Raw genomic sequence first — 45582 nt, 5'->3', positions numbered from 1 at the left:
CCCCCCCCCCCCCCCCCCCCCCCCCCCCCCCCCCCCCCCCCCCCCCCCCCCCCCCCCCCCCCCCCCCCCCCCCGGCCCCCTGAACGGCGCGCCGCAAGGCGCGGCGGAACCTTCGGGCCCGGCGCGGCGTCCCTGGACGCCCCCGGCCCGACCGCCCTCCGGCGGCCCGGAACGGGCCCCGCCGCGGCGGCGCAGAGAACGGCAAAGGAACGGGCGCGCGGATGGCCGTCTACATCGTCAGACGACTGGGCACCATGCTCTGGACGCTGCTCCTGGTCAGCGCGCTGGTGTTCTGGATCGTGAACCTGCCCCCCGGGGACTTCCTGTCCAACCAGATCGCGGCGCTCAATGCGTCGGGCGAGGCGGCCTCGGTCGCCAAGGCCGAGTTCCTGATGCAGCAATACGCGCTCGATGCGCCGCTGTGGAAACAGTACCTGATCTGGATGGGGTTCTACCCCGGGCCGAACGGGTTCTCGGGGATCATCCAGGGCGACCTCGGCTGGTCGTTCGAGCTTGACCGCCCGGTCTCGGAAGTCGTGGCCGAGGCGCTGTGGATGACCATCGCGCTGAACTTCTTCGCCATCCTCTTCGTCTACACCGTCGCGCTGCCGCTCGGGGCGATCGCGGCGGTGAAGGCGAACACCTGGATCGACTACCTCGCGACCTTCGTCGGGTATATCGGCCTCGCGACCCCGAACTTCCTGCTCGCGCTCATCCTCTATCACAAGGGCGCGCAATGGTTCGGGCTGCCGGTCGGCGGCCTCATGGGCAAGGAGTTCCTGGACCAGCCGATGAGCTTCGCCAAGCTGCAGGACATCCTGGTCCACATGATCGTGCCGATCATCGTCATCGGCACCTCGGGCATGGCCGCGATGGTGCGCCGGCTGCGGGCCAACCTGCTGGACGAGCTTTCCAAGCCGTACGTCGTCACCGCGCAGGCCAAGGGCGTGGGGCCGGTCAACACGGTGGTGCGCTACCCGCTGCGCATGGCGCTGAACCCGTTCGTCGCGGATATCGGCAACCTGCTGCCCAGCCTCGTCTCCGGCTCGGTCCTCGTCTCGCTGGTGATGGGGCTTCAGACCATCGGGCCGATCCTGCTCGCCGCCCTGCGGTCGCAGGACTACTTCCTCTCGGGGTTCATCCTGCTGTTCGTCTCGGCGCTCACGCTCGTCGGCATGCTGGTCTCGGACCTGCTGCTGGCCGTGCTCGACCCGCGGATCCGCTTTTCGGGGAGGCGCAAATGACCCAAGGCCAGTATGGCGGTCCCGCCGACCCGGACGCGCATTACGTCTCGGACGAGCCCTATGACCGCGTCGCGGACCTGCAGGCGCTGGACCGCAAGGACCTCGACGCCTCGACCCGGGTGCTGATCTGGCGGCGCTTCCGGCGCAACAAGCTGGCGATGGTGTCGGGGCTGTTCCTGCTGCTGCTGTACCTCGCCCTCCCGTTCGCGGGGATGCTGGCGCCCTACGATCCGGCGGCGCGCAATTCCGACGCCATCTTCGCGCCGCCCGAGCACGTGGATTTCTTCACCGCCGGGCATCTCGCGGTGACCTATCCGCTGGAAAGCGCCATCGACATGGAGACGTTCCAGCCAGTCTTCACGCCGGACCTGGAGGATCCGCGGCCGGTGCGCTTCTTCACCTCCTGCGGGGCGTCCTACACCCTGTTCGGGCTGATCGAGACCAGCTTCCGCTTCGTCTGCCCGCCCGAGGGCGCGTCGCTGCACCTGTGGGGCGCGGACCGGCTGGGGCGCGACATCCTCAGCCGCATCATCCACGGCGCGCAGCTGTCGCTGACCGTGGGGCTGATCGGCGTCGCCATCAGCTTCGGCATCGGCATGGTGGTCGGCGGCCTCGCGGGCTATTTCGGCGGCTGGGTCGACGCCATCGTCCAGCGCAGCATTGAGATCGTGCGGTCGATGCCCGAGCTTCCCATCTGGCTCGCGCTCTCGGCCGCGATCCCGCCCAACTGGGGACCGGTGGCGGTGTTCTTCATGATCTCGGCCATCCTCGGGCTGCTCGACTGGCCGGGGCTGGCGCGGGCCGTGCGCTCCAAGTTCCTGAGCTTGCGCGAGGAAGACTACGTGCGCGCGGCCGAGCTGATGGGCGCCTCCACGGGCCGCATCATCGGCGCGCACATGATGCCCAATTTCATGAGCCACCTCGTCGCCTCGGCCACCCTTTCGATCCCGGCGATGATCCTTGGCGAGACCGCGCTGTCGCTGCTCGGGCTCGGGCTGCGGCCGCCGGCGGTCAGCTGGGGGCTGATGCTCAACGACGCGCTCGACCTGACGGCGGTCGAGATCTACCCGTGGCTGCTGGCGCCGATGGCCCCGGTGATCCTGGTGGTGCTGGCGTTCAACTTCCTCGGGGACGGTCTGCGCGACGCGCTCGATCCCTACGCCTGACGCGGGCGGCAAGACGAAAAAAATCCCGGACCGCAAGGGCCCGGGACCAAGTCAGAACGCCGCGAAGTTCTCCGCCGAAACAGGGGGCCGGCAAAAAACCTGTCCCCTTTCCCCGACGGCGAAGGCTTGGGGCCCTTCACCGCGCCCGTCCGTAAAGGCGCCGCCCAAATACGCCCCCAGCGAGGCGACGGGCGGCGCCGACCGGGCCAACATACACCCCCTGCGCCGCCGCGGCGCAAGAAGACAAAATGAACCTTCCCTGTCGGAGTTTCGAAAAATGCGAATTATCCAGGTCACGGACAGCCACGTGGTCCCCGAGGGGCGGCTGTGGAAACAGCGCGTCGACACGGCGGCGACGCTGGCCCGGGCGGTGAGCCGGATCAACACGCTCGGGGCCGACCTGGTGGTGCATACCGGGGACCTGTGCGACGGCGGCGACGCGGCCTCGACCGCCCGCGCCGCGACGATCCTGGCGGGGCTGCGCGCGCCCCTGCGGCTGGTCCCCGGTAACCATGACCGGCGCGCGCTGCTGCGCGCGCATTTCCCCGGGGCGGGCTTCGCGGCGGGGGGCGCGGGCGAGGCGCGGCTCGACTGGACCCATGACGCGGAGGGGCTGCGGATCATCGGCCTCGACACCATCATTCCGGGCGCCACCGGCGGGCGGCTCGACGATGACGGCGCCGCGTTCCTCGAGGGCGCGCTGGCCGGTCCGGGGGGCGCCGGGGGACCGTCGCTGCTGTTCTGCCACCACCCGCCCTGCGCGATGGGCCTGCCCTTCATGGACGCCTGGCCGTTCGAGGGCGCGGCGCGGGCCGAGGCGATCCTCTCGGCCGCGCCGCCGCTGCGGGTGGCCTGCGGGCATGTCCATGCCGACGTGGACCGGACGCTGGCGGGCACGGTGATCGGCGCCTGCCCGCCGCTTTCGCCCCAGATCCCGCATGACGCGGCGCCGGACCGGGCGCTGGGCTTCCTGCTCGAGGCGCCGGCGCTGCGGATCTTCGACTGGGACGCGGATCTCGGGCTGCGGGTGCGCACCATGCCGGTGGATCACGGGCCGGGGCCGTTCTTCTGGTTCGACCCGACCGCGGGCTGAGCGCGGGCTGAGCGCGACTCGGGGAACGGACGGGCTCGGGGGGGCGCCCCCCCCGCTCGCCCGCCCGTGCGCGCCCCGGGACCCGGCGGCGCGGGGCGGCGGGGGCGCGGCAAGGGCGCGCGGGCGCGGGGTGAACCGGGCGCGCCCCCGCGCGCGTATCAGTTCCGAAGCACGGCGGCAGGCGAATGCCGCCCGGTCGGCGGCGCGGCGGAGGCCCGACGACCGCCCGAAACGGAAGGACCGGTGAGAATGATCAGATACGCAGCCACCTGGGGCGCGGCCTTCCTGGTGATTTCGGCCCTCGACGCCGTGGCGCTGACCCAGCTGATCGGCCCCTTCGTGGAGGCCCGCGTCGGCGGCATCCTGCGCGACGACCCGGTGCTGCCCGCCGCCCTCGCCTTCTACCTGCTCTATCCCGCCGCGGTGGTCCATTTCGCCGCAAGCGGCCGCGCCCCCGCCGCGGCGGCCCGGCAGGGCGCGCTGTTCGGCCTGGTGTGCTATGGCGTCTACGAGGCGACCAACATGGCCACCATCTCCGGCTGGACCTGGGGCATGGTCGCGCTCGACCTCGCCTGGGGCGCATTCGTGAGCGCCGTGGGCGCCTTCGCCGCCGCCAGGGCCGCCGCCCGGTTCGGCGCCGCCTGAACGGCGCCCGCCCACGGACAGCCACGGACAGGGAGACCCCCCGCATGACCGACCCCGTCCTGCGCCTCGAGGCGCTGCGCCATGGCTATCCGACGCCGCAGGGGCGCCTCCCGGTGCTGGACGGCGTGGACCTGTCGCTTTCGGGCGGCGAGACGATGGCGCTGACCGGGGAATCCGGGGCCGGGAAATCCACGCTCCTGCACCTCGCCGCCGGGCTGGATACGGCCGAGAGCGGCGTGATCGAGGTCTGCGGCGCCGACATGGCCGGGCGCGACGACGCGGGCCGCGCCGCGCTGCGCCGGGCCCATATCGGGGTGGTGTTCCAGCAGTTCAACCTGGTCCCGTCCCTGCGCGTGGGCGACAACATCGCCTTCCAGGCCCGGCTTGCGGGGCGCGAGGACCCGGGCTGGACGGCCGAGCTGGCGGACCGGCTCGGGCTGTCGCCCCTCCTGTCGCGCTGGCCCGAGGAACTGTCGGGCGGCCAGCAGCAGCGGGCCGCCGTGGGCCGGGCGCTGGCGGCGCGCCCCGCGCTCCTGCTGGCGGACGAGCCGACGGGGAATCTCGACGAGGCCTCGGCCGACGCGGTGATGGAGCTGATGCTCGAGCTGACGCGGACCGCGGGCTGCGCGCTGCTGATGGCGACGCATTCGGCGGCCCTCGCGGCCCGGCTCGGGCGCCGGGCGCAGCTGCGCGGCGGGCGGCTCTGCGACGAGACGGGCGCGGCGGCATGAGCGGGGCGCGCCCCGAGGCGCCGGCGGGCCTGTCGGCGAAGGCCCCCGGGCAGGCCCCCGCGGCGCCCCCCGCGGAGGCCCCCGCCTGGCCCGCCTTCCGCGCCGCGCTCGGCGCGCTGCTCAGCCACTGGCGCAGGCGGCCCGGGCAGCTCCTGGCCCTGCTGGTTGGGCTGATGGCCGCCACCGCGCTCTGGTCCGGGGTGCAGGCGCTGAACGCCGAGGCGCGCAGCAGCTACGCGCGCGCCGCCTCGGCCTTCTCGGGCGCCGATCTTCCGGCGCTGGCCGACCCGCGCGGCGATCCCCTGCCGGACGCCCTGTTCGGCGCGCTGCGCCGCGCGGGGCTGCCGGTCTCGCCCATGATCTCGGGGCGGGTGGAAACCGCGGCGGGGCCGCTGCGGGTGATCGGCCTCGACATCCTCTCCTTGCCCGAGGCCGAGACCCCCGCGGCGCTGCTGGACGGCGGCGGGACCGAGGCCGCGTCGCCCGCGGGCTGGCTGCGCGCGCCCTGGACGGCGCTGCTGGCGCCCGAGACCGCCGCCGCGCTGGGGGTGGAGGATGGCGAGGCCGCGCCGATCCCGGGCGGCGCCCTGCCCCCCGCCGCGATCTCGGCCGACATGGCGCCCGGCGCGCTGCTGGTGGATGTCGGCGCCGCGCAGGCGCTGCTGGGCCGGGCGGGAGAGATCGACCGGCTGCTGGTCGCCGGCGACGTCTCCGCCGAGGCCGCCTCGGCCGCCGCGGGCCGCGCCCTGGTCCTGCGCCCGCCGCCGGAGCGCCCGGACCTCTCGGCGCTGACCGGGTCCTTCCATCTCAACCTCGCCGCTTTCGGCCTGCTGGCCTTCCTCGTCGGCCTCTTCATCACCCATTCCGCCATCGGGCTGGCCTTCGAGCAGCGCCTGCCGCTGATGCGCACGCTGCGCGCCATCGGGGTCTCGGCCCGGATGCTGGCCGCGGCGCTGGCGGCGGAGATCGCGCTGCTGGCGGTCCTCGCCGGGGCCCTGGGGCTGGCGGCGGGATACGCGGTGGCGGGCGCGCTGCTGCCGGACGTCGCCGCCACGCTGCGCGGGCTTTATGGGGCGAGCACGCCGGGCGCGCTGTCCCTGTCGCCCGCCTGGGCCGCGGCGGGGATGGGGATGACGCTGGCGGGCGCCGCGGCGGCCTCGGCCGGGGCGATCGCGCGGGCGGCGCGGCTCTCGCCCCTCGCCGCCGCGCGGCCCGAGGCGTGGCGGGCGGCGCAGTCGCGGACCCTGCGCCGCCAGCGGGCCGCCGCCATCGCCATCGGCGCGGCGGGGGCCGGGGCGGCGGCGCTGCTGCCGGGGCTGCTCTCGGGCTTCGCGCTGATGGCGGCGATCATGCTGAGCGGGGCGCTGCTGCTGCCCTCGGCCCTTGCGTGGCTGCTGGACCGGGGCGCGGCGGCGGCGCGGCGCCCGCTGGCGCAATGGGCCTGGGCGGATGCGCGCCAGCAGCTCTCGGGCCTGTCGCTGGCCCTGATGGCGCTGCTGCTGGCGCTGGCGAGCTCCATCGGCGTGGGCGGCATGGTCGGGGGCTTCCGGGACACGTTCCACGACTGGCTCGACGGGCGGCTCTTCGCGCCGATCTACGTGCAGGCCGGGGATGACGCGGGCCGCGCGCGGCTCGAGGAGATCGCGGAGGAGGCGGGCGGCGCGCTGCTGCCCAACTGGCGCACGGAGGTCCGCATGGAGGGCGCCCCGGTGGAGCTTTACGGCATGTCCGCCGCCCCGCAGATGCGCGCCGCCTGGCCCTTGCTGCGGGCGGAAGGCGGCGCCTGGGACCGGCTGGAAGACGGGACCGGGGCGATGGTGTCGGAGCAGTTCATGCGGCGCAGCGGCCTCGGCCCCGGCGACCGGGTGACGATCCCGGCGCCGGGCGGAGACGCGCGCTTCGACGTGGTGGCGGTGTTCGCCGATTACGGCAACCCGAAGGGCCAGCTGCGGCTGTCGGCCGAGCGCCTCTCGGCCCTCCATCCCGGCCTCGACCGCTCCCGCTTCGCCATCGCCGCCGAAGACCCGGCGGCGGTGCTGGACACGCTGCGGGCCGAGGGGTTCGAGGCCGCCGACCAGGCCGCCGTGAAGGCCGAGAGCCGCCGGATCTTCGAGCGGACCTTCGCCGTGACCGCGGCGCTCGACGCGCTGACGCTGGGGGTGGCGGGGGCGGCGCTGCTGACGGCGCTGGCGACGCTGGCCTCGGCAAGGCTGCCGCTGACGGCGCCGGTCTGGGCCATGGGCGTCACGCGGCGGCGCATCGCGGCGCTGGAGCTGGGGCGGACCGTGGCGCTGGCGCTGGCCACCGCGGCGCTGGCGATCCCGCTGGGCGTGGCGCTGGCCTGGGTGCTGGCGGCGGTGGTGAACCCGGCGGCCTTCGGCTGGCGGCTGCCGCTGCACCTCTATCCCGGCGACTGGCTGCGGCTGGCGCTGCTGGCCGCGGCGGCGGCGGCGCTGGCCGCCCTGCCCTCGGCCCGCGCGCTGGCGCGAATGGCGCCCGCCCGCCTGCTGGCCCGGTTCGCGGGGGAGAGATGATGACCGACACACAAACCCACACCCACACCCACGCCCATGCCCTTTCCCGCCGCCGTGCGCTGGCGCTGCTGGCCGCGGCCGCCCTGCCGGGCCGCGCCCTCGCACAGGGCTATGCGGGGCTCGCCTCGGACGCCGAGGGCTACCTTCTGCCCAGCCCCGACACGGTGCTGACCTTCCCCGCCGACCACGCCCCCCACCCCGGTTTCCGGATCGAGTGGTGGTACATCACCGCCAATCTCTCGGGCCCCGATGGCGAGGCGTTCGGCATCCAGTGGACCCTGTTCCGCCAGGCGATCGCCCCGCCGGGCGCGGGCGCGGCCTCGGGCTGGCAGGCGCCGGACGTGTGGCTCGCCCATGCGGCGTCGACCTCGGCCGGCGCGCATCGCTTCGCCGAGAAGATCGCCCGCGGGGGCGTCGGCCAGGCGGGCGCGGTCCTCGGCCCGCCCTTCGATGCGTGGATCGACGACTGGCGGCTGACCGGGCCGGACCTGGCGGGCCGGGACGGGGCGTTGCGGCTGTCGGCCCATGGGGACGGCTTCGCCTATGACCTCGCGCTCGCCGCCGACGGGCCGCTGGCCTTGCATGGCGGCAATGGGTTCTCGGTCAAATCCGACGGCGGGCAAGCCTCGCACTACTATTCCCAACCCTGGTACGACGCCCGCGGCACGCTGGCGCTGGAGGGGCGGGAGGTCCCGGTGACGGGCCGCGCCTGGCTCGACCGCGAATGGTCCTCTCAGCCGCTGAGCGCCGACCAGGAGGGGTGGGACTGGTTCTCGCTCCGCCTGCAATCGGGCGACTGCCTGATGGTCTACCGGCTGCGGCACGCGAAGGGGAACCACCACCTCTCGGGCAGCTGGATCCACCGCGGCGGGCGGTCCGAGCCGCTGGGGCCGGGGGATCTCGCGCTGACCCGCCTGGCGGCCTCGATGGTGGAGGGGCGGGAGATCCCGACGCGCTGGCGCATCAGCGTCCATGGGCGGATCGAGACCGAGGTCGAGGCGCTGAACCCGAACGCGCTGATGGCGACCCGGTTCGACTACTGGGAAGGGCCGGTCGAGGGGACCGGCGGCGTCATCGGCTACATGGAGCTGGTGGGCTACTGACCCGCCCCATGGCCCGTCACTTGCGCCAGAAGGCCACCGTGAACAGCACGTAGACCGAGACCAGCTCGAGCCGCCCGACCAGCATCGCGGCCGAGAGCAGCCATTTCGCCGAATCCGACAGCGGCGCGAAATTGCCCGCCGGCCCGATGATGTCCCCGAGACCGGGGCCGACATTGGCCAGCGCCGTCGCCGCCCCAGACACCGCCGTCACCGTGTCATAGCCCATCATCCCCAGCGCCACGGCCACGAAGCCCAGCGTCAGGAAGAACATGAACATGAAGGACATGACCGAGCCGAACAGCTCGTCATCCACCACCCGCCCTTCATAGCGCGGGCGGAACACCCCGTGGGGCGAGTGGATGCGCCGGATATGCGCCGCGATCGCCGCGAACACGATCTGGTAGCGGAACACCTTCACCGAGCAGCAGGTCGAGCCCGCGCAGCCGCCGATCATGCCCGCGATGAAGATGATCGCCGCGGGGAACGGCCCCCAGGCGTTGTAATCGGCCGAGGCGTAGCCGCAGCCGGTCAGCACCGAGGTGGCGTTGAACAGCGCCTTGCGGAAGGCCAGCTCGGGATCCGTGATCACGCCCATGGACATGATCCAGAACGTGATCACAAGGGTGATCGTCGCCATGATCGCGAGGAAGGCGCGCACCTGCTTGTCGCGCCAGATCGGCTCGGCCTCGCCCGAGGCGAGCTGGATCAGCCGCACGAAGGGCAGGCTCGCCACCGTCATGCCCACCACGGCCACGTATTCCGAGGCTGCGCCGAGATCGCCGAAGCTTTCGTCCGAGGTCGCGAAACCGCCGGTGGAGATGGTGGTGAAGGCGTGGACCACCGAGTCGTAAGCGCTCTGCCCCGCCGCGGCGTAGGCGGCCGCGGTCAGCGCCGTCAGCGCGGCGTAGAGCCAGGAGATCGAGGCCGCGATCTCGCCCGCCCGCGGCAGCACCTTGCCGAAGGTCTCGAAGGACTCGGAGCGGAAGATCTGCATGCCGCCGACCTGCATCGCCGGCAGGAAGCCGAGGGCGACGACGACGATGCCGAGCCCGCCCATCCATTGCAGCTCGGCCCGCCACAGGTTCACCGCCGGCGGCAGCGCGTCGAGGCCGGTGAACACGGTCGACCCGGTGGTGGTCAGGCCCGACATCGCCTCGAAATACGCGTCGGCGGCCGAGGCGCCGGGGGCGCCGAGCATGAAGGGCAGCGCGCCGAAGACCGGCAGCAGGGCCCAGGAGAAGACGGTGAGGATGAAGGTCTGCTGGAGCGTGAGGCCCTGCCCCGCGCGCGTCTTGCAGGTCAGCGCCATCGCCGCGCCCGAGAGGATGGTGATGAAGGCCGACAGCGCGAAGGCGCGCCAGTTGGGGTCGTCGTCGATGAAATCGAGGGTGAGCGGCATGATCATCGACGCGCCCAGGAGCACGGTCAGCAGGCCGATCACGTAGAAGGGGGGGCGCAGGTCGATCATTTGTCGAGACTGTCCGCTGCGGCGCGGCGCCTGTCAACGCCGCGCGGGCGCGCTTGGGGCCGCAGGCGGCGCGGCCGATCCCTCGGCGCCCCCGACGCGCCACGCCCGCCGCGGGCGCAACAGACGCGCGTCGGGGGGTCCCAGGGGGGCGCCGCCCCCCTGGGCGGGGGCCGGCGCACTGCGACGCCGGGCGGCAGCCCCCGCCACTCACCCCAGCGCCGCCGGAACCGGCGCGGGCCCGAGGCAGGTCATCCCGTCCCGATCCGCCGCCTCGGCCCAGTCCGCGATGCTGCGCCCGCCGATCTCCAGCCCCGGCGCGATCTCGGCCAGCGGGACCAGCACGAAGGCCCGGTCCAGCATCCGCGGGTGCGGCAGCTCCAGCCCCGGCTCATTCACCGCCCCGGCGCCGTGCCACAGAAGGTCGAGATCGATCAGCCGCGGCCCCCAGCGGCGCGCCTTGTCGCGCGCCCGCCCGAGGGCCGCCTCGATCCCCAGCAGGGTCTCGAGCAGCGCCCGCGGGGCCAGCGTCGTCTCCACCAGCGCGCAGGCGTTGAGGAACGGGGCCTGGTCGGTGTCGCCCCAGGGCGGCGTCTCCCAGGCCGAGGAGGCGGCGAGCAGGCGCAGGCCCTCGGCCCCTTCCAGCCCCGCCAGCGCGCCCGCGAGGGCCGCCTGCCGCTCGCCGATATTGCCGCCGATGCCGATGGCCGCGCGGTGCAGGGTCATGCGCTCTCTCCCGCGTTGTCGGGGCCGAGGCCCTCGAACTCCGCCAGGTCCTGCCGGACGCGCAGGATGCGCACCTCGGCATGCTCGAAGATCGCCTCGACCGGCGCGGCGGGCTTGCGCACCGCGACCTCCACCGCCGCCAGCGCCGGGAAGGCGCGCAAGAGCGCCATCGCCACGCCCTCCGCCGCCGCCTCGATCAGCGCCTTGCGCTCGGCGAAGGCGGCCTCGGCCACGGCGACCATGGCGCCGTAATCCACCGCCTGCTCCAACGCGTCGGAGCGCCCCGCCGGGCGGGTGTCGAGATGCGCCACGAGGTCGAGCGAGAAGCGCTGGCCGAGCCGCGCCTCCTCCTCGTGCACGCCGTGGCGGGCGAAGAGGCGCAGCCCGTGGATCGCCACCCGGTCGCGGGCGCGCGGGGCCGCATGGGCCGGGGCGCCGGAATCCGCGGCGGCGAAGGCCTGCGGGTCGGAGAAGGTGTTCATGCGCGTGTCTCCCGAAACGGCGCGAAGGGTCTGGGCGAGGTCAGGGGTCAGGGGGCGGAACCGGGGGCGGCGCCGATGCCCGCGGCGCGGGCGGCGCGCAGCCCGGCGGCGACGCGCATGGCGTCGGCATGGGCGGCGGCGTCATGGGCGCGGATCACGTCCGCCCCCTCCATCGCCGCGATGGCATGGAGCGCGAGGGTCCCCGCGTCCCGGTCCTTCCCGGCATCCCCGATCAGCGATGCGATCAGCCGCTTGCGCGAGGCGCCGATCAGCACCGGCAGGCCGAATGCGCGCCGCAGGAAGCCCGGGTCGGCGCAGAGGGCGGCGTTCTGCGCCATGCTCTTGCCGAAGCCCACGCCGGGGTCGAGCGCGAGGCGCGACCGCGGCACGCCCGCGGCCTCGGCGATCTCGAGGCTGCGGGACAGGAAGGCGCGGATCTCGTCCTCGATGTCGCCGCAGGGGGGCGCGTCATGGGGGCGGTTGTGCATCAGCACCGCGTGGGCGCCCGCGCGGGCGGCGACCTCGGCGATGCGCGTCTCGCGCTGGAAACCCCAGACATCGTTGACGATGCGCGCGCCCGCCTCCAGCGCCGCCTCGGCGGTCGCGGCCTTGAAGGTGTCGATGCTGATCGGGATCGAAAGCTCGGCGGCCAGCGCGCGGATCACCGGGACCACGCGGGCGATCTCCTCGGCCTCGGGGACGGGCTCGGCCCCGGGGCGGGTGGATTCGCCGCCGATGTCGAGGATGTCGGCCCCCTCGGCCGCCAGCCTGCGCCCCTGCGCCAGCGCCGCTTCCGGGGTGATGTAGCGCCCGCCATCCGAGAAGCTGTCCGGCGTGACGTTGAGCACCGCCATCAGCAGCGGCCGGTCGGGCCGGTGCAGAAGGGAGGCGCCGTCGGGGACGCAGAGGGGAGTCGGATCGTGCATGGGCGCGGGTTGTACCGGCCCGCCCCGCCCGGCGCCAGACACGGAACGGCGCCCCGGGGGCCTTGGGCGACACGCCCGGCCCCGGGCCCGGCGGCGCAGCCGCCCGCGGCCGCGAGAGGGGGGCCCGCGCCCCCGAGCGGCCGCACGCGCGCCGGGAGAGGAGGGCGCGCAAGGGGGAAAGCCGCGGCCCCCCGTGGGGCGGGGGCGCCGCGACCCCCGGCCGGGATCACCCGCGCGAGACGGGGTTCCCGACCAGGTCCATGAACTCGCGCCGCAGGGCGCGGTCCTCGGCGAAGGCGCCGGTCATCTTGGTGGTGACCATCGACACGCCGTGCTTGTGCACGCCCCGGGTCGACATGCAGTGATGCTCGCCCTCGAGGCACACCGCCACGCCGCGCGGGCGCAGCGCGCCCTCGATGGCGGCGGCGATCTGGGCGGTCATCTTCTCCTGCACCTGCAGCCGCTTGCCATAGGCCTCGACCACGCGGGCGAGCTTGGAGATGCCGACCACCCGGTCCGTCGGAAGGTAGGCGACATGCGCCTTGCCGATGATCGGGGCGAGGTGATGCTCGCAATGGCTCTCGAAGCGGATGTCGCGCAGAAGCACCATCTCGTCATAGCCCTCGACCTCCTCGAAGGTGCGGGCGAGCAGCGCCTCGGGGTCCTCGGCATAGCCCTTGAACCACTCGCCCCAGGCGCGGGCGACGCGGGCGGGGGTGTCGAGCAGCCCCTCGCGGTCCGGGTCGTCCCCGGCCCAGGACAGGAGCGTGCGGACGGCGGCCTCGGCCTCCTCCCGGCTCGGGCGGTCGGCGAGATGTGCGGGGGCGAAGCCGGGCGCGGGGTGGTTCATGGGGGCTCTCCTGTCGGTGGGGCGACGGCTGCGGTCAGGACGTGTCGTTCTGGCTTGGCGTTCTGGGCTTGGTACGCGCGCGCCGCCGGAACGGATCACGCGCAGGGGGCGCCGGGGCGAATCACGTTCGCGTCACGCCGCCCGGGCGATGGTGGCGAGGTAAGACGAAGCCGACGCTTGTCCATGTCGGTCCGCGCCGCCCCGCGCGCTCCATGCGACCCCGGCAGGCCCCGCCGGCGGCGCAAGGCCCCGAAGGACCCACGCGATGCCCCGCGCCGTCCGCCTCCACACCGCCCCGTCCGATCCGCGCCTGCAGGCCCGGCGCCGCGCCGTCGCCGGTCCCGGCGCCGCCGCCGATCCGGGCCTGCGCGCCGATCTCGTCCGCGCGGCGCGGCCCCTGTCCCGCCCAGCGCGGCTGCGGCGCACGGGGCCGGCGGCGGCGGCGGCCGCCGCCGCCATCGCGCTGGGCGTCGCGCCGCTGATCGCGATCCTGCCCGAACCGGGCGCGGCGGGCCCGGCCTTCGCCGCCTCGCCCGAACAGCAGGTCGCGCTGCAGATCCGCGCCCAGGGCCGCCTCCAGGGCATGCGCCCGAGCCGCTGAGGCCGCCGCCCCCGCTCAGACCCGCAAAACGAACCGACCGGCGCGGGCCGCCCCGCGCCGGTCGCGTCGCTCATCGCGCAGGGCGGGCGTGCCGCCCACCCCGCCAGTCCTCAGCCCGCCGCGGCGGCGTCGAGCCCGCGCAGCACGTCGGCCACCAGGTCCTCGGGCGCTTCCAGCCCCAGCGACAGGCGCACCAGGCCGGGGGCGATCCCCAGCTCCAGCCGCTGCTCTTCGCTCAGCCGCTGGTGGGTGGTGGTCGAGGGGTGGGTGACCAGCGATTTCGCGTCGCCGAGATTGTTGGAGATCTTCACCACCTCGAGCGCGTTGAGGAAGCGGAACGCCCCCTCTTCGCCGCCCGCGACCTCGATGGCGACGACGGTGCCGAAGCCGGACATCTGCTTCTTCGCCAGGTCGTGCTGGGGGTGATCCTCGCGCCCCGGATAGAGGACCTTCACCGCGGCGCCATGCGCGGCGGCGGCGTCGGCCACCTGCGCGGCGGCGCGGGCCTGCGCCTCGACCCGCAGGTGCAGCGTCTCGAGCCCCTTGAGCATCACCCAGGCGTTGAACGGCGACAGCGCGGCCCCGGCGTGCTTGATGTAGGGCTCCAGCTCGCCGCGGATGAACTCCTGGCTCCCGAGCACGATGCCGCCGAGGCAGCGCCCCTGCCCGTCCACGTGCTTGGTGGTGGAGTAGACGACCACGTCCGCGCCCAGCTCAAGCGGCTTCTGGAACAGGGGCGTGGCGAAGACGTTGTCGATCACCAGCCGCGCGCCGACGGAATGCACGATCTCGGCCACCGCGGCGACGTCGATCAGCTCCAGCGTCGGGTTCGAGGGGCTCTCGATGAAGGCCGCCTTCGTGTTCGGGCGGATCGCGGCGCGCCATTCATCGAGGTTCGGGCCGTCGACCAGCGTGGTCTCGACCCCGAAGCGCGGCAGCAGGGTCTCGACGATATAGAGGCACGACCCGAACAGCGCCTTCGAGGCCACCAAGTGATCCCCGGCCTTCAGCTGGCAGATCAGCGCCGCGTGGACGGCGGCCATCCCCGAGGCGCAGGCGAAGCCGTCCTCGGCCCCCTCCAGCAGCGCCATGCGCTTTTCGAACATGCCCACGGTGGGGTTGCCGTAGCGGGCGTAGATATAGCCCGGGATCTCGCCGGTGAAGCGCGCCTTGGCGGTCTCGGCGTCCGGGTAGACGAAGCCCTGGGTGAGGAACAGCGCCTCGGACACCTCGCCGAACTGCGAGCGGTCGACGCCGCCATGCACCATCTGGGTCCGGGGGCTGAGCGTGCGGTCGTTGGAATCGGTCATCGGGTTCATATCGGGGGGCGCGCCCCCGCTCCTCGGCTCTGGTCCCGACCGTGAGATCGGGAAGGAACCGGGCGCCTGCCCGTCGACCCGACCTTTTAGCGGCATGTTTACCGTGGCCCGCAATCCGGTCACAAATCGCCACGGCCGCGGGTCTAGGCCCGCGCGCGATCCCCGTCAACGGGAGATTCCCGGGGTTTCACAGGGTTTTGGCGGGATATCCGTCGAATTTTCACCTTGTTGAAACCAGTCTGTCGTCAAATGCAGGCATTCGAGCGTCGTAGCAGCGGTTCTCGGACAGCCGGGGGCCGCGCCTGATCCCAGGGGGTGCGTGGTCCATGACCATGATCCACGTGACGGCGAGACCCGGCGGCCTGGCCCTGCGCGCATCCTGCGCCGGGGGCGCGGGCGGCGCGCGGGCGGCCTGCCCCGGCCCGGAGCTGCACGGCGCCGACGCGGCCGAGGGCGTGGCGCGGGCGCTGGCGGAGCTGCCGCGCGGCGCCCCGGTCACGGCGCTGGTGCACGGGTTCCGCTTCGACCCCGACTCCCCCGACAACGATCCCCATGCCGGCCTGTTCCACCCCGCCGACCCGCGCGGCTGGCCCGCGGGGCTGGGCCACGGGGCGGCGGACCCCCGCGCGGGGCTGTGCATCGCCTTCGGCTGGGACGCGCGCGGGCGCGGCGCCCCCGCCGCGCCGGGACTTCCCGACGTGGGCCTTCGCGACATGGACCGCCCCGACCTGGGCCTTCCCGATCCGGGACTCCCCGACACGGGACGCCCCCACACGGGCCTTCCCGACACGGGCCTTCCCACCGCCGAGCATCCCCGTTGCGCCCCCCCGCGCCCCGCCGATCCGGCGGGGCGCATTTTTCCCCCCGGCCCCGCGGCGCCGGACCGGCCCGGGGGCCTGCGCGCGGGGCTGCGCCACCTCGCCGGGGCCGCCCTGCGCGCGGCGCCCGACCTTGGCTTCGCGCGGGCCTGGCGGCGGGCCGAGGGCGCGGGGGCGCAGCTCGGCGCGCTGATCGAGGCGGTGCACGACGCCCGCCCCGACCTGCGGGTCAACCTGCTCGCCCATTCGCTGGGCGCGCGGGTGGCGCTGCACGCGCTGCGCGCCCCGGGGGCCGGGCGGGCGATCCTGCTCGGCGCCGCGGTCCATGCCGAGGAGGCCCGGCGGCTGATGCCCCCGCCCCGTCCCGCCGGACAGGGCGGCGGCCCCGAGGTGATCAACGTCATCTCCCGCCGGAACGACCTGTTCGACCTGTTGTTCGAGGCCGCCGCCCCCGCCGGGCGCGGCGGCGCCCGCGCCGCGCTGGGCCGCGCCGGGCTGGGCGAGCGGCGGGCGGACTGGATCGACCTGCAGCTCGACGGTCCGGCGCAGGAGGCCTGGCTGGCCGCCCGCGGCCACGCGCTCGGCCCCGCGCCGCGGCTGCTGTGCCACTGGGGGTTCTACGAGCGGCCGGGGGCGCTGGCGCTCTGGGCCGCGATGCTGCGCGGCGGCGCGGCCTGGGCGCCCGAGGCGCTGCGCCGCGCGGGGGCGCCGGAAACGGTCGCCCCCCGCTGGGCCGCCTATGCCGCCGCCGCGCGCCGCCGCCCGGCCGGGGACGCGACGGGGGCCGAGGAGGACTGGGGCGACGCCACCGCCTGAGGCGCGGCCCGGGGCGCGGCCCCGGGCGCAGGTCGCCGCCGGGCCTGCCGCGCCCCGCGCCCCGGCCCGCCCCCCTGCGCGCCGCCTGCCCGGCGCGGCGCGGCCGGGCGGCGCGGGGGCCTTGCGCCCCCCAAGCCCGGCCGCCACGCCCTCCTCGCCTCCCCCTCACCGCCGCGCGAGGCCGCCGCCCCTTGCCCGGCCGCCCGCGCCGGTCCACCCTGCCGCCTCCCGCAATCGCCGCCGGAGGTCCCCATGCAGGCGCCCATCACGCTCTATTACTGGCCCACGCCGAACGGCTGGAAGATCTCCATCGCGCTCGAGGAGTTCGGGCTGCCCTACGAGACGAAGCTGGTGAATATCGGCCGGGGCGAGCAGTTCGAGCCCGCCTTCCTCGCGATCTCGCCCAACAACCGGATGCCCGCGATCACCGACCCGGAGGGCCCGGACGGCGAACCGGTCTCGCTCTTCGAATCCGGGGCGATCCTGCAATATCTCGCCCGCAAGACCGGGCGCTTCTGCGGCGCGACCGAGCGCGCGCGGATCGAGGTCGACCAGTGGCTGATGTGGCAGATGGGCGGCCTCGGCCCCATGGCCGGACAGGCGCATCACTTCCTGCACTACGCCCCGGCGATGGAGCCGTCGAACGACATTCCCTATGCCAAGGACCGCTACCGGGGCGAGGTGAACCGCCTCTACGGCGTGCTCGACAAGCGGCTGGCGGACCGGGAATTCGTGGCCGGGGACTATTCCATCGCCGACATGGCGATCTGGCCCTGGGCCTGCCTCTGGGCGCGGCAGGAGCAGGACCTCGGCCAGTTCCCGCACATGGCGGCCTGGCTCGACCGCGTCTATGCGCGCCCGGCGGTGCAGAAGGGCCGGGCCCTGCACAAGGAGCTGCGCAAGGGCGCCGACCAGGACAAGGAGGCGCAGAAGGTGCTGTTCGGCCAGAAGGCGCGCTGACAAGGCGCGCAAGGGTGAAGGGCCGCGGCGAAAGGGGGCCGGGGGATGCCCCCCGCCCCATTCGCGGCCCCGTCCGCACCCCCCTCAGCGGCGCATCAGCCGGAACACCTCGGACGCGCCCCAGCCCGCGGTCAGCGCGATGAAGATCGACAGCAGGCCGTAGGCCGCCGGGCTCTCGCGGCTCAGCGCATAGAGCCACCGCTCCAGCCCCACCTTGCGCACGGCGATGTCGGTCTCGAACACGTCCTGCACCTCCTGCTCGCCGAGCAGGAACACCCGGGCGCGGTAATCGCCCTCGACCAGGTTGGCGGGCAGGTTCACGTCGACCGCGAACAGCGTGTCCTCCACCACCTCCACCGCGCGCGGAAGCTCCACGTAAAGCCCCTCGTTCCGGCGGATGCGGATCACCGCCTCGCGGAAGCTCTCGGGCTCCGCCACGCCCTCGGGCAGGTACAGCAGGCTGACCAGCTGGTTGATGCCGATCCGGTGCTTGAGGTCCTCGCGGAAGCTCAGGATCTCCTCCACCGGGTGCGAGGAGGCGACGGCGTAGAAGCTCGGGGCCTCGTCGATCAGCACCTCGTCGGTATTGGCCCAGACGCCCGCCACCCGGTCCTTGCGCCGCACCAGTTCGGGGGCCGAGGGGCCGGCGATGGTGACGATCACCTGCAGCGGCTCGTCCGAGGGCGCCGTGCGCTTGACGGCGCCGAAGACGAAGATCTGCGAGCCGGAGAAATCCGCGGTGATCGAGACGCGGTTCTGCGACAGGGCGGCGACGATGCTGCGCCCGGCGCCCTCGGCATCCAGCGGGTCGGCCTGCGCCTCCGCCTCCTGCGCCGCGACGCCGGGGGGCTGGGCGAGGGGCAGCGCCTCGCGCGCCGCGTCCGCCGCGGCCCCGGCCGCGTCGCGCGCGGCGTCGAGCGGCGCCTCCAGCGCCCCGGCGGCGGCGTCCAGCGCCTTGCGCGCCTCCGCCCCGGCGCCTTCGCCGTCCTGCGCCGCGCCCGCGCCGGCCAGCGCCACCAGGATCGCGGCGAGCCCCGCCGCCGGCGCCCTCATGCCCCGCTCCTGGCGATGGAATAAAGCTCCTCGGGCGTGGCCACCAGGTCCCAGGCCAGCTTCAGGCAGACCAGCAGCACCAGCGCGGCGAGGGCGAAGCGCATCTGCTCGGCCTTCAGCCGCATCCCGAGGCGGGCGCCGAACTGCGCCCCGATCACGCCGCCGATCAGCAGCAGGACCGCGAGGGCGACGTCCACGGTGTAGTTCTCGGTCGCGTGCAGCATGGTGGTGACGGCGGTGACGAACAGGATCTGGAACAGCGAGGTGCCGACCACCACCGCGGTCGGCATCCCGAGGATGTAGATCATCGCCGGCACCATCACGAAGCCGCCGCCCACGCCCATGATCGCCGCCAGCACGCCCACCATCAGCCCCACGCCGAAGGGCGGGATCGCCGAGATATAGAGGTTCGAGGCCCGGAACCGCATCCGCAGCGGCAGCCCGTGCACCCAGTTGTGCCGCTTGCGCTTGCGCCGCGGCATCCGCCCCGAGCGCGCCCGGCGCAGGGCCGCGAGGCTCTCGATGAACATCAGCGCGCCGATGACCCCGAGGAACAGCACGTAGGCGAGGCTGACCATCAGCTCCACCTGCCCCATGGCGCTGAGGATCGAGAACAGCTGCACCCCGAGGAACGAGCCCAGCACGCCCCCCGCCAGCAGCACCAGCCCCATCGGGATGTCCACGGTCTTGCGCCTCAGGTGCGCCAGCACCCCCGAGGCCGAGGAGCCGACGATCTGCGTCGCCCCCGTCGCCACCGCGACCGCGTGGGGAATGCCGATGAAGATCAGCAAGGGCGTCATCAGGAAGCCGCCGCCCACGCCGAACAGGCCGGATAACAACCCGATCACCCCGCCCAGCCCGAGGAGGAGAAACGCGTTCACCGACACCTCGGCGATGGGCAGGTAGATCTGCATGGGCCCTCGTGATGCGCAGGGCCCGGCGCGCCGCGCGGGCGGCGGCGCCGGGGCGGCCCGTCGCCGGCAGGTCCGGCGGGGCCGTCCCAGACTCGGCCCGGCGGGGGGGCGGTGTCAAGACGCCTGTTGATTGAGCGATCAATCAAGCGCGCAGGGCCGCGCTGCGCCCCCGCCTTGCGCAGCGGTCGGGGCGGCGGCGCAGGGGCGGGCGCGCGGGGCGGCGGAGGGCCGCCGCGGGCGGCCTGGCCCCTGCGGGCATTCTCGCCGCCGCGGGCGGGCGAGGCAACCGGCAAGGCGGGCGGGACAGCGCCGCGGGGGCGCAGGCCCAGCCGCGGCGCGCCGATCGCGCCGCGCCGGCGGACCCGGCCGGACCGGCGCCCGCCCGGCCCGGATCAGTCCCCGTCCTGCCCCAGGCAGGGATAGCTGTCGACCAGCGCCTTCCAGACCAGCACCCGCGCCTCTTCGCCATGGGCGTCGGAGTTCGCGGCGAGGTAGTCGATCACCAGCTGGCGGGTCCCTTCCTGGGTGACGCCATCGGGGGTGCAGAACCCGACCGCCTGGCGCAGCACGGCCCCGGCATCCTCGCCTTCCTTCACCGCGCCGCCGCGATAGAGCAGGATCAGGCCGCCGAAGCCGATCCCCTCGATCGCGCCGAGGATATAGGCGTCGCAACTGGCCGACTCGACCGGCGAGGCGCCGGGCTTGCAGGCGTCGAAGAGGTCCGCGCCCCGCAGCGGGCCCGCCTGCGCGTGGACGGGCGCGAGCATGGGCGCGAGGCAGACCAGCATCGCCCCGAGAAAACTGTTTCTCATGGTAATTCCCCAAAGAACTTCACGGAACGCCCCAACGGGCGCCCCGGCATCTTGCGCGAATTGTCAGCGTCCCGCCAGTTCCGCCCGCCAGGCCGCCCAGGCCTCGGGGGTGTCGAGGTCGAGCCGCGCCGCCCGGCCCGGGGTCGGCACGTCGGTCACGAACTCCTCGTTCGCGCGCAGGATGTCCCGCGCGCCCTCATCCCCCGACAGGCGCGAGAGGCTCTCGAAGAACCGCCGCCCGAACAGCACCGGGTGGCCCGGGCGGCCCTCGGAATCCACCGCCCGGCAGATCGCCCGCCCCTCTCCCGGATCGAAGGCCGCGAGCAGCCGATCCACGTGCTCGGCCCCCACCTCGGGCATGTCCGCCAGCGCCACCACCGCGGCGTCCATCTCGGGGCCCAGCGCCGCAAGGCCCGCGCGGATCGAGGACGCCATGCCCTCGGACGCCTCGGGGTTCTCCACGATCTTCACCGGCAGCCCCTCCAGCGCCTTGCGGCGGCGCGCATCGCCGGGGCGCAGCACGGCCCAGACGCCGTCCACCCCCGATTGCAGCAGCGCGCGCGCGGCCCGGCGCAGGGCGGGCTCCCCGGCCACGTCCTCGACCAGCTTGTCGCGCCCGCCCATGCGGCGCGAGGCCCCGGCGGCGAGCAGGATCGCCGCCGCCTGCGGGCGCTCCGGCGCCGCGGCGCCGCCCGAGCGGGGCTGGGGGCGCGAGGGGATCTCCTTCAAGAGGCCCCCGACGCCCATCCCGGCGATGTCGGAGGCGCTGATCTCGATCCCGCAGACCAGCCGCTCCAGCACCCAGTCGACGCCGTTGAGCGCGGGCGAGCGCACGCAGCCCGGCAGGCCGACGACGGGCCGCGCGGCCCCCGCCTCGCCCGGCAGGGTCCCGAGGAACATCAGGTTGCCGGGATCCACCGGCATCCCGAAACGGTCCACCGTGCCGCCCGCGGCCTCGACCGCGCCGGGGCCGACATCGCGCCTGTCCGACGTGGCCGAGCCGCCGAGGATCAGCGCGACATCCCCGGGCAGATCGCGCAGCGCGCGGGCCAGCGGGGCGGCGGCATGGGGCACGCGCACGACCTGCGACAGCTCGACCCCCAGCGCGGTCAGGCGGGCGCGCACGGCCTCCTCGCCCTTCTCCAGCAGGGATGGCTTCAGGCCCGGGGTCTCGGTCAGGATCAGCCCCGCGCGCCGCAGCCGCGGCGGGCGTAGGCGGATCGGGCGGGCGGCGGCCGAAAGGATCGCGCAGGCGTCCTCGACCGCCGCGCGGGGGGCCGCGTAGGGGATGATCTTCACCGTCGCCGCCATCTGCCGCGGCCGCATCCGGGCCTTGTCGGGAAGCGTCGCGATGGTGATCGCCTCGTGCAGCGCGTTGACGGCGTTCACCGCCTCCGCGTCCACCTCCAGCACGCCCCCGGTCAGGGCGTAGAGGTTCAGCCGCCCCGTGAAGGGCGCCGACATCGACAGGCAAGCCGCCTCGGGCGCCGGGGCGAAGGCGCGGCCCACAACCTGCGCGGCCTCGTCCTCGTGCACGTCGTCGTCGCCGAGACGCGCGGCGATGATCTCGACGAACCCCGCGGCCTCGAGCGCGGCGATCTCCTCCGGGCCCAGGCGCAGGCCCTTCTTGAGCTTGCGCGTCCCGGCGGTGAGGGAATGGGCGAGGATCGCGCCCCCGGCATCCCGGAGGCGGGTGGGTCCGAAGATCACGCCGCGTCCTCCGCGGGTTTGAGACCGGGGCGCGTCGCCGGGCGGCGCAGGCGCTCGGTCACCTGGGCGATGATCGAGGCGGCGATTTCCGCCGGCGTCTTGGCGCCGATGTCGAGGCCGACCGGCGCGTGGATCCTGGCGATCTGCGCGGCGGTGAAGCCCTCGGCCTCGAGCCGCGCGACGCGCTTGGCATGGGTGCGGGTCGACCCGAGACAGCCAAGGTAGAAGCAGTCCGAGGCCAGCGCGATGCGGATCGCCGGGTCGTCCAGCTTCGGGTCATGGGTCAGGGTGATGACGGCGGTGCGCTCGTCGAGGCCGATCTTCTCCATCGCCTCGTCCGGCCAGTCATGCAGGATCGCCTCGCCCGGGAAGCGGGCCTGGGCGCCGAAGGCCTCGCGCGGGTCCACCAGCGTGGCGTCATAGCCCATGATCCGCGCCATCGGCATCAGCGCCTGGGCGATGTGGACGGCGCCGACGACGGCCATGCGCAGCGGCGGGTTGTGGACCCCGAGGAACCAGTCCTCCTCGGGCGTGAAGCCCGACTTGTCGCCATCCATCGCCGCCAGCGCCGGGGCGGCGAGGGGCGTGGCGTCGTCGCGGTACACCAGCCGCCGCGCCCACGTGTCGGGATGGACGGCGTAGACGCAGGCGCGGCGCTCGGCCCTCGCCTGGGCCAGCTCCTCGACCAGCGCCTTCGCCGGGCCCTGGCCGATGCCGATGGGTTCGACCAGGATGCGGATCCGGCCGCCGCAGGCGAGGCCCACGGCGAAGGCGTCGTCGTCGGACACCCCGAATTCCACGATCCGCGGGGTTCCGTCCTCCAGCGCCTCCAGCGCCTCGGCCACCACCGCGCCCTCGACGCAGCCGCCCGAGACGGAGCCCATGATCTGCGCCTCGTCCGAGATCGCCAGCTGCGCGCCCGCCTGGCGGGGGGCCGAGCCCCAGGTCTGCACCACGGTGGCGAGGGCGGCGCGGCGCCCCTCGGCGATCCAGCCGAGGGCGATTTCGGGGATGCGGTCGTGATCGGCGGCGGCGGACATGGGCACGGCTCCTTCGGCGCGGATGAGGCGACGGGGACGATGGGACAGGGTGACTATGGGGCGGGACGGGGCCCGGGGAAAGGGCTGCGAAAGGTGGAGATGCGCCGCGGCGGGGGCGTCCGCCCGGCCGCGCGGGTCGACCGGGCGGGATGGCGGCGCGGCGGGGACGCGCGGCCCGCGCGCGGCATGGTCGTGCGGCCCGCACGCGGCATGGGTCGTGCGCAGGCGCGCGCGGCATGGGCCGTGCGCAGGCGCACGCGGCCTGGGTCGTGCGCAGGCGCACGCGGCCTGGGTCGTGCGCTGGCGCGCGCGGCATGGGTCGCGCGGCCCGCGCGCGGCACGGCGTCCCGCGCGGATTGACCGATCCCGGCCGGGACGCCATCTCGGGCGGCATGTCCCCGCTCCGCCCCCTCGCCGCCCTGCTGGCCTGCGCGCTCTGCGCCCTGCCCGCCCCGCCCGCCGCCGCCGACTGGCGCGCCGCGCGCTGGGACGCCGCCCCTGAACAGGCCCGCGCCGTGGCGGGCCAGGCGCAGGAGATCGCGCTCGGCTATGGCGGCGGCCTCACCGCCCGGCTGATGGGCGAGGAGCGCGTCGCCGGCCGCGTCTTCCGCGCCCTCTGGCAATTCGACGCGGGCGGCCTGCGCCAGGTGTTGATGGAGCGGCGCGGCCCCGACGCGACGCCGGGCGACGCGCAGGCGGTCCTCGCCGCCCTGACCGGGGCGCATGGCCCGCCCGGGCTTCTGTGCGACGCGCCGCGGGACCGGGTGCGGGCGGCGGCCTGGCGGCTGCCGGGCGGGGTGCTGCACCTCGTCGCCTTCGACTGGACCGGCGGCCCGGCCTTCGCGCGCAGCGCCGCCGACCTGCTGCGCCCGGGCGAGCGGGAGATCCCCGCGCCCCCCGCCGCGCCGCGCCCGACCCTCTCCGAGCGGATCGCCGCGGAGGCCGCCCGCGCGCTGGTCGATGAAAGCCCGCCGGGCGCGCGGGGCGGGCTGCACCGCCGCAGCCAGCCGCGCCGCCTTCTGCTGCGCTGGCACGACCCGGGGGCGGAGCGGCTGATCGGCGCCGCCTGCCGTCCCGCGGCGGAGTGAGGGCGCGCCCCCGCACGCCCTCTCCCCCCGGGGCCGGCATCCGGCGTCCCGCGCCCCCACGTGCGCGCATCGCCGGTCGTCGGTCGCCGGACCCGCGGCCGCGCGCCCCCACGCGCGCGCGGCCGCCGGCCTCCGCCCCCGGGTCCCTCCCGGGTCCCCCCGCGGGCCCCGGAAGGGCGCGGCTCAGCCGAACAGCAGGTCCTCGGGCGCCTCGCCGCGGGCGATGGCCGGGTCCACGTGCATCAGCTCGAGCGTGCCGTGATCCATCTCCAGCTCCACCCCCGGCGCGGCGATGGACAGGACCCGCGGCATGGTCAGCCCCTCGGACGCGGGTTCGAGCTCGAAATGTACGATGCCCGGGCCGGATTCGTCGTAGAACTCGATCGGCGGCAGCGGGCGCTTGCCGACGAAGCGGTCATCGGCGGCGACGTCGAAATGGTCCTGCATGGTCGTCCTCCCCTCTGTCCGCGGCGCAAATGCCGCAAGGGAAGGATGCGGCGCGCGGGCGCCGGGGTCGCGGCGGAAACCGGGCGGTTTCGGCGCTGGGATGAGCGCGGCGTGAATGCCGCCCCGCCTCAGCCCTTCTCGAGCAGCCCCATCAGGCGGCGCTTGTCGCCATTGTCATCCGGCTTGCCCAGCGCGTCGGCGAAATCCTGCAGGCTGTCCACGTTGTGGCAGGCGCGGAAGCTGTCCACGTTCGGCAGCAGCGCCTTCACGCCCCCCGCCTTCGGCGCGAACCCGTCCCAGCGCAGCAGCGGGTTCAGCCAGATCAGCTTGCGCGAGGACAGGTGCAGCCGCTCGGCCGCCGCGCGCAGCCGCTCCGGGTCGTCGCGGTCGAGCCCGTCGGTGATCAGCAGCACCACCGCCCCCTGCCCCAGCACCCGGCGGGACCAGTCGCGGTTGAACTCCTCGAGGCAGGCGCCGATGCGGGTGCCCCCCTCCCAGTCCTGCGCCTCGGCCCCCGCGGCGCGCAGGGCGGCGTCGACGTCGCGCGCCTGCATGTGGCGGGTGATGTTGGTCAGCCGGGTGCCGAAGGTGAAGGCGTGGACCTTGGCCCAGCCCGCCCCCTTGGCGTTGGCGGCGGCATGGAGGAAATGCAGCAGCATCCGGCTGTAGCCCGACATCGACCCCGAGATGTCGCAGAGCGCCACCAGGTTCGGCCAGCGTTCCCGCCGCGCCCGCATCTTCAGCTCGTGGATCTCGCCGCCATGGCGCATCGCGTCGCGCATGGTCGCGCGCCAGTCGGGGCGGCGGCCCTGGGCCGAGGGCCGGGTGCGGCGCGACTGGATGGGTTTGACCGGCAGGCGCAGCTGGGCGATGGCGCGGCGGGCCATGGCCTGCTCGGCCGCGGTCATCTGCTCGAAATCGAGGGTCTTGAGCTTCTCGTCGGCCGAGAAGGTCAGCGTCGCGTCGATCTCGATCTCGCGCCCCTCCTCCTCCTGCTCCTTGATCGGGGGCGGCGGCTGGTCGGCGCCTTCCAGCAGCGCCTCGGCGGCGCGCTTCTCGGCGTCTTTCGGCTTGTGCGGCTCGGCCACGCCCCGGACCATGGGCGAGAGCATGGAGATCATGTGCTCGAGGAATTGCGGATCGCGCCAGAACAGGCGGAACACCTGGCCGTAAACCTGCCGGTGCTCGGGCTTCGAGATGAAGCAGGCGGCGAGGGTGTGGTAGAAATCGCGCTTCGAGGTGAACCCGGCGGCTTCGACCGCGCGGATGGCGTCGGTGACGCGGCCGGGGCCGACCGGCAGGCCCGCATTGCGCAGGGCCCGGGCGAAATGGATGATGTTGTGTTCCAGCTTCCCGTTCTCGGGGATGCCCAGGTCGGCGAAATCAGCCATCTCGTTTCCTTGTCGTCGCCCGGCGCGCGCCGGGCGGTCAGTCCTGGGGCGGGGCGCAGCGGCGCGCGCGCATCTTCCGGGTCAGCGCCCAGGCGGCCAGCCCGCACAGGGCGAAGACGGCCAGGCCCGCCAGGACGCTCGTCAGCCGCCCCAGCCGGTCGCGAAGCGCTTCGCCCGTGAACGCGGACGCCGCCGCGGCCGCCGCCCGGGGCGCGCTGAAGGCCAGCGCGCCGCCGAGGGTCCAGCCGGCGAACAGCGCAAGGCAGCCGAGCATGATGAGGAAGAGCGACGCGGCGCCGCCCGCGGCGGGCCGCCCGGCGGCCTCCGGCGCCCAATCGGCGACCGTGGCCGCGGCGATGATCCCGACAAGCGCGAGGATCTCGCCCCTGGTCATCTTGCGGCGTCGCGTCTCGAAGCGCCTGAGCCAGTCCATCCGAAAACCTCCCCGCCGTTCTTACGCGGGCTCGAGCGACCTCTTGGCCTCTTCCAGGATCCGCGTGGCTTCAGAGCCCTGGATCTTCGCGATGTCATCCTGGTACTTCAAGATGGCGCCCAGGGTGTCGGCGATGACCTGCGGCGACATCTGGATGGCGTCGAGCGCCACGAGGCATTTCGCCCAGTCGATCGCTTCGGCCACGCCCGGTTTCTTGAACAGGTCCTCGGTCCGCAGGGTCTGCACGAAGGCGACGACCTCGCGCGACAGCGCCTCCTGCGCCTCCGGGGCCTTGGCCATGACGATCTCCAGCTCGCGCTCGAAATCGGGATAGCCGACCCAGTGATAGAGGCAGCGGCGCTTCAGGGCGTCATGCACCTCTCGGGTCCGGTTGGAGGTGAGGATGACGATGGGCGGCTCCTCGGCCTTCACCGTGCCAAGCTCGGGGATCGTCACCTGGAAGTCCGACAGGGCTTCGAGCAGGAACGCCTCGAAGGGCTCGTCCGTGCGGTCGAGCTCGTCGATCAGCAGGATCGGCGCGCCGCCCTCCTGCGGGCGCATGGCCTCGAGCAGCGGGCGGGCGATGAGGAATTCGTCCGAGAACAGCTCATCCGTCAGGCGCTGGCGGTCGGCGCCGCCCCCCCCGACTCCTGTGGCTTCGGCGGTGCGGATGGCGACCATCTGCGCCGGGAAGTTCCATTCGTAGACCGCGGAGGAGGCGTCGAGGCCTTCATAGCACTGCAGCCGGATCAGGCGGCGGCCCAGCATGGCGGCGAGGGCCTTGGCGATCTCGGTCTTGCCCACGCCCGCCTCGCCCTCGAGGAACAGCGGGCGGCCGAGCTTGAGCGACAGGAAGGCGACGGTGGCGAGGGCGCGGTCGGCGACATAGCCCACATCGGCGAGGCCGGACTGCATCTCGTCGATTGAGGCGGGGATCTGGGTCAAGGGTCGGCTCCTGCTCGCGGCGGTCGGGTCGGGAGCAATGGAAGCGCTGCGCCGGGCCGGGTCAACCCCGCCTATGGCGCCGGGGCGGGGCGTCGCGGGGGCTGAAACGGTTTCGCCCTTGCCCTTGTGGGGGGAGGGGCGGCCGCCCTCGGAGGGGGGCAAGCCCCCCGCTCGGGCGCCCGCGCCGCGCGGGGCGCGGCGGGCGCGAGGGAGCGGATGGGGCGAGGGATGGGCCGCGCGGGGCGGGGGGGGAAGGACGCGGCAGCTTCCGTGAGCGCTTTCAGGTCAAATGAGCCGCGGCGAATTTCTAGATGCAATGATTTCAGACAGTTGAGGGGATACCATTTCACTCCACATGAGCCGATTTGGCCGTGAAGGAGGCAGGAACGCGAAAGGCCGCGCGAGCGGCCTTTGGAAAAACTCAATGATTTCAATGGGCCCTGTGCGCGTCGCTCGGGCGCTTGGCAACTATTCAGTTGCCGGTTGCCTTGCCTCGATGACCTCAAGCACGGCATCCACATCGCGCAGATCGGTACGGCCAGCCTGCCCACCAGGCGCTGCGAACAGCCCTGAAGACGCAACGAAATCCAGCATGGCCAAGACAGCGGTATGGTCGATGGTTCGCCCTGCAATCCTATCCTCGGATATCACTGGCTTACTGCTTTCCGCTTGCGCTTTGCAGAGCTGTTGCAGCAAGTGGACGGTCGCATCATAGGCGGCAACGGCCAGTTTTCTCTTTGCATCCTCATCAAGTGCCTTTGATGATGCGCGCCCAACAAGCCAGTCAATACTTACATCCATTCCATTGGCTATTGCAATCAGAGCATCAAGTCCGGGCCTGCGCGCGGCCTTCATCTTCATGTAGCTCTCTAGCGTACTCTTAGGCAGCCCGCACAGTTCGGCCATCGCTTGGATGGTCACGCCTCGCTCAACCCTCAGCTGGTGCAGCCTGAGCACAAGTTCGGACGGGCTGGACTCGTCATGCATTGGCAACCACCGTTTTGCACGCCTAGCATACGATCCGATGTAACTCCGGAGGTATGTCGGTTCAATGTCAGTGCCTAACACAGGAATGTGCGCAAACCAAGCTCGCTACCAGCGGGCACGAGCCGCTTTCATCCTGCGGGGTACGACACTGACCGAATGGTGCAGGGAAAACGGCACGCATATTCAGAACGTGCGGGATGCCTACTTCGGTCGTTGGCGGGGTCGGAAAGCGGACGCCCTCATTGCCCGAGTGGAAGCCGAGGTCAGCAAGGGTCGCGCATGAAACTCTCCGTCAGAGTTATCACCGGATTGGATGGCCTTCCCACAACACCATTCGGTGCGCGGAAGTGGCTGGCCCGGAACAATATTCCGTACTCCGAAGAAGCCGGCCGCTTCGTCTTCTCCCTCTCCGACCTGCCCGACGACGTTCGGCGCGCCTACCTGGCGCGCGACCTGTCGGAGAAGACCCTGCACCCCGGCGAGTACGACGACGAAGCCCACACGCGGTTCCTGGCGGCGTCCCCTTGGGCGCGGGGCGAGGCGGAGCGGCGGGCGGCGATGATGCGCCTTCTGGTGGCGCCGGGCGCACCGACGGCATGGGCGGACCGGCTCGCCCTGGTGCACGCGAAATTCGGCGTTAAAGGGGCCTGCCTGGCCTCGTTGAAGCGGTACTTGAAGGCGGTGCGCGGCGTGGATCCGATCAACTTCGCGCCCGCCCTGCTTCCTGACCGCAAGGGCGGATCGGAGCGCAAGCCGATCACGCCGGATGCGTGGTCCTTCTTCATGACCACGGTGCAAAAGGCGGCCCCGGACTTTCCGCTTCAGCAGGCGTGGCGCGACGTGCGCGACGTGGCGGCGAAGCGCGGGTGGGACTGGCCGTCCTACCCGACCGTGAACCGCCGCTGGCATGAACTGCCCCTCGCCCAGCAGCTTGTCGCCCGCCACGGGAAGGACGAGGCCAACCGCCGCCTGGCGCAGCCCGCGCTTCGCGACAAGAGCGGCCTTGGCGTGCTCGAATGGGTGTCGCTTAACGGTCGAGACCTCGACTTTAGGGTCCATTATGGAGACGGTCAGCCGGTGCAGGCTACTATCCTGTTACTGGTGGACGTGGCGTCCAACTACATCCTGGATTTCGAGGTGTCGAAGTCCGAGAACGCCCCCGCGACCGTGCGCCTGATCCGGCGGACCTGCGAGCGCTACGGCATCTTCGACCGTCTCTACACCGACAACGGGTCTGCTTTTGCGGGTCATCTTGTGGCCGGAGGCAGTGTGCATCGCTTCCGCAACGCAGGCGCGAAGCTTCAGAAGGTCCGGCCCCTCGGCATCTGCGATCATCTCGGCATCAAGCTGCACTTCGCCCTGCCGAAGAACGCGCAGGCGAAGATTGCAGAACGGACCTTCGCCGCGCTTTCGCGCGTGATTGACGACCGCCCGGAGTTCGCAGGAGCGCACACGGGGCATAATCCTGGCGAAGCTCCTGGCGGTGATCCTCGCCCGGTTCCAATCGAGTTTGCGCAGGACGTGCTTCGGCGCGAAGTGCACCGCTACAACCGCGAAACCGGGCGCCGGTCTCAGGGCGCGCGCGGCCGTTCCTACCAGGCGGTGTTCGAGGCGGGGTTGTCCGCCCGGCGGCGGCGGCAGCCGACGGCGCGCCAGCTCTACCTTGCCGGGCTGATCTACACGCCTGCCGCGGTGGATCGCTGGGGGCGGGTCACGCTTGATGGCTGGACCCATGGCGGGATGGAGACGCAGGACGCCCTTATGAAGCACCACGGCGACGGGCGGCGGTTGCTGATTGGCCGTGATCCTTCGGATTTCTCCGCGCCAGCGCGCGCATTTGACGAAGACGGGCGCCTGATCTGCGAGGGCATCGAGGCGATCAAGCCCGGCGCATATGGCAGTGCGGACGGCATTCGCGACGCCGCGCGGAATCGCAAGGCGGCGCGGGACCTGGTCGCCCGCGCGGACGCGGCCAACGCCTGCCTGGACGAAGACGCCTTTGAGGCGGCGCTGGCGGACCTTCCGGCGCCGTCCCCCCAGGCGCCCGGACCGGAGCGGGTCGTGGCGGGACGGTCCGGCGGACCGTTGCGCGACCTGCCAGCCAAGGCGGTCCAACGGAGCGAGCCTGTCGAAATGATCCCCGACGAGATGTTGAGAAATCAAGATTCCGCCATCGCCGCACGTCTCGCGGCCATGGGGAAGAAGGTGGTCTGAGAGGCGCGGCAACGCCCCTCAGACCGATGCGCGCGGGCCAAGCCCGCACCCACAAACGGAGGAAGATATGGCAGAAGTCGTGAGGCTTGGAAAGCCGGAGGCGCCCCCGCAGGCGCAGCCCGGCGGGTTCGTGATGACCGAGACCGCCGCGGAAATTCTCAGGTCGTTGAACCTCGTCCGCTCCGGCGCGAACGGGGGCGTGACGATGATTTCGGGCGCGCCGGGCATCGGCAAGACCGAAGCGCTGCTTCACCTGTGCGAGGAGCTCGGCGCCCAGGACGCGGTCTATCTGCGGGTCGCCAAGGGCGAGGGACGCCCGTGGAACATCGCCTACAACCTGTTGAACGCCATGGGCTTTCATGAAAGCGCGCTGTCTTCTTACGGCTCCCTCACCCAGAGGCGCGAATACCTGGCGCGCATCGTCGGCAAGTCCTGCATCGTCCTGGTGGACGAAGCGCAGAACCTGCACGAGTACGACGGCAAGTCCCGGCTGATGGGGGCGGGGTTCGAGTGGCTGCGGGCCATGCAGGAGGAAGGCGGCTTCGCGCTGGCCTTCATCGGCGACACGACCCTTTCGCCGATCATCGCCGACATGCCGCAGCTGTGGAGCCGGATGCGCCGCCCGCTGACGCTCAAGAGCGTGGGCGCGGGCGACGCGGCGCTGTTGGCCGCGCGCTGGGGCGTGACGGACGCCAAGGCGCTCGCCGCCCTGGACGCGGTGGCCCGCGGGCGCGGCAGCCTGCGCACCGTGGTCAACGTTCTCGCCGCGGCGGCGGACTTCGCCGGGGGCGCCGCGCCGGACGGCGCCGCGATCCGGGCCGCCATCCTGGCCGAGGGCCTGACCATGAAGGGCGGGCCGCAGGCGTCGCGCCGCAGCAGATGACGTGAGGAGATGACCATGACCGACGCCGACAAGATCGACGCGCTCCGCAAGGCCCTTGAGGCCGCGGCGCAGGGCGCGACCATCATGACCGAGACGCTGTAGAATGCTCGGGCCTGGCAGGAGCACATGGAACGGGATGCGACGGCCCTCCTGTTGGAAGACGCCGTGGAAACGCCCGCCGGTTCCGTGCGGCCCTGGCTGTTCACCAAGACCGACGCGGACGGGACGAAGTCCTTCCATGCGTCTTCTGTCCGGGCGGTTGACCTTACCCTTGCCGAGGGCGCAGGGCGCCAGCTGAGCGGCGCCATCGCGTTCGCCCTCGGGGTTCTGGCTGACGCGACCGAAGCGGAGGACGCGGAATGAACTGCGTAGTCGAAGAGGTCCGCAGCCCCATGTTCACGTTCGTCTCGAACCCCGAGTTCACCCACGCCGTTCAGGTCCTGGTTCCCGTCGATGACGGCCACCAGGAACAGGTCTTGCAGACGCGCTTTCGCGCCCTGAGGGACGATGAGGCCGCGGCCTTCGGCACCTCGACCTCCGGCGGCGTCAGGGAGTTCCTGCGCGCGGTGGTGCTTGGCTTCGAAGGGGTCGTGGACTCGGGCGGCGCGGCGCTCGCTTCGGACGCCGCTCTGATCGACCGGATGCTGTGCACGCCCTTTATCCGCATCGCCCTGATCCGGGCCTATGCGCGGGCGCTGAGCGCGACCAGGATGGGAGAGGCGGCATGACCATCACGAACAAGCAGAAGGCGCTTCTGCACGTCGCCAAGGCCAAGCTCGGGCTGGACGAAGACGTGTACCGGCTCGCGCTCTTTCGGCTGGCGGGCGTGACCAGCTCGACCGAGCTTGACCAGGACGGGTTCGACGCGGTGATGGGGTTCTTCGAGCGGAACGGGTTCGAGCCCACGCGCCGGACCGGCCCCGACTATGGCGACCGTCCCGGCTTCGCGAGCCGCGCGCAGTGCGAGCTGATCCGCGCGCTGTGGGCGGAGTGGAGCGGGCGCCCGGACGGCGCCGGACTGGAAGCCTGGCTGCGCCGCTGCTTCAAGGTGGACAGCCTGCGGTTCCTGACGGCGGCGGAGGCCCCGCGGGCGATCACCGCGCTCAAGGCGATGAAGCGGCGGCTTCGCGCCGCCGCCGCGGGCTGAGGCCCGGAACGCGAACAGGGGCGGCGCGACCGACGCGCCGCCCCTCGGCTCTCAGAGCCTCTGAGAGGCCCGCTGACAGGCCTTCTCCTCTCCGGGTGGGTCGCCCCGCGAAACTCCGGCGCTCCGTTTAAAAACGAAGATTTGCCGTTTAATCGCGCGACGCCGCCCCGCGGCCTCTTTCGCCGCCCCTCTCGCGCCCCGACAAGCCGCCTTCCGCCCCGCTTCATCCCGCCTTTCGCGCAAGCCCTTGCGGGTCGAACGCGAAAAGGCGGGGCGGCATTCTGCGCTTCAAGCAACAGCGCAGGAACAGAGCATGGACCTCACCGGACCGAACCTCGAACTGGCCTTCAAGGGCTTCCAGACCGTCTATCGCGACAGCTATGACCGGACCCCGGTTCATCACGAGCGGGTCGCCATGACGGTCCCCAGCTCGGCCCGCGATGAAACCTATGGCTGGTTCGGCCAGTTCCCGAACCTGCGCGAGTGGGTCGGGCCGCGGCATGTTCACAGCCTGTCCACCTCCTCCTTCACCATCCTGAACCGGACCTTCGAAAGCACGGTCGAAGTTCCGCGCAACACCATCAGCGACGATCGGCTGGGCATCTTCAAGCCGATGTTCGCCGAGATGGGCGTGACGGCCCGGACGCATCCCGACGAGCTGCTGTTCTCGCTGCTCAAGGACGGCTTCACGTCGGAATGCTACGATGGCCAGTACTTCTTCGACGCGGACCACCCGGTGGTCGACGCGGAAGGCGACACCGTCAGCGTCTCCAACACCGATGGGGGCGGCGGCGCGCCCTGGTTCCTGCTCGACACGTCGCGGGCGGTGCGCCCGCTCATCTGGCAGGTGCGCGAGGATTACGAGTTCCAGCGGCGCGACCGCCCGGAAGACGACGACGTCTTCTTCAACGACCAGTTCCTGTACGGGATCCGCGCCCGTGTGAACGCCGGGTTCGGCCTCTGGCAGCTCGCCTATGGCCCCAGGCAGACTCTCAACGCCGCCGCCTATCAGACCGCGCGCGCCGCGATGATGTCCTTCCGCGCCGATGGCGGGCGCCCGCTGGGCGTGCGGCCGGACGTCCTGGTGGTCCCGCCCTCGCTCGAAGGCGCCGCGCGGAAAATCCTCAACTCCGAGCTGGGCGATGGCGGGATGACCAACGAATGGAAGGGCGCCGCCGAGCTGATCGTGTCGCCCTTCCTGGCCGACTGATCCACGGCGAACTGCAAGGACCTCCGCGCATGACCGAACTGTTCCTCGCCCGCTTCGACAGCGAACTGGGCGCCCCGTCCGAGAACGGCGCGCCCGAATGGGTTCACCTCCTGCCCGCGGGCGAGATGACCGGGCGCGATGGCCGCCGCTATGTCCTGCGCGACCCGCAGGCGCTGGTGAACGACTTCGAAGCCGGGGGGATCGACCTGCCGGTGGACTACAACCACCAGAACGACACCAAGGCCAAGGGCGACGCCGCCCCCTCCGGTCCGATCCCCGCCGCGGGCTGGATCAAGGAGCTGAAGGTGGCGCCGAACGGGATCTGGGGCCGGGTCGCCTGGACCGAACGCGCCCGGTCGCTGATCGGCGCGAAGGAATACCGCTATCTCAGCCCGACCTTCTATCACATGAAGGACCGGAGCGTGGTGCGCCTCAAGGGCGCCGGGCTGGTGCACAACCCGAACCTGAACCTGGTCGCCCTGGCGTCGGAGGACGGCGCGCCGGCGGAGGGCATGTTCGCCCGCCTGGCCGAGCTGCTGGGCCTGGACGCGATGGCGGGCGAGGGGGACGTGTTCGACGCGGTGGCGGCGCTTCTGGAGGTCGCCGGGCGCGACACGTCCGAAGGGGCTTCGGCGGCGGCCAACGCCGCGGCGCCCGACCCGTCGCGCTTCGTGCCCATCGAAGCGGTGCAGAGCCTCATGGAAGATCGCAAGCTCGAGCTTGCGCGCGCCGCCCAGGAGCGGGCGGAAGCGAAGGTCGAAGACGCCTTCCGCCGGGGGTATCTGACGACGCCCATGCGCGAATGGGCGCTGGCGCTGTGCCTGAGCGACGAAGACAGCTTCGACACCTTCATCAACAGCGGCGCCCCGGCCTATGCGCACCTGACCCGCCGCACGGCGCCTGCCGATCCGCCCGCGCGTCGGAGCGCCCGGCCCGCGTCCGAGGCCGCGGCGGCTGTCTGCGCCCAGCTCGGGCTTGCGCCGGATGCGCTGAGCGACTGAACGCCGACCGTGGGTCGGGAAAGGCATGGTGAGGTCGGCGCCCCGTGCCGAACGTCCGAAAACGGGCCGGGCCCATATCCCGGTGCTGCGATGCGCTGGCGGAGAGGGTACACGAAATGCGGGACGAACTGAAGTCGGGCGACGGCGGGGGGCGCCCCGCGGCCCCGGCGCCCGAGCTGAAGGACGCCGACCCGCTCGCCGCCGACCTGGCTGAGGCGCACGAGCTGGCGGGCCGCCTGACAGGTATTCTTGCGCGGCTTGCAGCCCGCCTTTCCAGACCCGTTCAAGACGGTCTTGAACAGCCCGGCGCCGGAAGCTTCGTCGGGCGCAGGAACGGCGACTGGCGGGCGCGAGGCTGGCGTGGCCGTCCGTCCCTGCTCGACACCGACGCCGAGCTGAACGCCTTCGTCCGCGACCGGGTGGACGATATGACCTTCAAGGAGCTGGCCCAGGACATCGCCCGGGCCTTCCCGCCGGAGCGCCGCGTGTCGGCAAGCTCGCTTCACCGCTGGTGGCATCGCCAGCGCAAGGCGCGGGGTACGGGCCAATGACGCCGCCGCAGGCCCGCAGGCCCTGCCTGCCCGAGAGGGCCGAGGGCGTCGCCCCCGTGCGCGCCCCGGCCCAGGTCGCCCCCTTCGTCGATGCGCTGGGGGAAGACCACGCGATCCGCTTCCTGCTGAACTTCGGCGGGGCCGAGCTGACGATTCCCGCGACGCCTTCGCCGCGCGGGCGGCTGCAAGAGACGCTTGGAGCGGAGGGCGCCGAGGCGCTGGCCGCCGCGCGCGACCTCCTTCCGCGCCGGATTCCCCTTGCCAAGCCCTGGCTGGCCCGCACCCTCGCCGCCCGCGGCATGTCCACCGCCCAAATCGCCCGCACTATCCTCGCGTCGGACGTGTCGGTCCGCGCCTGGCTCAAGAAGACGCGCGGGCGCTGACGCCTCCGGCGCTCTCTCGGGTTCTCGGCTGTGGACGGCTGTTCTCGGAAATGCCCGGCTCAGGACGGCTGAAAGCACGGGTCAACTGATATGAAAGCAGACAGCGCCCGCGCCGCGCGGGGCGCGGCGGGCGCGAGGGGGCGGATGGGGTGCGAGGGATGGGCCGCGCGGGGCGGGGGGAAGGACGCGGCAGCGTCCGGGCGGGCGGGGCGTCGGCAAGCGCAGCGCAGGCGCGCGCCGGCCGCTCCCCCCCTGGAACCCCGGCCCGCGCCCTTGCCCTCCGCGCCGCGGCCCCGTCAGACCGACCGCCCCGCCGCCCGCCCCGAGAAGATGCAGCCCCCGAGGAACGTCCCCTCGAGCGCATTCCACCCGTGATAGCCGCCGCCGCCGAACCCCGCCGCCTCTCCGGCCGCGAACAGCCCGTCGAACACCTCCCCGTCCGGCCGCAGCGCCCGCGCGCCGACATCCGTGTGCAGCCCCCCGAGCGTCTTGCGCGTCAGCACGTTCAGCCGCACCGCGATCAACGGGCCATGCGCCGGGTCCAGGATCCGGTGCGGCTTGGCCGTCCGCACCAGCCGGTCGCCGCGATAGGCCCGCGCCTGCCGGATCGCGATCACCTGCGCGTCCTTGGCGAAGGGGTTGTCGATCTGCGCATCCCGCGCCTCGATCTGCGCGCGCATCGCCGCGGCGTCCAGCGGCGCCTCCGGGACCAGCCGGTTCATCCCCGCCACCAGCTCCTCCAACCCCTCGGCCACCACGAAATCCGCGCCCTTCTCCTTGAACGCCTCCACCGGCCCCGGCGCCCCCTTCGCCGCAAGCCGCGACCGGATCACCTCCGCCCATTTCCCCGAGGCGAGATCGGGGTTCTGCTCGCTCCCCGACAGCGCGAACTCCTTGGCGATGATGCTCTGGGTCAGCACGAACCAGCTGTGCTCATGCCCGGTCGAGAGGATCCGGCGCAGGGTGGCCATGGTGTCGAACCCCGGAAGGCACGGCGCCTCCATCCGCCGCCCCAGCGCGTCGAACCACAGGGAGGACGGCCCCGGCAGGATGCGGATCCCGTGGGACGGCCAGATCGGGTCCCAGTTCTCCAGCCCCTCGCAGTAATGCCACATCCGGTCCTCGTTGATCGCCCCGGCCCCGGCGGCCTTGGCGATGTCGACCATGCGCCCGTCGACATAGGCCGGAACCCCCGCCACCATCCTGCGCGGCGCCTTGCCGAGCCGCGCCTCGGGCCAGCGGGCGCGCACCTTGTCGAAATCGCCGCCGATGCCGCCCGAGGCGAGCACCACGGCGCCCGCCCGCGCCTCGAAATCGCCCACCACCTCCCGCCCCGTCGGGGCGCCGATGGGGGCGTCGTCGGGGGCCAGGACCGCGCCATGCACCCCGGCCAGGCGCCCGCCCTCGACCAGAAGCCCATCCACGCGGACCCGATTCCGAAGCTCGATCCGCCCCGCCGCCTCATGTTCGGCCAGCCGCCGCGCGAAGGGCGCCACGACGCCCGGCCCCACGCCCCAGGTGACGTGGAAGCGCGGGACGGAGTTCCCGTGCCCGTCCGCCGCGCCCCCGCCCCGCTCGGCCCAGCCGACGACGGGGAACCAGCGCATCCCCATGGCGTGCAGCCAGGGCCGCATCTCGCCGGCGGCGAAATCGAGATAGGCCTCCGCCACCGCCCGCGGGTTCGCATCCTCGCGGCGGTCGAACGCGGCCGAGCCCATCCAGTCGATCGCCGCAAGATCGCGCCCGTCGCGAATGCCCATCCGCCGCTGCTCGGGCGTGTCGACCATGAACAGCCCGCCGAGCGACCAGTGCGCCTGCCCCCCGAGGCTCTGGCGCCCCTCCTGCTCCAGCACCAGCACCCTGCGGCCCCGGTCCGCCGCCTCGGTCGCGGCGACGAGGCCCGCAAGCCCCGCGCCCACCACGATCACATCCGCAGCATCCGCCATCCCAACGCCCTCCCCGCGCCATTTGCGCGACAGGCTAAGGGCGAAGACGCGCCGCGCCCAAGCGCGGATCGCGATGACGTGGCGGCGCCCCGCGACCACGCCGCGCAAACGAAGGGGGCGCGCCCGGCCCGGGCGCGCCCCCTTGAATCCACCTGCCGCGGCGGCGCGTTACAGCAGCACCGCGCCCGCCAGCCCGAGGAACACGAAGAACCCCACCACGTCCGTCACCGTGGTCACGAAGGTGCCCGAGGCAAGCGCCGGGTCCGCCCCCACCTTGTCGAGCGCGATGGGGATCAGGATCCCCGCCAGCCCGGCCACCAGCAGGTTGACGATCATCGCCGCCGCCAGCACGCCGCCGAGCATCGGGTCGCCGAACCACAGCAGGGTGATGACCCCGATCAGGATCGCGAAGGCGACCCCGTTGAGCAGGCCCACCAGCGTCTCGCGGCCGACGATGCGCCACATGTTGGCCGCGGTCAGGTCGCGCGTCGCGATGGCGCGCACCGCCACCGTCAGCGTCTGCGTCCCCGCATTGCCGCCCATCGAGGCGACGATCGGCATCAGGATCGCCAGCGCCACGATCGCCTCGATCGTGGTGTCGAACATCCCGATCACCAGCGACGCCAGGATCGCCGTCAACAGGTTCACCGCCAGCCAGGGGAAGCGGGCCTTCACGATCTCGGTCACCTTGTCCGACAGCGACTCGTCGCCGACGCCGGCCAGCAGCTTGAGATCCTCTTCCGCCTCCTCGTCCAGGGCCTCCATCGCGTCGTCGATGGAGATGACGCCGACCAGCCGCCCGTCCTCGTCCACCACCGGGGCGGACATCATGTGGTACTGGTTGAAGGCGTAGGCGACGTCCTCCTGGCTCGTCTCGGCCTTCAGCACCCGCATGTCGTCGCGCGCGAGATCCTGCAGCTTGCGGTCGCGCCCGGCGCCCATCACGCGGGAGAGCGGCACCAGGTCCACCGGCTTCAGCGCCGGGTCCACCAGGATGATGTCGGTGAATTCGTCCGGCAGGTCGTCGCGCGAGCGCAGGTGGTCGATCATCTGCCCCACCGTCCAGAACGGCGGGGCGGCGACCAGCTCGCGCCGCATCAGGCGGCCGGCGGTGTATTCGGGGTATTCCAGCGCCTGCTCGACCGCGGTCCGGTCCACCGGGTCCAGCGCGTCCAGCACCGCGTCGCGCTGGTCGTCCTCGAGGTCGGCGACCAGGTAGACGACGTCGTCCGCGTCCAGCTCCTTGGCCGCGGCGGCGAGGTTCTCGGGCTCCATCGCCTCGAGCACGTCGTCGCGCACGTCGTCCTCGAGCTCCGAGAACACGTCCGGGTCGAGATCGCCGCCGAGCAGCCGCACGGCCGCGGCGCGGTCGTCATGGCCGAGCTGTTCGAGAAGATCGGCGAGGTCGGCCGCGTGCAGCTCCTCGACCTCGGCGAGGAGGGTCTCGCGGTCCTCGGCCTCGACCGCGGCGCGGACGCGCTGGACCACCTCGCGCTCCAGTGCGAACTCGTCCTCGGGCTCCTCGCGCTCCTCCGGCCGCTCCTCCGGCGCCTCGGTGTCGATCCGGGCGGAAAGCGCCTCGGGCGCGGCGTCTTCCGGCTCGGGGGCGCGGTCGGGGCGGTCGGTCATGGGCGCCTCCGGGCGAGAGAGGGGGAATGCAGGCCGCGCGCGACAGGACGACGGGGGGGTCGCCGCGCGGCGCGCCGGACGCAAGAGAGGTAGCGCCGGGGGCGGGCGAAGGGAACCCCGGCGCGGCGGCGCGCGGCGGTTTTTCCCGGCCCGGGCGGGGGCGAGCGGCGAGGCGCCGCACGGGCGGGGCGCGGGCGGCGCAAGCGGCGCGGGACCGGCGGGCCGCGGCGCCCGGATGGCGCGAGCGGCGCGGGGGGGGGCGCGGGCCGGCGGGGCGGATGGACCGGGCGACGCGCGGGGCCGCAGCGCGGGGGCCAGGGGCGGGGCGCCAGGGGCGGGGCGGCAAGGGGCGGGGGCGCGCATCGGCGCCCGGGCGACCGCCCGCCCCTGCCCCGCGGCGCATCGCGGGCTTGCCTGCGCGCGCCCGGCGCCCGAGGGTGCGCGCGGCGGCCCCCGCCCCCGCGCCCGGTCGGCGCGCGCCCGGGCCGCGCCGACCGCCGCGCCCGCCGCGGCCCCACGCTTTGCCGGAGACCCCCACGCATGATCGCCCGCGCCCCGTTCCTCGCCCTCGCCGCGCTCGCCCTCGCCGCCTGCGCGCAGGTCGCCCCCGACGCCGCCGCCCCCGACGGGGCCGCCGCCGCGCCCGCCCCCGCCTCGCGCTTCGAACCCGGCGGCGGCCCGGTCCGCGTGCTGCGCCTCGATGTCGAGGGGCAGGACCTGGTCGGGCTGTGGGAGGGCGTCTACACCCCCTACGACCCGATGAACAACGACCACCTCGGCGCCCCCGCGGGCTGGACCGGGCCGATCAGCGGCGTCAACGCCCTGCTGATCAACGAGGTCGAGGGCAATATCATGCGCGGCCGGATCATCTGGACCCCGACCGAGGGCGAGAAGCCGGCGAGCCAGAACTGGACCTCGGCGATCTCGCATCGCGGCGACGCGCGCTTCATCGGCTCGGTGATCTTCCTGAAGGAACAGGACGGGGTGAAGTTCCTCGAGAGCGACCTGATCCTGCCCGACGGCAAGGACTACCTGCACCGCTGGGTGAAGACCCAGTGACCGCGCGGGCGGGGGGGGAGGCTCCGCCGGACGGAGAGACGGGCGCCGAGCTGCGCGCCCGGGCCCTCGCCGCCCAGAAGGCCGGCCGCGCGGCCGAGGCGCAGGCGCTGTGGCGCGCGCATCTGGCCGAGGCCCCGGATGACGCGGGCGCCTGGGCCAATCTCGGGGCGCTGCTGCGCCGGGCGGGGGCGCATGACGCCGCCGCCCTGCACCACCGCCGCGCGGCGGAGCTTCTGCCCGGGGATGCGCGGATCCTCGCCAACCTCGCCAATGCGCTGGCCGATGCGGACCGGACGGCCGAGGCGCTGGACGCCCGCCGCGCCGCCGCCGCGCTGCGCCCGGACGATCCCGCCTTCCACGCCGCGCTGATCGGCGCGCTGCGGGCGGATGGCCGCCACGCCGCCGCCGCCCGGGCGCTGGAGCAGGCGCGCGCCCGCTGGCCCCAAGACCGCGGGATCGCCGCCGAGACCGCCCGCGCGGCGCTGGCGGCGATGGACTGGGCGGGCGCCGTGCAGGCGCTGGCCCGCGCCCGGCCGGAGGGCGTCGCGGCGGCGCCGCGCAAGGACGGCGCCGACGGCCCCATCCACGTGATCCCCGAGGGCGGCGCGAGCGAGCTGCTGCTCGCCGCCCGCGCCCTGCCCGCCGCCGCCGCGCGGCTCGGGGCGCTGCGCCTGCCCTGCCCGATCGCCTGGCAGGGGACGCTGGCGCGGGCGCTGGCGGGGGCGCCCGTCTCGTTCTGCGCCCCGGATGAGGCGGCGCCCCCGGGGGCGCCGCTTGTCCCGCTGCTCGACCTCCTGGCGCTGCCCGGCGCCGAAGGGGGGACGCCGCCGCCGCCGCTGGACCTCGCGCCCCCCGGCGCGGACGCGCCCCCGGCCCGCGAGGGGCGCCCGCTGCGCGTCGGCCTGCTGTGGAACCCCGAGGGCGCCGCGCGCCGCGCCCCGCCCCTCGGGGGCTTCGCGGCGCTGGCCGAGACGCCGGGGATCCGCCTCTTCAACCTCTCGCCCGGCCCCGCCGCGGTGGAGCTCGAGCGCAGCGCATGGGCGGCGCTGATCCCGAACGCGCCGCCGCTGGACGCCCCGCCCCCCGGCGCCGCGCAGGGCGCCGGGTTCGACGAGCTGCTGCGCGCCGCCGCCGGGATGGACGCCGTGGTCGCCGCCGAATGCGCCGAGGCCCACGCGGTCGCCTCCATCGCGGACGGGCCGCCGGTCTTCACCCTCGTCCCCGCCGATGCCGGCTGGGCGCTGGCGGGGGAGTCGGATCGCACGCCGTGGCACGAGACCATGCGGGTGATCCGCCGCGCCCCCGGCGCCGACTGGCGCGACGCGATCACCGAGACGCGCGCCCGCCTCTCCCGCCTCGCACGCCGCCGGGGCTGAGCGCCGCTGCGCGCGCCCCCGCCCGCCGCGCCGCGCGGGCGCCCCGCTTGCAACGGGCGCTGCGCCCGACGCGCGGCCCCGGCCTCAGTCCACCCAACCCGCCTCGCGCGCCGCGGCCTCGAGCGCCGCGACATCGCCCGCGCGCATCGCCCCCTGCTGCGCCTCGATCCAGTCCACGGGGCGGTCCCACCAGCGGACCCGCAGCAGCGCCGCGACCTCCCCCGGCGCAAAGCGCATCCGCACCACCCGCGCCGGGTTGCCGGCGACCACCGCGTAATCCGGCACGTCGCGGGTCACCACCGCCCGCGCCGCCACGATGGCCCCGGCGCCGATCCGCACGCCGGGCATCACCGTCGCCCCGTCGCCGAGCCACACGTCCGGGCCCAGCTCGGTGTCGCCGCGCGCGCCGACCTCCTCGGCATAGGCGCCCATCGTCTCGGGGCGGAAGATAGCGAAGGGATAGGTCGAAATCCCCCCCATCGGGTGATTGGCCGAGGCGGTGATGAAGCGCACGCCATGGGCGACGGCGCAGAACCGCCCGATGCGCAGCCGCTCGGGCGCGCCGGGATGGAGATAGGGCGCGAGATGCGCCGCCCAGTCCGCCACCGCCCCGAAATCCGAGGCATAAGCATGGTCCCCGACCTGCCAGTTCGGGTGGTCGATGACGCGGGAGAGGTGGACGACATTGGGATGTTCATCGCCGGTCGGCAGCATGATGGGATGACGCGCGGCGGCGTCGAGAAACGGTCGGGCCATGGGGTCCTGCTTCCTTGAATGCTCCTGGGAAAGGGCGGTCGGGAATCAGGCCTGGTCCATCGTCTCCTCCATCGGTTGAGGCGCGCAGGATGGGGCGCCCGGGGCCGCGGCGCAACCGCCCCGGGCCGACGCCGCGCCGCCCCCGCCGGGGAGGGCGGCGCCGGTCAGTCCCAGTCGGGCGCGATCTCGGGCATGTTCACCATGCGCCCGTCGGGCTTCGCCAGCGCCGAGATCTCCTCGACCTGCGCCGCGGTCAGCTCCAGCTCCTGCGCCGAGAGGTTCTCCTCCAGCCGCCCGCGATTGGCGGTCTTGGGGATGGCGATCGCGCCGCGCGCCAGGATCCACGCGAGGCAGACGGCGGCCGAGGTCGCCCCGTGCTGGGCCGCGATCCGCTGCAGGACCGGGTCGCCCGGCGCCTCGCCCCGCGCCAGCGGCAGGTAGGCGGTCAGCGCCATGCCCTTCGACGCCAGCAGGTCCAGCATCGGGGACTGGTCGAGATAGGGATGGAACTCCACCTGGTTCACCGCCAGCTTGCGGTCGGCCAGCGCGGTCACGGTCTCGACCTGGGCGCGAGTGAAGTTGGACACGCCGACATGGGCGCAGAGCCCGTCGGCCGCGAGGCGGCAGAGCGCGGGGATCGTTTCCCCGAGGGGAACGGTCTTCGAGGGCCAGTGCAGCAGGATCATGTCCGGCTCGAACCCGAGGGTCGCCACCGAGTCCTCGGCCGCAGCGCGCAGCGCATCCGGGGCATGGTCGTCGGGCCAGATCTTGGTGGTGACGAACAGCGCGTCCCGCGCGACGCCCGAGGCGCGCACGCCCGCGCCCACCGCGGCCTCGTTCTTGTACATCCGCGCGGTGTCGACATGGCGGAAGCCCGCGCCGATGGCGGCCGCGGTCATGTCCCGGGCCTCGTCCCCCTCCAGCCGCCAGGTGCCGTAGCCGAGGGCGGGAATGCGGGCGTCGCCTGCGTCGATGATCTTCATGGGGCGCTCCTTGGCCGGGTCGGTCAGGGGCGCAGGCTGGACCGCCGCGCGCGCGAGGGCAAGGGGAAGCTCCCCTGCCCCCGCGCGCTTCGCTCAGCGCAGATGCGCGTTGAAATGGGCGATGGTCTGCGCCCAGGCCAGCTCGGCCGCCGCCGCGTCATAGCGGGGGGTGCTGTCATTGTGGAATCCGTGGTTCACGCCCGGATGGATGTGCGCCTCATAGGTCTTGCCATTGGCCTTCAGCGCCGCCTCGTAGGCGGGCCAGCCCTCGTTGATCCTGGCGTCCAGCTCGGCCAGCTGGATCAGCAGCGGCGCCTTGATGCGCGGCACGTCCTCGGCCCGCGGCTGGCGGCCATAGAAGGGGACCGAGGCGCCGAGCTCCGGGTACGCCACCGCCAGCGCATTGCACACGCCGCCGCCATAGCAGAAGCCGACGCAGCCGATCTTGCCCGTCGTCGCCTCATGCGCCAGCAGCCATTCGAACGCGGCGAAGAAGTCGTTCATCAGCTTCTCGCGGTCCATCGAGCGCTGCATCGCCTTGCCGTCCTCGTCATTGCCCGGATAGCCGCCGAGGGGCGACAGGCCGTCCGGGGCGAAGGCGATGAAACCCGCCTTGGCGACCCGGCGGGCGACGTCCTTGATGTAAGGGTTCAGGCCGCGATTCTCGTGCACCACCACCACGCCGGGGGTCTTGCCCGTCGCGCCGGTGGGGACCACCAGGTAGCCCTCCACCTCGCCATGGCCGTTCGGCGAGGGATAGGTCTCGTAGGTCGCCTTGATGTCCGGGTCGGTGAACTTCACCTGCTCGGCGATGGCGTAATCGGGGCTGAGCATCCCCAGCAGCGCCGCGGCGGTCAGACCGCCCACGGCGAACTTGCCCGCGCGGTCGAGGAACTCGCGCTTGGTGATCCGTCCATGGGCGTAGAAATCGTAGAGGTCCAGGAGCTCCTGGTCGAAATCGGCCGCCGTCAGGCGACGGCTCGGGGTCTCGGCGCCGTCCATCGTTTCTCTCCCGTTCGGCCGGCATGGGCGCCGGCGCCGGGAATGGTGCGCCACGCGCGGCGCGCGCGCGGATCACGATGACGCGAGAGGGGTCCGCCCAGGCGCCCGGGCGCTCCGGCGCTCGACCTCCAGCCGCTGCAACCGGCGCAGCACCGCGGCGCGCATCTGCGGTTCGGGATCGTCGTCGAGCCAGGTCAGCAGCTTGACCGGGGCGGTCCAGGGGAAGGTCGCCGCCAGCAGCGCCCAGCCCGCATGCGGGCCGAGGCGCAGCTCGTCGGCCAGGCGCTGCAGCTGGTCGGCGAGCGGCGAGAGCGCGTCGCGCAGCACGGCGTCGAGCGGCGCGCTCCAGGCCGCGAAGTCGCGCGCGAAGACCGGCGCCTCGCGCACCCAGCCGCGCAGCAGCGCCAGGAAGGCGCGCGCCCAGCGGTCGATCCGCTCGGCCGCGGGGGCGGCGCGCAGGCAGATCGGGGCCAGCTGCGCCTCCGCCTCGGCCACCCGGTCGCGCAGCACGCGGATGAAGCCCGCGCCGCCGGGCGCGGCGGCGGCCTCGGCCAGGCCCGGGGCGATCCCCAGCGCCTGTGCGGCGGAGGCCGTCAGGGCCTGGTCGTCGGGATAGATCAGGCGCTGGAAGCGCAGCAGGTCGAGCACCCGCTCATGCAGGTCGCGTCGGTCGGACACGCTTGAAGAGGAGATCATGCAGGGGTCCCCGGTTGTGACGACCGCGGGGCCGGACCGACCCCGCGCGCCGCGGCGGCGCCGCGGCTGGACCCGGGTGTAATTCGAAGAACGGGTATTTACCAACCGCGCTGGCAATTGCTCACCCCGATTTCCCACAGAATGGAAACCATCTGTTTTTAAAAGTATTCACTCCAGTCCGGCGCGACCGCCTGCCGGGACGCCCCGGGGGCGGCGGCCCGGGAAGCAGCCCGGGAAGCCGGCCCGGGGCGCCGGAAGCCCCCCGCGCGCCCGCGCCGGCGCCGCGGGCGCGGAACGCGAAAGGGCCGCCGCGGTTGCCCGCGGCGGCCCTTCCTCCTGGCTCCGTCGCGCCCCTCGGGGCGCGGGGATCATCAGGCGATGATCTTGGAGACGACGCCCGAACCGACGGTGCGGCCGCCTTCGCGGATGGCGAAGCGCAGCTTCTCT

Annotated in this window: 45 protein-coding genes and 1 riboswitch; of the genes, 22 read left to right on the top strand and 23 right to left on the bottom strand. The window is 73.5% G+C overall.

All coding sequences use genetic code 11. The features are described from left to right. The first annotated feature begins 221 nt into the window (after positions 1 to 221). The 7 genes from ACQ5SO_RS16560 (at position 222) to ACQ5SO_RS16530 (ending at position 8516) form a co-directional block, all read left to right on the top strand. A complete protein-coding gene (locus ACQ5SO_RS16560; protein ID WP_430942738.1) occupies positions 222 to 1244 on the top strand; it encodes an ABC transporter permease in 1023 nt (340 codons plus the stop codon). Then, positions 1241 to 2410: an ABC transporter permease gene (locus tag ACQ5SO_RS16555; protein WP_430942737.1), complete on the top strand. Its 1170-nt coding sequence runs from the start codon at positions 1241 to 1243 to the stop codon at positions 2408 to 2410. The genes ACQ5SO_RS16560 and ACQ5SO_RS16555 overlap by 4 nt, the downstream gene beginning before the upstream one ends. A gap of 277 nt (positions 2411 to 2687) precedes the next feature. After that, entirely contained in the window at positions 2688 to 3503 is an 816-nt protein-coding gene (locus ACQ5SO_RS16550) for a metallophosphoesterase (protein ID WP_430942736.1), read from the top strand. Between the two features lie 249 nt (positions 3504 to 3752). After that, positions 3753 to 4148 carry a DUF2177 family protein gene (locus ACQ5SO_RS16545; protein ID WP_430942735.1) on the top strand — a complete coding sequence of 132 codons (396 nt, stop codon included), beginning with the start codon at positions 3753 to 3755 and terminating at the stop codon, positions 4146 to 4148. Between the two features lie 44 nt (positions 4149 to 4192). Continuing rightward, a complete protein-coding gene (locus ACQ5SO_RS16540; protein WP_430942734.1) occupies positions 4193 to 4879 on the top strand; it encodes an ABC transporter ATP-binding protein in 687 nt (228 codons plus the stop codon). After that, entirely contained in the window at positions 4876 to 7413 is a 2538-nt protein-coding gene (locus ACQ5SO_RS16535) for an FtsX-like permease family protein (protein ID WP_430942733.1), read from the top strand. The genes ACQ5SO_RS16540 and ACQ5SO_RS16535 overlap by 4 nt, the downstream gene beginning before the upstream one ends. Continuing rightward, entirely contained in the window at positions 7413 to 8516 is a 1104-nt protein-coding gene (locus tag ACQ5SO_RS16530; RefSeq protein WP_430942732.1) for a lipocalin-like domain-containing protein, read from the top strand. Before ACQ5SO_RS16535 ends, ACQ5SO_RS16530 begins: the two co-directional genes overlap by 1 nt. Before the next feature lie 16 nt (positions 8517 to 8532). Here ACQ5SO_RS16530 and ACQ5SO_RS16525 read toward each other — a convergent pair whose 3' ends face one another. From ACQ5SO_RS16525 to folE, 5 genes are all read right to left on the bottom strand, one after another. Beyond that, positions 8533 to 9984 (bottom strand): TrkH family potassium uptake protein, encoded by a 1452-nt coding sequence (locus ACQ5SO_RS16525; RefSeq protein ID WP_430942731.1) that lies wholly within the window; start codon positions 9982 to 9984, stop codon positions 8533 to 8535. Between the two features lie 207 nt (positions 9985 to 10191). After that, the gene (gene folK / locus ACQ5SO_RS16520; RefSeq protein ID WP_430942730.1) at positions 10192 to 10707 is read right to left on the bottom strand and encodes a 2-amino-4-hydroxy-6-hydroxymethyldihydropteridine diphosphokinase; all 516 of its coding nucleotides are present in this window, start codon (positions 10705 to 10707) and stop codon (positions 10192 to 10194) included. Further along, on the bottom strand, positions 10704 to 11189 hold the full coding sequence (folB, locus tag ACQ5SO_RS16515) for a dihydroneopterin aldolase (RefSeq protein WP_430942729.1): 486 nt from the start codon (positions 11187 to 11189) through the stop codon (positions 10704 to 10706). Before folB ends, folK begins: the two co-directional genes overlap by 4 nt. Positions 11190 to 11236: 47 nt before the next feature. Next, on the bottom strand, positions 11237 to 12115 hold the full coding sequence (gene folP / locus ACQ5SO_RS16510) for a dihydropteroate synthase (RefSeq protein ID WP_430942728.1): 879 nt from the start codon (positions 12113 to 12115) through the stop codon (positions 11237 to 11239). A gap of 226 nt (positions 12116 to 12341) precedes the next feature. Then, a complete protein-coding gene (folE, locus tag ACQ5SO_RS16505) occupies positions 12342 to 12965 on the bottom strand; it encodes a GTP cyclohydrolase I FolE (RefSeq protein ID WP_430942727.1) in 624 nt (207 codons plus the stop codon). A gap of 265 nt (positions 12966 to 13230) precedes the next feature. On the opposite strand from folE, the gene ACQ5SO_RS16500 reads away from it, so the two are divergent. After that, positions 13231 to 13566, top strand: a complete 336-nt coding sequence (locus ACQ5SO_RS16500) for a hypothetical protein (RefSeq protein ID WP_430942726.1) — start codon at positions 13231 to 13233, stop codon at positions 13564 to 13566. Between the two features lie 110 nt (positions 13567 to 13676). On the opposite strand, the gene metZ is transcribed toward ACQ5SO_RS16500, so the two are convergent. Beyond that, on the bottom strand, positions 13677 to 14876 hold the full coding sequence (gene metZ / locus ACQ5SO_RS16495) for an O-succinylhomoserine sulfhydrylase (protein WP_430942725.1): 1200 nt from the start codon (positions 14874 to 14876) through the stop codon (positions 13677 to 13679). Between the two features lie 75 nt (positions 14877 to 14951). Beyond that, positions 14952 to 15028: riboswitch (SAM riboswitch) on the bottom strand. 183 nt (positions 15029 to 15211) lie between these two features. Between metZ and ACQ5SO_RS16490 the strand changes: the two genes are divergently transcribed. Continuing rightward, positions 15212 to 16519, top strand: a complete 1308-nt coding sequence (locus ACQ5SO_RS16490; RefSeq protein WP_430942724.1) for a hypothetical protein — start codon at positions 15212 to 15214, stop codon at positions 16517 to 16519. Positions 16520 to 16771: 252 nt separating this feature from the next. Further along, positions 16772 to 17479, top strand: coding sequence for a glutathione S-transferase N-terminal domain-containing protein (locus tag ACQ5SO_RS16485; RefSeq protein ID WP_430942723.1), 708 nt, complete (start codon positions 16772 to 16774; stop codon positions 17477 to 17479). A gap of 84 nt (positions 17480 to 17563) precedes the next feature. On the opposite strand, the gene ACQ5SO_RS16480 is transcribed toward ACQ5SO_RS16485, so the two are convergent. From ACQ5SO_RS16480 to ACQ5SO_RS16460, 5 genes are all read right to left on the bottom strand, one after another. Next, positions 17564 to 18532, bottom strand: coding sequence for a TIGR02186 family protein (locus ACQ5SO_RS16480; protein ID WP_430942722.1), 969 nt, complete (start codon positions 18530 to 18532; stop codon positions 17564 to 17566). Beyond that, positions 18529 to 19446, bottom strand: coding sequence for a sulfite exporter TauE/SafE family protein (locus ACQ5SO_RS16475; RefSeq protein WP_430942721.1), 918 nt, complete (start codon positions 19444 to 19446; stop codon positions 18529 to 18531). The genes ACQ5SO_RS16480 and ACQ5SO_RS16475 overlap by 4 nt, the downstream gene beginning before the upstream one ends. A 392-nt stretch (positions 19447 to 19838) precedes the next feature. Then, positions 19839 to 20258 carry a Rap1a/Tai family immunity protein gene (locus ACQ5SO_RS16470; protein ID WP_430942720.1) on the bottom strand — a complete coding sequence of 140 codons (420 nt, stop codon included), beginning with the start codon at positions 20256 to 20258 and terminating at the stop codon, positions 19839 to 19841. A 63-nt stretch (positions 20259 to 20321) separates the two neighbouring features. Next, a complete protein-coding gene (locus ACQ5SO_RS16465) occupies positions 20322 to 21968 on the bottom strand; it encodes an NTP transferase domain-containing protein (protein WP_430942719.1) in 1647 nt (548 codons plus the stop codon). Next, complete coding sequence (locus tag ACQ5SO_RS16460) at positions 21965 to 23008, bottom strand: XdhC family protein (RefSeq protein WP_430942718.1); 1044 nt, start codon at positions 23006 to 23008, stop codon at positions 21965 to 21967. Before ACQ5SO_RS16460 ends, ACQ5SO_RS16465 begins: the two co-directional genes overlap by 4 nt. Positions 23009 to 23364: 356 nt before the next feature. On the opposite strand from ACQ5SO_RS16460, the gene ACQ5SO_RS16455 reads away from it, so the two are divergent. Then, complete coding sequence (locus ACQ5SO_RS16455; protein ID WP_430942717.1) at positions 23365 to 24096, top strand: hypothetical protein; 732 nt, start codon at positions 23365 to 23367, stop codon at positions 24094 to 24096. Between the two features lie 183 nt (positions 24097 to 24279). Here ACQ5SO_RS16455 and ACQ5SO_RS16450 read toward each other — a convergent pair whose 3' ends face one another. From ACQ5SO_RS16450 to ACQ5SO_RS16430, 5 genes are all read right to left on the bottom strand, one after another. Next, positions 24280 to 24543: a hypothetical protein gene (locus tag ACQ5SO_RS16450; RefSeq protein WP_430942716.1), complete on the bottom strand. Its 264-nt coding sequence runs from the start codon at positions 24541 to 24543 to the stop codon at positions 24280 to 24282. 128 nt (positions 24544 to 24671) lie between these two features. Further along, positions 24672 to 25934 (bottom strand): vWA domain-containing protein, encoded by a 1263-nt coding sequence (locus ACQ5SO_RS16445; protein WP_430942715.1) that lies wholly within the window; start codon positions 25932 to 25934, stop codon positions 24672 to 24674. 37 nt (positions 25935 to 25971) lie between these two features. Beyond that, positions 25972 to 26367, bottom strand: a complete 396-nt coding sequence (locus ACQ5SO_RS16440; protein ID WP_430942714.1) for a hypothetical protein — start codon at positions 26365 to 26367, stop codon at positions 25972 to 25974. A 21-nt stretch (positions 26368 to 26388) separates the two neighbouring features. Then, entirely contained in the window at positions 26389 to 27312 is a 924-nt protein-coding gene (locus ACQ5SO_RS16435; protein WP_430942713.1) for an AAA family ATPase, read from the bottom strand. A 468-nt stretch (positions 27313 to 27780) separates the two neighbouring features. Continuing rightward, on the bottom strand, positions 27781 to 28299 hold the full coding sequence (locus ACQ5SO_RS16430; RefSeq protein ID WP_430942712.1) for a helix-turn-helix domain-containing protein: 519 nt from the start codon (positions 28297 to 28299) through the stop codon (positions 27781 to 27783). A gap of 279 nt (positions 28300 to 28578) precedes the next feature. On the opposite strand from ACQ5SO_RS16430, the gene ACQ5SO_RS16425 reads away from it, so the two are divergent. The 9 genes from ACQ5SO_RS16425 (at position 28579) to ACQ5SO_RS16385 (ending at position 35688) form a co-directional block, all read left to right on the top strand. Beyond that, complete coding sequence (locus ACQ5SO_RS16425) at positions 28579 to 30513, top strand: transposase domain-containing protein (RefSeq protein WP_430942711.1); 1935 nt, start codon at positions 28579 to 28581, stop codon at positions 30511 to 30513. A 67-nt stretch (positions 30514 to 30580) separates the two neighbouring features. After that, positions 30581 to 31396: an AAA family ATPase gene (locus ACQ5SO_RS16420; protein WP_430942710.1), complete on the top strand. Its 816-nt coding sequence runs from the start codon at positions 30581 to 30583 to the stop codon at positions 31394 to 31396. Positions 31397 to 31522: 126 nt separating this feature from the next. Further along, positions 31523 to 31759: a hypothetical protein gene (locus tag ACQ5SO_RS16415; protein WP_430942709.1), complete on the top strand. Its 237-nt coding sequence runs from the start codon at positions 31523 to 31525 to the stop codon at positions 31757 to 31759. A gap of 29 nt (positions 31760 to 31788) precedes the next feature. After that, positions 31789 to 32124: a hypothetical protein gene (locus ACQ5SO_RS16410; RefSeq protein ID WP_430942708.1), complete on the top strand. Its 336-nt coding sequence runs from the start codon at positions 31789 to 31791 to the stop codon at positions 32122 to 32124. Then, a complete protein-coding gene (locus ACQ5SO_RS16405; RefSeq protein WP_430942707.1) occupies positions 32121 to 32543 on the top strand; it encodes a regulatory protein GemA in 423 nt (140 codons plus the stop codon). The genes ACQ5SO_RS16410 and ACQ5SO_RS16405 overlap by 4 nt, the downstream gene beginning before the upstream one ends. A 313-nt stretch (positions 32544 to 32856) precedes the next feature. Beyond that, complete coding sequence (locus ACQ5SO_RS16400) at positions 32857 to 33753, top strand: Mu-like prophage major head subunit gpT family protein (protein WP_430942706.1); 897 nt, start codon at positions 32857 to 32859, stop codon at positions 33751 to 33753. Positions 33754 to 33782: 29 nt separating this feature from the next. Continuing rightward, complete coding sequence (locus ACQ5SO_RS16395) at positions 33783 to 34754, top strand: phage protease (RefSeq protein ID WP_430942705.1); 972 nt, start codon at positions 33783 to 33785, stop codon at positions 34752 to 34754. Between the two features lie 116 nt (positions 34755 to 34870). Next, positions 34871 to 35305 (top strand): hypothetical protein, encoded by a 435-nt coding sequence (locus ACQ5SO_RS16390; protein ID WP_430942704.1) that lies wholly within the window; start codon positions 34871 to 34873, stop codon positions 35303 to 35305. Then, positions 35302 to 35688: a helix-turn-helix domain-containing protein gene (locus tag ACQ5SO_RS16385; RefSeq protein WP_430942703.1), complete on the top strand. Its 387-nt coding sequence runs from the start codon at positions 35302 to 35304 to the stop codon at positions 35686 to 35688. Before ACQ5SO_RS16390 ends, ACQ5SO_RS16385 begins: the two co-directional genes overlap by 4 nt. 296 nt (positions 35689 to 35984) lie before the next feature. Here ACQ5SO_RS16385 and ACQ5SO_RS16380 read toward each other — a convergent pair whose 3' ends face one another. Both ACQ5SO_RS16380 and mgtE read right to left on the bottom strand, forming a co-directional pair. Next, complete coding sequence (locus ACQ5SO_RS16380) at positions 35985 to 37634, bottom strand: FAD-binding dehydrogenase (RefSeq protein ID WP_430942702.1); 1650 nt, start codon at positions 37632 to 37634, stop codon at positions 35985 to 35987. 168 nt (positions 37635 to 37802) lie between these two features. Next, a complete protein-coding gene (gene mgtE / locus ACQ5SO_RS16375; RefSeq protein WP_430942701.1) occupies positions 37803 to 39263 on the bottom strand; it encodes a magnesium transporter in 1461 nt (486 codons plus the stop codon). Between the two features lie 540 nt (positions 39264 to 39803). Between mgtE and ACQ5SO_RS16370 the strand changes: the two genes are divergently transcribed. Beyond that, positions 39804 to 40322, top strand: a complete 519-nt coding sequence (locus tag ACQ5SO_RS16370) for a hypothetical protein (protein WP_430942700.1) — start codon at positions 39804 to 39806, stop codon at positions 40320 to 40322. Then, positions 40319 to 41698, top strand: coding sequence for a hypothetical protein (locus ACQ5SO_RS16365; protein WP_430942699.1), 1380 nt, complete (start codon positions 40319 to 40321; stop codon positions 41696 to 41698). The genes ACQ5SO_RS16370 and ACQ5SO_RS16365 overlap by 4 nt, the downstream gene beginning before the upstream one ends. Positions 41699 to 41782: 84 nt before the next feature. Here the strand turns inward: ACQ5SO_RS16365 and ACQ5SO_RS16360 are convergent, their stop codons facing one another. The 5 genes from ACQ5SO_RS16360 to ACQ5SO_RS16340 form a co-directional block, all read right to left on the bottom strand. Then, the gene (locus ACQ5SO_RS16360; RefSeq protein WP_430942698.1) at positions 41783 to 42454 is read right to left on the bottom strand and encodes a CatB-related O-acetyltransferase; all 672 of its coding nucleotides are present in this window, start codon (positions 42452 to 42454) and stop codon (positions 41783 to 41785) included. 164 nt (positions 42455 to 42618) lie between these two features. Then, on the bottom strand, positions 42619 to 43437 hold the full coding sequence (locus ACQ5SO_RS16355) for an aldo/keto reductase (RefSeq protein ID WP_430942697.1): 819 nt from the start codon (positions 43435 to 43437) through the stop codon (positions 42619 to 42621). A 93-nt stretch (positions 43438 to 43530) separates the two neighbouring features. Then, complete coding sequence (gene yghX, locus ACQ5SO_RS16350) at positions 43531 to 44439, bottom strand: YghX family hydrolase (protein WP_430942696.1); 909 nt, start codon at positions 44437 to 44439, stop codon at positions 43531 to 43533. A 72-nt stretch (positions 44440 to 44511) separates the two neighbouring features. Beyond that, complete coding sequence (locus ACQ5SO_RS16345) at positions 44512 to 45117, bottom strand: hypothetical protein (protein WP_430942695.1); 606 nt, start codon at positions 45115 to 45117, stop codon at positions 44512 to 44514. 389 nt (positions 45118 to 45506) lie between these two features. After that, the coding region (locus tag ACQ5SO_RS16340) for a hypothetical protein (protein ID WP_430940050.1) at positions 45507 to 45582 on the bottom strand (76 nt) is incomplete at its 5' end.

The organism is Rhodovulum sp. DZ06, from assembly GCF_050586345.1.
In the GTDB taxonomy this organism is placed as follows: Bacteria; Pseudomonadota; Alphaproteobacteria; order Rhodobacterales; family Rhodobacteraceae; genus JBOCEF01.
The sequence above is the reverse complement of the archived record's forward strand: the minus strand, read 5'-3'. Positions and strand labels throughout refer to the sequence as shown.

Excerpts from the sequence above, each read along its gene's own strand:
- ACQ5SO_RS16560 (WP_430942738.1), top strand. The coding sequence starts at position 222 with ATGGCCGTCTACATCGTCAGACGACTGGGCACCATGCTCTGGACGCTG.
- ACQ5SO_RS16555 (WP_430942737.1), top strand. The coding sequence starts at position 1,241 with ATGACCCAAGGCCAGTATGGCGGTCCCGCCGACCCGGACGCGCATTAC.
- ACQ5SO_RS16550 (WP_430942736.1), top strand. The coding sequence starts at position 2,688 with ATGCGAATTATCCAGGTCACGGACAGCCACGTGGTCCCCGAGGGGCGG.
- ACQ5SO_RS16545 (WP_430942735.1), top strand. The coding sequence starts at position 3,753 with ATGATCAGATACGCAGCCACCTGGGGCGCGGCCTTCCTGGTGATTTCG.
- ACQ5SO_RS16540 (WP_430942734.1), top strand. The coding sequence starts at position 4,193 with ATGACCGACCCCGTCCTGCGCCTCGAGGCGCTGCGCCATGGCTATCCG.
- ACQ5SO_RS16535 (WP_430942733.1), top strand. The coding sequence starts at position 4,876 with ATGAGCGGGGCGCGCCCCGAGGCGCCGGCGGGCCTGTCGGCGAAGGCC.
- ACQ5SO_RS16530 (WP_430942732.1), top strand. The coding sequence starts at position 7,413 with ATGACCGACACACAAACCCACACCCACACCCACGCCCATGCCCTTTCC.
- ACQ5SO_RS16525 (WP_430942731.1), bottom strand. The coding sequence starts at position 9,984 with ATGATCGACCTGCGCCCCCCCTTCTACGTGATCGGCCTGCTGACCGTG.
- folK (WP_430942730.1), bottom strand. The coding sequence starts at position 10,707 with ATGACCCTGCACCGCGCGGCCATCGGCATCGGCGGCAATATCGGCGAG.
- folB (WP_430942729.1), bottom strand. The coding sequence starts at position 11,189 with ATGAACACCTTCTCCGACCCGCAGGCCTTCGCCGCCGCGGATTCCGGC.
- folP (WP_430942728.1), bottom strand. The coding sequence starts at position 12,115 with ATGCACGATCCGACTCCCCTCTGCGTCCCCGACGGCGCCTCCCTTCTG.
- folE (WP_430942727.1), bottom strand. The coding sequence starts at position 12,965 with ATGAACCACCCCGCGCCCGGCTTCGCCCCCGCACATCTCGCCGACCGC.
- ACQ5SO_RS16500 (WP_430942726.1), top strand. The coding sequence starts at position 13,231 with ATGCCCCGCGCCGTCCGCCTCCACACCGCCCCGTCCGATCCGCGCCTG.
- metZ (WP_430942725.1), bottom strand. The coding sequence starts at position 14,876 with ATGACCGATTCCAACGACCGCACGCTCAGCCCCCGGACCCAGATGGTG.
- ACQ5SO_RS16490 (WP_430942724.1), top strand. The coding sequence starts at position 15,212 with ATGACCATGATCCACGTGACGGCGAGACCCGGCGGCCTGGCCCTGCGC.
- ACQ5SO_RS16485 (WP_430942723.1), top strand. The coding sequence starts at position 16,772 with ATGCAGGCGCCCATCACGCTCTATTACTGGCCCACGCCGAACGGCTGG.
- ACQ5SO_RS16480 (WP_430942722.1), bottom strand. The coding sequence starts at position 18,532 with ATGAGGGCGCCGGCGGCGGGGCTCGCCGCGATCCTGGTGGCGCTGGCC.
- ACQ5SO_RS16475 (WP_430942721.1), bottom strand. The coding sequence starts at position 19,446 with ATGCAGATCTACCTGCCCATCGCCGAGGTGTCGGTGAACGCGTTTCTC.
- ACQ5SO_RS16470 (WP_430942720.1), bottom strand. The coding sequence starts at position 20,258 with ATGAGAAACAGTTTTCTCGGGGCGATGCTGGTCTGCCTCGCGCCCATG.
- ACQ5SO_RS16460 (WP_430942718.1), bottom strand. The coding sequence starts at position 23,008 with ATGTCCGCCGCCGCCGATCACGACCGCATCCCCGAAATCGCCCTCGGC.
- ACQ5SO_RS16450 (WP_430942716.1), bottom strand. The coding sequence starts at position 24,543 with ATGCAGGACCATTTCGACGTCGCCGCCGATGACCGCTTCGTCGGCAAG.
- ACQ5SO_RS16445 (WP_430942715.1), bottom strand. The coding sequence starts at position 25,934 with ATGGCTGATTTCGCCGACCTGGGCATCCCCGAGAACGGGAAGCTGGAA.
- ACQ5SO_RS16440 (WP_430942714.1), bottom strand. The coding sequence starts at position 26,367 with ATGGACTGGCTCAGGCGCTTCGAGACGCGACGCCGCAAGATGACCAGG.
- ACQ5SO_RS16430 (WP_430942712.1), bottom strand. The coding sequence starts at position 28,299 with ATGCATGACGAGTCCAGCCCGTCCGAACTTGTGCTCAGGCTGCACCAG.
- ACQ5SO_RS16425 (WP_430942711.1), top strand. The coding sequence starts at position 28,579 with ATGAAACTCTCCGTCAGAGTTATCACCGGATTGGATGGCCTTCCCACA.
- ACQ5SO_RS16420 (WP_430942710.1), top strand. The coding sequence starts at position 30,581 with ATGGCAGAAGTCGTGAGGCTTGGAAAGCCGGAGGCGCCCCCGCAGGCG.
- ACQ5SO_RS16415 (WP_430942709.1), top strand. The coding sequence starts at position 31,523 with ATGGAACGGGATGCGACGGCCCTCCTGTTGGAAGACGCCGTGGAAACG.
- ACQ5SO_RS16410 (WP_430942708.1), top strand. The coding sequence starts at position 31,789 with ATGTTCACGTTCGTCTCGAACCCCGAGTTCACCCACGCCGTTCAGGTC.
- ACQ5SO_RS16405 (WP_430942707.1), top strand. The coding sequence starts at position 32,121 with ATGACCATCACGAACAAGCAGAAGGCGCTTCTGCACGTCGCCAAGGCC.
- ACQ5SO_RS16400 (WP_430942706.1), top strand. The coding sequence starts at position 32,857 with ATGGACCTCACCGGACCGAACCTCGAACTGGCCTTCAAGGGCTTCCAG.
- ACQ5SO_RS16395 (WP_430942705.1), top strand. The coding sequence starts at position 33,783 with ATGACCGAACTGTTCCTCGCCCGCTTCGACAGCGAACTGGGCGCCCCG.
- ACQ5SO_RS16390 (WP_430942704.1), top strand. The coding sequence starts at position 34,871 with ATGCGGGACGAACTGAAGTCGGGCGACGGCGGGGGGCGCCCCGCGGCC.
- ACQ5SO_RS16385 (WP_430942703.1), top strand. The coding sequence starts at position 35,302 with ATGACGCCGCCGCAGGCCCGCAGGCCCTGCCTGCCCGAGAGGGCCGAG.
- ACQ5SO_RS16380 (WP_430942702.1), bottom strand. The coding sequence starts at position 37,634 with ATGGCGGATGCTGCGGATGTGATCGTGGTGGGCGCGGGGCTTGCGGGC.
- mgtE (WP_430942701.1), bottom strand. The coding sequence starts at position 39,263 with ATGACCGACCGCCCCGACCGCGCCCCCGAGCCGGAAGACGCCGCGCCC.
- ACQ5SO_RS16370 (WP_430942700.1), top strand. The coding sequence starts at position 39,804 with ATGATCGCCCGCGCCCCGTTCCTCGCCCTCGCCGCGCTCGCCCTCGCC.
- ACQ5SO_RS16360 (WP_430942698.1), bottom strand. The coding sequence starts at position 42,454 with ATGGCCCGACCGTTTCTCGACGCCGCCGCGCGTCATCCCATCATGCTG.
- ACQ5SO_RS16355 (WP_430942697.1), bottom strand. The coding sequence starts at position 43,437 with ATGAAGATCATCGACGCAGGCGACGCCCGCATTCCCGCCCTCGGCTAC.
- yghX (WP_430942696.1), bottom strand. The coding sequence starts at position 44,439 with ATGGACGGCGCCGAGACCCCGAGCCGTCGCCTGACGGCGGCCGATTTC.